This is a genomic window from Pedobacter sp. GW460-11-11-14-TSB4 (assembly GCF_059423705.1).
This window is the reverse complement of sequence record NZ_JBWKYI010000038.1, coordinates 1-46,352: the sequence shown is the minus strand read 5'-3', so window position 1 is coordinate 46,352 and position 46,352 is coordinate 1. Positions and strand designations below refer to the sequence as shown.

The 46,352-nt window shown below is 39.5% G+C and carries 30 protein-coding genes and 1 pseudogene; 10 read left to right on the top strand and 21 right to left on the bottom strand.

Annotated elements, in window-relative coordinates; translation table 11 throughout:
- Positions 1-112: 112 nt before the first annotated feature.
- The 8 genes and pseudogenes from istB to AC07YT_RS23235 form a co-directional block, all read right to left on the bottom strand.
- Positions 113-652 (bottom strand): annotated as a pseudogene (gene istB, locus AC07YT_RS23270) (IS21-like element helper ATPase IstB); the annotation flags it as partial.
- Between the two features lie 71 nt (positions 653-723).
- Positions 724-1,974 carry an McrC family protein gene (locus tag AC07YT_RS23265; protein ID WP_086547275.1) on the bottom strand — a complete coding sequence of 417 codons (1,251 nt, stop codon included), beginning with the start codon at positions 1,972-1,974 and terminating at the stop codon, positions 724-726.
- Complete coding sequence (locus AC07YT_RS23260) at positions 1,967-4,882, bottom strand: AAA family ATPase (RefSeq protein ID WP_086547276.1); 2,916 nt, start codon at positions 4,880-4,882, stop codon at positions 1,967-1,969. The genes AC07YT_RS23265 and AC07YT_RS23260 overlap by 8 nt, the downstream gene beginning before the upstream one ends.
- A 157-nt stretch (positions 4,883-5,039) precedes the next feature.
- Complete coding sequence (locus tag AC07YT_RS23255) at positions 5,040-5,228, bottom strand: hypothetical protein (RefSeq protein WP_145954264.1); 189 nt, start codon at positions 5,226-5,228, stop codon at positions 5,040-5,042.
- 179 nt (positions 5,229-5,407) lie between these two features.
- Positions 5,408-6,109 carry a response regulator transcription factor gene (locus AC07YT_RS23250; protein ID WP_086547278.1) on the bottom strand — a complete coding sequence of 234 codons (702 nt, stop codon included), beginning with the start codon at positions 6,107-6,109 and terminating at the stop codon, positions 5,408-5,410.
- Between the two features lies 1 nt (position 6,110).
- Positions 6,111-6,920, bottom strand: coding sequence for a sensor histidine kinase (locus AC07YT_RS23245; protein WP_086547279.1), 810 nt, complete (start codon positions 6,918-6,920; stop codon positions 6,111-6,113).
- Positions 6,887-7,567, bottom strand: coding sequence for a hypothetical protein (locus AC07YT_RS23240; RefSeq protein ID WP_086547280.1), 681 nt, complete (start codon positions 7,565-7,567; stop codon positions 6,887-6,889). The genes AC07YT_RS23245 and AC07YT_RS23240 overlap by 34 nt, the downstream gene beginning before the upstream one ends.
- A gap of 32 nt (positions 7,568-7,599) precedes the next feature.
- Complete coding sequence (locus AC07YT_RS23235; RefSeq protein WP_086547281.1) at positions 7,600-8,145, bottom strand: hypothetical protein; 546 nt, start codon at positions 8,143-8,145, stop codon at positions 7,600-7,602.
- 215 nt (positions 8,146-8,360) lie between these two features.
- Between AC07YT_RS23235 and AC07YT_RS23230 the strand changes: the two genes are divergently transcribed.
- Genes AC07YT_RS23230 through AC07YT_RS23215 form a run of 4 tightly spaced genes read left to right on the top strand, consistent with a single transcriptional unit; the run spans position 8,361 to position 10,811 of the window.
- Entirely contained in the window at positions 8,361-8,942 is a 582-nt protein-coding gene (locus AC07YT_RS23230; protein WP_086547282.1) for a toll/interleukin-1 receptor domain-containing protein, read from the top strand.
- A gap of 10 nt (positions 8,943-8,952) precedes the next feature.
- A complete protein-coding gene (locus AC07YT_RS23225) occupies positions 8,953-9,324 on the top strand; it encodes a TIR domain-containing protein (protein ID WP_086547283.1) in 372 nt (123 codons plus the stop codon).
- An 11-nt stretch (positions 9,325-9,335) separates the two neighbouring features.
- Positions 9,336-10,313: a caspase family protein gene (locus AC07YT_RS23220; protein ID WP_086547284.1), complete on the top strand. Its 978-nt coding sequence runs from the start codon at positions 9,336-9,338 to the stop codon at positions 10,311-10,313.
- A 6-nt stretch (positions 10,314-10,319) separates the two neighbouring features.
- Positions 10,320-10,811, top strand: a complete 492-nt coding sequence (locus tag AC07YT_RS23215; RefSeq protein WP_086547285.1) for a hypothetical protein — start codon at positions 10,320-10,322, stop codon at positions 10,809-10,811.
- Positions 10,812-10,887: 76 nt separating this feature from the next.
- Here the strand turns inward: AC07YT_RS23215 and AC07YT_RS23210 are convergent, their stop codons facing one another.
- Positions 10,888-11,343, bottom strand: coding sequence for a JAB domain-containing protein (locus AC07YT_RS23210; RefSeq protein ID WP_086547286.1), 456 nt, complete (start codon positions 11,341-11,343; stop codon positions 10,888-10,890).
- A 320-nt stretch (positions 11,344-11,663) separates the two neighbouring features.
- Between AC07YT_RS23210 and AC07YT_RS23205 the strand changes: the two genes are divergently transcribed.
- Positions 11,664-12,494 (top strand): hypothetical protein, encoded by an 831-nt coding sequence (locus tag AC07YT_RS23205; RefSeq protein WP_086547287.1) that lies wholly within the window; start codon positions 11,664-11,666, stop codon positions 12,492-12,494.
- 131 nt (positions 12,495-12,625) lie between these two features.
- On the top strand, positions 12,626-13,009 hold the full coding sequence (locus AC07YT_RS23200; protein WP_086547288.1) for a hypothetical protein: 384 nt from the start codon (positions 12,626-12,628) through the stop codon (positions 13,007-13,009).
- Positions 13,010-13,680: 671 nt separating this feature from the next.
- On the opposite strand, the gene AC07YT_RS23195 is transcribed toward AC07YT_RS23200, so the two are convergent.
- The 6 genes from AC07YT_RS23195 to AC07YT_RS23170 all read right to left on the bottom strand — a co-directional run bounded on the left by AC07YT_RS23195 (position 13,681) and on the right by AC07YT_RS23170 (position 26,158).
- Positions 13,681-14,226: a transposase gene (locus tag AC07YT_RS23195; protein ID WP_086549380.1), complete on the bottom strand. Its 546-nt coding sequence runs from the start codon at positions 14,224-14,226 to the stop codon at positions 13,681-13,683.
- 660 nt (positions 14,227-14,886) lie between these two features.
- Positions 14,887-18,672: a CBM96 family carbohydrate-binding protein gene (locus tag AC07YT_RS23190; protein WP_086547289.1), complete on the bottom strand. Its 3,786-nt coding sequence runs from the start codon at positions 18,670-18,672 to the stop codon at positions 14,887-14,889.
- 656 nt (positions 18,673-19,328) lie between these two features.
- A complete protein-coding gene (locus AC07YT_RS23185; protein ID WP_086547290.1) occupies positions 19,329-20,114 on the bottom strand; it encodes a glycoside hydrolase family 16 protein in 786 nt (261 codons plus the stop codon).
- Positions 20,115-20,185: 71 nt separating this feature from the next.
- A complete protein-coding gene (locus AC07YT_RS23180; protein ID WP_086547291.1) occupies positions 20,186-21,100 on the bottom strand; it encodes a DUF5017 domain-containing protein in 915 nt (304 codons plus the stop codon).
- Between the two features lie 11 nt (positions 21,101-21,111).
- Entirely contained in the window at positions 21,112-22,974 is a 1,863-nt protein-coding gene (locus tag AC07YT_RS23175; RefSeq protein ID WP_086547292.1) for a RagB/SusD family nutrient uptake outer membrane protein, read from the bottom strand.
- Between the two features lie 13 nt (positions 22,975-22,987).
- Complete coding sequence (locus AC07YT_RS23170; protein WP_494945548.1) at positions 22,988-26,158, bottom strand: SusC/RagA family TonB-linked outer membrane protein; 3,171 nt, start codon at positions 26,156-26,158, stop codon at positions 22,988-22,990.
- A gap of 626 nt (positions 26,159-26,784) precedes the next feature.
- On the opposite strand from AC07YT_RS23170, the gene AC07YT_RS23165 reads away from it, so the two are divergent.
- From AC07YT_RS23165 to AC07YT_RS23155, 3 genes are all read left to right on the top strand, one after another.
- A complete protein-coding gene (locus AC07YT_RS23165; RefSeq protein WP_086547294.1) occupies positions 26,785-30,825 on the top strand; it encodes a hybrid sensor histidine kinase/response regulator transcription factor in 4,041 nt (1,346 codons plus the stop codon).
- 208 nt (positions 30,826-31,033) lie between these two features.
- Positions 31,034-32,731 (top strand): DUF4091 domain-containing protein, encoded by a 1,698-nt coding sequence (locus tag AC07YT_RS23160; protein ID WP_086547295.1) that lies wholly within the window; start codon positions 31,034-31,036, stop codon positions 32,729-32,731.
- Positions 32,724-33,860, top strand: coding sequence for an SGNH/GDSL hydrolase family protein (locus AC07YT_RS23155; protein ID WP_086547296.1), 1,137 nt, complete (start codon positions 32,724-32,726; stop codon positions 33,858-33,860). The genes AC07YT_RS23160 and AC07YT_RS23155 overlap by 8 nt, the downstream gene beginning before the upstream one ends.
- 78 nt (positions 33,861-33,938) lie before the next feature.
- Here AC07YT_RS23155 and AC07YT_RS23150 read toward each other — a convergent pair whose 3' ends face one another.
- From AC07YT_RS23150 to holA, 6 genes are all read right to left on the bottom strand, one after another.
- The gene (locus AC07YT_RS23150) at positions 33,939-35,348 is read right to left on the bottom strand and encodes a sialate O-acetylesterase (RefSeq protein ID WP_086547297.1); all 1,410 of its coding nucleotides are present in this window, start codon (positions 35,346-35,348) and stop codon (positions 33,939-33,941) included.
- A gap of 12 nt (positions 35,349-35,360) precedes the next feature.
- Positions 35,361-36,872: a sulfatase family protein gene (locus AC07YT_RS23145; RefSeq protein WP_086547298.1), complete on the bottom strand. Its 1,512-nt coding sequence runs from the start codon at positions 36,870-36,872 to the stop codon at positions 35,361-35,363.
- Positions 36,873-37,058: 186 nt separating this feature from the next.
- Positions 37,059-39,173 carry a GDSL-type esterase/lipase family protein gene (locus AC07YT_RS23140; RefSeq protein ID WP_086547299.1) on the bottom strand — a complete coding sequence of 705 codons (2,115 nt, stop codon included), beginning with the start codon at positions 39,171-39,173 and terminating at the stop codon, positions 37,059-37,061.
- An 804-nt stretch (positions 39,174-39,977) separates the two neighbouring features.
- Positions 39,978-41,489 (bottom strand): alpha-L-fucosidase, encoded by a 1,512-nt coding sequence (locus tag AC07YT_RS23135; protein ID WP_086547300.1) that lies wholly within the window; start codon positions 41,487-41,489, stop codon positions 39,978-39,980.
- Between the two features lie 97 nt (positions 41,490-41,586).
- Positions 41,587-43,845: a glycosyl hydrolase family 95 catalytic domain-containing protein gene (locus AC07YT_RS23130; RefSeq protein WP_086547301.1), complete on the bottom strand. Its 2,259-nt coding sequence runs from the start codon at positions 43,843-43,845 to the stop codon at positions 41,587-41,589.
- A 132-nt stretch (positions 43,846-43,977) separates the two neighbouring features.
- Positions 43,978-45,000, bottom strand: coding sequence for a DNA polymerase III subunit delta (holA, locus tag AC07YT_RS23125; RefSeq protein WP_086547302.1), 1,023 nt, complete (start codon positions 44,998-45,000; stop codon positions 43,978-43,980).
- 235 nt (positions 45,001-45,235) lie between these two features.
- Here holA and AC07YT_RS23120 point away from each other — a divergent pair, with 235 nt between their 5' ends.
- Entirely contained in the window at positions 45,236-45,694 is a 459-nt protein-coding gene (locus AC07YT_RS23120; protein WP_086547303.1) for a type I restriction enzyme HsdR N-terminal domain-containing protein, read from the top strand.
- Positions 45,695-46,352: the final 658 nt, after the last annotated feature.

The following is a 46,352-nucleotide window of genomic DNA, read 5'->3' as shown; positions in this document are numbered from 1 at the left end:
AACAGGTGGTCACTTTAAAGCGAAATGGGGTGACAGCTTAAACCCGGAACGGGCGGCCATTTTTGCCGAAATGCCCATACCCAAAAAATGACGCTTTTTCACCCAAAATCGCCTATTCATAAACGTTTTCCTCCATTCTTTTTGGCCTGCTTTTACGCATCGATTCGCCGATTGCTTCTATCCTGTGAGCGTTGTGTACTATTCTATCTAGTATCGCATCAGCTATTGTTTTATCACCGATCATTTCAAACCATGCACTCACCGGTAACTGCGAGGTAATTACTATGGAATTTTTTTCATGTCTGTCCTCTACGATTTCCATCAGCATCGCCCTTGACTGTGCATCCAGTGGATGAAGCCCAAAGTCATCGAGGATCAACATCTCCGAACGCTCAATCTTCATCATCTCTTTTACATAACTGTTGTCTGCTTTGGCCTGTTTTAATCTAGTGAACAATTTGGGAGTGCTCCAGTACAAAACCTTATATTCCAGTGCACAGGCCTGGTAACCCAATGCCGAGGCAAGGTAACTTTTACCAATACCTGTTGGCCCGGTTATAAGAACATTTTCATGTTTATCAACAAAACCACATTCTGCCAACCGCATGATTTGCGTCCGGTCAATACTCCTGTCGCGATGAAAATTAATTTGTTCAACAGATTTTTAGATATTGATTAAAAACAAATATAAGACAAAGATGGAAAATCCTTTAGAGGTGGCTTTTAAACCTTGCAATAGAAACCGATCGTCCGAGCAATATCCTTTTGCCATAGTGACACCCGCTGTGAGGGATACATTGAAATATCAAATTTCAGCCTGAGAACAGAACAGCGGTAGTGCCCATGTCCTGAATCCTCATGATGAAAATGGCCATCAACAAAGTTTTCGTCAGTTCCTGGATAACAGAGGATGGTGTGGTCGGAGCCGAAATATTTTGTGTACGCATACATCTGTTGCAAATCGGTATAGCCAGGTTTATTGCCATTGGGTAGTTTCCATTTCGTATCCAGCACAAATGTCCGTTCAGCATTTTCGATCACTACATCGGGCCTGAGGTTAACCGGTCGTTTCCCAAAAAGCCTCCAGTAAGGTTTATTGGCCTGAGGTTTTATTGTTGCATCAACCAGATATTTTTTAAGGCTGAGATAAACAAACTTTTCCCATAACCAGTTCATATCAAACATCAATGCCATTACTTGGTTCTTTCCAGAGTTTATATCAGGGTGATAATTAAGCAGTAAAAGCCGGGAAATCATGATCGCCTTTCGATAATGCTCATTTTTTCTGGAGTAAACAATCCTCTCAAATGTTTGTTCAGAAACCACGACATCGCTCATCTCGGGAAAATCCAGCAATATAGCATCCACTTTTGCAGTAATATGGTTTGTTAAACTCAATTTCTTAATCAATCTGAGAGCCTTATATATCAACTGATTGAGAAGATGGTGAGGATCGTACACGGTATAGTTTACAAAAAAACGCTCTTGATGTACAATATTCTTTGCAAGATGTTTCTGAAAAAGCAGTTTCCCTTTAAGTGATGTCGTGTTTCCTTCCTCCTTTCTGTATTTTTTTAATAATCCCTGATGGAGGATCAGCTGGACTTTCTTTATAAATTCCCAAATATATAAATCAAGAATACTATTCTTTTTCAGCTTCAGATCTGCCTCATCTGTAGGCATCACCTCTAGTGCCCCAACTTTGCGGAGCATATCAATGAGGATTTTTCTCCACTGTACCTCACTGCCACGGTCAATTTTTGGCAAAACTTCAATATTTAAACCACCCAATGCAATTACCCCCACATATCCGCAGAATTTCACCCCCTTATGAATTAGGGAATAATATGGAACACCATCGTCACCTGCATGAAGCTGTAGACATTCGAGTTCTTTGGCGGACAACCGGCCTTCTTCAGGATGACCAAGCCGGAGACTTTCATGCTCAAAAACGGTAATTGTACGTTTAGTCATGACCAAAAAACTTTTTCCCCAATAAAATATCAAGCGCCAACGGAAAATTCATGGTTTGTGTCTTAACACCCAATTCAACCTCAAATGTTTCCTTAAGTCGGTAATCGAGGATTTCGTATACGGTTTTTCCATTCAGTTCATCCGCATCATAGTCAAATTGTGCAAAAATCTCCCGTCCCCCTTGCTTTTTTTCACGGATAAAACCGGCCCCCAGCACCAGCCCAATCTTCACAAGATCTCCATAAAAGTATTCCTGTAGCAACGGGATTACCTTGTTGTATATAACATGTTGCAAATCTTCAAATGAGAAAATGGACATAAAATAAGAATGGCCTATCACATGATCGCCCGACAGCAATTTTTCCAGCCTCGCATTAATCTTCTCCAAAAAATCTTTTAGGTTAAATCCACTAAAGATTTTTCCAAATATTCCCTCATCAGCCCCAGAGTATTTCATCTTGTTCCATATCTCTTCCTTTTTTTCCTCCTGCATCCCTTCAAGTTCTGTTGCACCCAGGAAACGGTATAGTGAAGTCTCCTTCTCAATAAACTCCGGATGGTTCCAAGGCTTATCCTCATAAGCCCACCACAACTGCCAGATCAGGCGTCCGGAATCCAGAAGTTCCGGATGGGAAGGCATCTCCTCAAAACTGAACCTTCTTCTCAAAGCTGTGTCGAGCGCTTCAACACTCCTGTCTGCCGTGTTCATTGTACCAATGATATAAAGGTTGCGCGGCACACTAAAGGCATGTGCAGAGTATGGGAGAATAATCCTCAATTCCTCTTCAGCATCCCGCCGTTTGGAATCCTCGATCAGCGTGATGAGTTCGCCAAAGATCTGCGAGACATTCCCCCTATTAATTTCATCGATGATCAGTACAAAATTCTTTCTGGTATTATCTTCATCGGTTACATGGAATGGATAATTAGCCTGAATGTATTCGCTTATTGCTATTGTGTAAGATTTCCAATCATCAACAATTGCGCTGATCATGTAGTTCATGACCATACTCCTGGTCACCACCATCTCGGTCGCATTTGCCGTCTGCGGAATAGCGACCACATTATGGTTTGAATTGATCCTGATATTAAAGGGTTTCTTGAGTTTGGGCGTGTGAAGAACAAGTACATTTTCATTTTCTACCACCTCGTTGATAAACCTATCGTAGGATTCATCGAAGCCTGAAACAGATTTTGTTTTCGATGCCTGGAGACAGATTTTTTTGAATAAGCCATCCGTTACTTGGTAGTTTACGACACCTTCTGTACCCTTGGGTGCGATAGGTTTAATTCCTTCTATAAAATCCTCATAGGACATGCTCTGGTGAAATGTGCAGAAAGCAATCTGTCCTTTACCATTGTCGAAATCGCTGATCAATAGATCCCGGAAATGCTGGGTAAGCGCATGCCTATTATTACGGTTGGCCTGGTAAAAAACTGGATCTATGATTTTTAGCGCCCTGTCAATTGTATGGTATGTTTTTCCGGTTCCCGGGGGACCGTAGAGGATGTGGTTCAGTTCCATTTTTTTAGGGTTGTTTTTTTCTGACGTTGTTTTAGGGTCTAAAGGCATAAAATACCTCACCCGGTCTGCAATACTGGTTTCAAGGAAAAGCAATTGCTCCATTATTTTATCCACGACATCTTCATCAAAGGGATTTAATCCCACTTTCGTCCCGATACTGTGCTCCCCCTGCCATGGAATCCATTCCAGTCCTTCAGGTAGCTCACTTCCGATCAGCGTTTTATATTTCTGTTTCTGCTTACCTTCAAAATGGATATCAACGAAAAAACACTTCTTAAAAATGCCACGGCTTCTAATGGAAACTTCAAAATGGGCGTCTAAATTGCCGATCTGCATAGCCGCGTCACCGATCCAGACATAACTGCCATTTTTCAGGCCACTGTCCTGTAGGTGCGAATGATCAACTGTAAAATCTTTCAGGATGGATTCCTCTTCCTGCATGGCCGACTTCAGGTCGCTGATCACGTTTTTAAACGTGACGGCATTTTTGTCAAGCATCTTGTACAAAATATCCTGCGCCAGAAGTTTGTGGTTCTGATCCTGAAATAATCCTGCAGGAAGCCTTTCGGCTACGATTTCCAGAAGCTCATTATCATGCTTGATGTACCGTTCAACCATGTCCTCAACAAGTTCTAGATAATGTATATATTTTTCATTTTTCTTTCTCGTTTTTAGTCCAAGCTTATTGCAATATTTAACATAGAAAGAACTCTTATAAAAAGCATATTTTTCTGGGTATTTAACCGTTAGAAAGGTCGCGATTGCCCGCTCATCGTGATGATGGTACAATTTCTGCCCCATTGACCGGTAAGTCTTATCGATCAGGCCTTGAAATATGGCAATCCTTTCCGCAAGCAAACCATCTTCATTGAAAAGGACTTCAAGCGCTTCCCGGTATGCAGGCGCATTCATAGATAAAATGTGATTCCTAACACCCCTGGTCGTGTGATAGATCAAATTTTCATAAGTAATTACTCTAATTTTTTCGGCAAAATCCAAACCGTCTATATCTGGTTTTCCCCCCAGGTCGGTTAGCATCCGCCATTTATAGAGTTCGTCACCCAGACCTTTTTCGATCAGATCCTCTTTGTAACCCTCTATCATCTGGAGAACCGGATCTTCATTTCGTTTTTCGATCACAAATTCAGGCCCCAATTGTAAAAGAAACCGCTGGGCCATGCTGGTCGTAAGTTGATCGTGTACCAACAAATTTCCATTTGCAAATTCATTTGCGACTATCACAACATGTTTTGGTGGGTATTTTTTTCCATCATAGGAAAGATCGTATACCGATGACTTTCCGAGTGGGTATCTCAAACCATTATCTCTGATATCAGAAATGGCCTGGAGAATATGTTCTTTCGTAATATTCTTAGGGATCAATTGAGCGTTTGTTTAAATGTTTATAATTATCTCCATGCGTTGCAACGTAAGATGGCCTAAAATAGTAAATATTAATTATACACCAGTTGGAACATAGGCTTTGCAATCTTCTTTCAATTGAAATCCAATGGCCATAATAACTAAGCTATTTCTGTGGTCACTTACGCCCTGCAATCTTGGCCCCAAGATGAAACATTGTTTTAGCCCCATGCCTGGCTTTTAGTTTTTTGATGGTTTTTTCGATCGCACTAAGACTGCAGGGCACCATCTCAAGCTCTGTGAGTCTTTCTGAAATTTCTTTTTGATTCATCCCCTGGAGTAGGCAGCTTATAATTACTTTTTCCATGAACAAATATAAATATTCATGATTATCCATAGTCCAACAGGAAACCAAAATCAGTCGGCTACCCTCGGCTGGTTATTCCTTAACAGAGACAGCATAAAAACAAACAAATAATTCTGCTGACTTATATCTTACTAATCTCAGCTATATACTCACGACTACAAGCATCAAAATAATTCCAATTACAGATTATCAATATCACATATCTTATTTTTCAGTGCAAAAAGCACCAGCCCCTGCCTGTTCCTAATACCAAAGCGCGTAAAGATGGCTGCTCTGTATCCATCTACTGTTTTCGGGCTGAGAAACATTTTCCCAGCGATCTCCTCATAGGTCAGATCCGAACAGGCTAAACGGATAAACTTGAGTTCGATCTCACTGATCTGGTCCCAAAGTCCCTGGCCATTTACGGCCGGGGATCCATTAGTGCCAGATTCCTGCTGCTGTAAAGAATCGATCAACTTTCCGGTCAGATAATCTGTATAGTAAAATCCTTTATTACTGATTGCCTGGAGCGCTTGATGGATATCTTCCACTTCAATGTCCTTGGATAAGTATCCCTTAACACCCAAACGCATCATCCGAACAATCGCTTCTTCACTATCGACCATTGAGACTACTAACACGGCAATTTTTGGATAATTGTCCCTTAACCATAACATGGCCTCATAGCCATCCATATCAGGCATGTCTATATCAAGCAGCAGTATGTCTGGAAGTGCTTTTTTATCTAGTTTTCTGATCATGTCCTTTCCACTTTCAGCCTCAAGGACAACAAGGTAATTATGTTTGTCTGCCAGATTGATCAGGGTGATCAACCCTTTTCTGAATAGATTATGATCATCAACTATGGCTATTTTTATCTGTGGTTTGCGGTATGACATACTAATATGATTTATTTAACGGGATGGCAACGCTAACCTGCGTACCGGAACCCGGTGTACTGCTGATCTGTAATTGAGCATTGATAAGTTTCGCTCGTCCGGCAATATTAAGCAGCCCGGTACTTTCCCGCTCAGAGGCTTCCTGCGCGGCTTTAAACTGATCAAAACCCTTACCATCGTCTGAAATCCGAAGGTCCAGGGAGTTTTCTGAATAACTTAAAAGAACTTCTACATTTTTTGCCTCTGAGTGTTTTACAATATTATTGAGTATTTCCTGACAGAGGCGGTAAAGTACGATTTCCTGACTGGCAGGTAAGCGGAAAGGAGTTCCCACGCGGTTATAGGAAACTAAATATTTTTTTGTCTTATCTAGCCTTTGGAGTTCATGTTCAAGCCTTTTATCAAAACCGGCCTTCATGATAAAATCTGAGTTGAGAGACACACTAAGCGCTTTAACTTCTGCCATAAGTTCCTTTGCAAGCAGCTTGGTCTCATTTACATGTTCCCTCACCTCACCCGAACTCTGGGCGAGTACAGCTGAAAGGTTAATATTTATAAGAGAAACAAGATGGCTGAAATTGGCATGGAGTTCCTTTGCTATATGGTCAAGCGTACGATCCTGTATTTCCAGTTTTGATTGCAGGACAGTCTGATTGAATGTTTCCCGCAGCTGAAGTACTTCCTGTTCATGCTGAAACCTTTTTTTTTGCTGCCTGAAAAAAAAATAGGTAAGCAGACACACGAAGAAAAATACCACGGACGTCGATACCAGAATGGTTAGAAGGATTTCCTGTGAACGGGATTCTTGCATAGAAAGGCGATTAGATAGCAGATGTACATTAATATATTAAGTATCAGCAGGATATTGAACAAGGCCATTGCAAGGGACAGGTTGGTCCTGCTGAGATAGTTGATAAAAATAAAGTAGGGAAGACTTACTGCATGAAAGACTAACGTACCCAGCGAAATCCAGAAAAGCGGCTCTCTTCCCACTGTACGTGGTATCTTCCTGTTAAGCTCCTGAATGAAGTAGGATGCCGCATAGGCAATTAATATGCCACTTCCAAGTATGATACTGAAGGTATCTAATTGCCCAATTCCCTGGATCGTAAAAATGTTGGCCAGTGAAAATATTGCAAAAACAATTGCTAAATACCATCCTGATTTTCCTAGTTTTCGGTTTTCAGAAACGGAGGAATAAAAGAAAATATAAAACAGGTACTCCGGAATAAAATAAAGATTATATATCCAGAGATTCTGTTTTGGAAAATCCCAATAGGCGGTGCTATGCAGTCCAAGTTTCCAGCTAACAGCAAATACCTCCATCAGAAAAGTAGCAATCAGGAATACCGAAAACACACGGTAAGATCCTGCCCAGCGGTCCCTCCAAGTCTTCAAACTACATATCATACTGGCAGTCAAAGGGATCAGATAAAGATACTGGGCAGGATTTTTCATCCTTGAAGATACATCATCTTTTAGGAATTTTCCTAGCCCTCTTTAATATCATCACACATCGGTGGGCATGGAGATCCAACATTGAAGTCCCTTGGGGTACTTCCCTCAACAGAGCGAAGCTGAAAGTCCGGCTGGTCTTCAAGAGTGATATCCGAATGGCCGCCGGTCAATTCGTCAGGCTTAGTCATCACCATCAGCAGACAAAGCTGCCCGCTGTAAGTATCCTTTTCACCGTATGCCCCGAAATAAATCCTGAGGCCGTCTGCATTGGCCTTCTCCATTTCCTCAAGTAAGAAGGTGATATGTTCTTTCGTATACCAGATCGAACGAGTATCAGGTTTACTGATCTTTTCCGATAATACAGGATGTTTGGTCTGCGCAAATCTTAAGATGCGCTCATTCGTGAGGGTTTTTCCCACGAAAAAGAAAGGTAAGGGTCTTGCCCCATTTTGCTTTAACATAAAATTGAATTTATTTGTTTTTAAAACTGGGACAATGATACACCCGCAGAAAAGCGATTCCAATAGCATCAACTGCCCGGCGCGGAAAACCGCCCCATTTCCCTGAAAAACGGGCATCTTACAGGAAAAACCCCTGGTTTTTACAGGAGATCTCCCTTCACCTTAAAAAATACTTTTCCCTAACGGACCAGGCAGACCCTTCCCCATCCTAAAAAAACAGCCTGGATCAGCTGGAAAACGGGCAAAATAAATTACAGGGTTTCTCCCTTTGATTACAGGTTTTTTCCAAAATCATTACGGCCTAGTTTTGATCGATTTAAAAAAATATCATTATGTCATTATTTACAAGTAATTATCTCAAGGGGCTATCTAGAAACAAAAGCCTTAATGAGAGCGTTCAGCTCTCTGCCCAGCGTACTGCTGGTCACAGCACTTTCGACATTTTTCTTTGCCACAGTTTTCTCGATAAGGATGAGGTGGAAGGATTGTACCTGGAACTGACCAGGCAAGGCTTCAGGGTTTATGTGGACTGGATCACTGATCCCCATCTTGACCGCGACAATGTTACAGAAGAAAGCGCAGCCCATATCCGTAGGCGTTTGAGGTCATCTAAATCACTTCTGCTCGCTATCTCGCACAATGCACAGATCTCCAAATGGGTACCATGGGAACTTGGTTATGTTGATGGGCATACCCAGCATTGCGCACTTGCACCAGTATCAAAGGATAATGCAAATAGGAGTTCTTTTGACAGGTCAGAATACCTCAAATTATACCCCTACGTCGAAAAGCCGAACGATCTTTCGGTGTTCAGTAACCGTCTTTTTGCTGTTGACTCTGCCTTTAAATATGTTGATTTAGATAGCTGGGTAAAGGGCGCTGCACCAAAACAGGAATTCCGCAAATTCTTTTAAACATTATATCATGCCTGATAAAAAAATAGTTTTTATCGCATTCGCCATCGAGGATGAGCGTTTACGCGATTTTCTTAAAGGCCAGTCATTACTGGACCATTGCCCCTTCGAATACATTGATCTTTCAGTAAAAGAAGCTTATGATAGCGACTGGAAAGAGAAAGTACGCACAAGAATCCGTCGCAGCCACGGTGTGATAGTACTGGTTAGTGAGAATTCCTTAACCTCTACCGGTCAAAAATGGGAAATACAATGCGCAAAAGAAGAGGGTAAGCCCATACTTGCCATATGGATTTATACAAACGACCGGACAGTCATTCCAGGGGTTTCCACCAAAATCTGGACCTGGGAAACAGTTGGCAAATTTATCGACAATATTTAATCTTAACTATTATGAAAATAGCACTTATAGTCGGAATCGATTATTACCAAAACGTATCCGGTTTACACGGATGCGTAAACGACGCATACAGTGTTGAGAGTATGCTAAAGCGAAATGATGGTGGTTCGATCAACTTCAAAACCAAACTGGTTACCTCTTCTGGGCCTGCTGACCAGGTAAACAAACGGGAATTAAAGGACTTGATCAATGTTCTTTTTTCGCAGAAGGCTGAGGTAGCCTTGTTTTATTTTGCCGGCCATGGGTACATCGAAGCTAATGGCGGCTATCTTGTCGCCTCAGATGCCACCCATGGAGATGACGGCGTATCCTTAAACGAGATTCTTGCCATGGCCAACCGTTCACCTGCGACCAATAAAATTATCATACTGGATAGTTGTCACTCTGGGATAGCGGGAACTTCCATGGAAAATGCAGAAATCTCCCACCTCTCAGATGGTATGACCATTCTTACCGCCTCCACTGCCGAACAGTACGCATCCGAAGAAAACGGAAGCGGCATTTTTACCACACTTATGGTAGATGCTTTGAGTGGTAGTGCAGCCAACCTTGTAGGGCAAGTAACCCCTGGTAGTATCTATGCCCATATCGATCAGTCACTAGGTGATTGGGATAAGCAGCGCCCTGTATTTAAAACAAATGTCAAGAATTTTGTCTGCTTGAGAGAAGTTACCCCTCCCATTACCCTTGAGGATTTACGTTCTATAACGGAGTATTTTCCAAGCGCAGGTGTGGAATTTCCACTTGATCCAACTTTTGAAGCTGAGATGAAAGGAAGAGATGAGGATATGCCAGCGCCAATAGAAACGAATACAGTTATATTCAAAAGACTTCAGAAATTCAACCGGCTAAACTTATTGGAACCAGTAAATGCTCCCCATATGTGGAATGCTGCTATGGAAAGCAAATCCTGCAGACTCACTGCCCTTGGCGAACATTACCGCAGACTAGTGGAAAAAGAGTTAATATAACTAAAAATGATAAGTATCGGTATTACCGGGCACCAAAGCCTCGATAAGCATCTTGCGAAAGGCTGGTTAAAAAAACAGCTATATGCTGAAATATCTGTTATTCCTAAGATCATCTGCGCCTATAGCTCACTCGCTGTAGGCGCAGATCAGCTTTTTGCTGAAGTTGTGCTGCAAAATAACATTGATCTTATTGCAATAGTCCCTTGCGACGATTATATACAAACATTTAAATACGCGCAGCAAAAGACATATCGGACCATACTGGAATTATGCAGTACTGTCGAAGTTCTTGCCTATCAACGTCCGTCAGAGCAAGCATTCCTCAGAGCAGGACAGGTAGTTGCTGATAGATCAGACATCCTTTTTGCTATATGGGATGGAAAGCCGGCCAAGGGACCAGGTGGAACTGCGGAGATCGTTGAATATGCATTGGGTAAAGGAAAAAGAATAGTACATTTCGATATTAATGCCCAGAAAGTTAACATACTTAGCCAGTAATATCACTTAAGGCTATTCTATTATAATTTAAGCAGCGTCAATCACCACTGATTACCCAAAACTCCTTGATCTACTATCACATCATCCCCTCATCCAAAAAACTATAAAACCCATACCTGGAAACAATCAAATGATCATGCACATTAATTTCCAGAATATCACCCCCGGATTTTAATTTCCTGGTTAAGGAAATATCTGCATCACTTGGCGACAATTCTCCACTTGGATGATTATGCGCCAGGATGACCCCACTTGCACAGGCTTTCAGCGCCACTGCAAAAATTACCTTGGGATCAGCTAGCGTTCCAGACAAACCACCCTGCGAGATGTTCACTACCCCCAATACCCTACCCCTTCTGTTGAGCAAAATTACCTTAAACTCTTCTAGAAGCTCAATTCTGCCTTCCTCCCACCGTTCCATTAATACCCTGTAAGCTTCCTGTGCAGATGTAACCTGTGGCAACTCTGCCAATTTAAACGCCGGATGGTAACTGATCTCAATTTCCGCTACTTTAAAACTTAAATTTTCCATAATTTTCTGATTTAATTATGGCGCCCCGAAAGGTTCAGCTTCTGCCAAAGCAAAAGGAGGAACGGAATAAATGGACAGCGGGCAAAGGCCACAGGAGCGTTTATGCCGGAAATTCCTTTGCGTGCCAGAACTGAAACTTAACTTGGTCAGAATTGAATAAGAACCCCAAACTGACCTTCAAAAAAATAATTTCCATTTTCCAGAATATAAAAACAATTTATTTTATACTTTCCCTTACAAAACAATGGTAACGTGTTACACCAGATCATGTTTTTGAATAAAGACAATTTTAATTACTCTTAAAAGAACAAATAAAACTTATGACCAAAACCAGAAGAGAAATAATCGATGAAAAAAATCGGCATTTTTCATATGTCGGGGATGCAACCAGCAACGGAATTATCTGGGGTCAATATGAAAGATTAGTAGATTTTATCTTTGAAACTTATTCCAATACAACCAGAAGATATGATGAAATTTCTCTGCCGCTACTTAACACCATTTCCCATGGCATCGAGTTAGCCATCAAGGAAAATATGGCATTTTTCAACCAATACAGTGAAAAAGAAACAACTACCAAATTCGAAAATATCACAGCCTTAATGAAAAGCCATGACCTGACAGAGCTTGCGAAAGAACTAAAAGTCGCATACAACCGGGTTCATAAAAAATTAAGAGTAGACCCGGCAGAAAAGGAATTGTTCAATCAATACTTTCAAAAGTTGGAAAAATTACTTAAGATTCTAAACCGATCAGCTGAAACGTTTCGATATTCCCATAAAATAGGAAAAACTGGAGACATCATAAAACCCAGTATCGACAGAACAAAAACAATAGACTTTCTTGAATTAAAAGAACTGTACAGGGAAGTACGAGATCTATTTATTGGTGCGCCAAATTCAATAGGAAGGTATACTGATTTTGTTGATTATCAGAAGGCTCACCCCGAATTCAAACGAGGTAAAGGTTACCTACGCCTCCAACGACTTCATTACACTGATTGGTACTTTAATGACTTATTAAGAACCGTAGAGGAAGAGTACAAATGGAAAAAAATCCGGGAATTTGTTTATTTCGACCCGGAAACTAAAGAGAATTATGAATTTACCCATTGGGATAACGATATCTATGTTATTGCCGTTGACCGATAAAACGTAAGATAATTGATTCCTAGCCGTCGGACAATTAAATTTAAATATTTAGGACCCACAACTGTAATAGTACCAATATTGGACAAAGTAAATTCAGCTTTTTTCAATATTGTAAATTACAATTACCCGGGATGGAAAAAAGTATTCAAGATCTGACAAGGAAAATCGACATGTTACTCACCAGGATGGAGGAGATCGACAAAAAGCTAACTCAGGATATCTCACACACTACGCCGGATCCGATTCTTAAATTCCAGATAGGTGAATTGGAGAACCTTAAAACAGAACTCCAAGAGATAAAAAAAATCTTAACCACCTCGAACCAGCAAGTGTTGGATATAACAATCTTCAATATGCTAAAGCAATTGGAATCCACCGCAGGTGAAATCAGGGAATCAATAGGGTTTGTAAAAAATATATTTATTCAAGAAAAAGTCAAACCAATGAAGAAAAAACTCCCCAAACAGGAAGCAATTAATATCTTCCTTAGAAAATATGTAAAGTCAATGAAATAACATATCCTACGAACACAACACAACAGTAAAACATTTATTATTAGCAGATTACCACAACAGAAAACCTATCCTAACCAATTTACTTCTGACCAGGGTTGAGCTTGAAAATCGTTAACAAAACAGTTGACAGAAAATCAATAAATTAGGGGTATAAATCTTTAGAAAAAAACGTCAAAAATCAAAACTTGAAACTTTTTCACAGAACGTTTTCACGAGATAATTTAACAAATTACTAATCAATTATTTACAAAACCGATATTGTTTTATCTGCTACTAACCAATCAAATCGTAGCAAAAGCACCAGAAAAAGATGATTATCGGTCATAAAAATGTCAAAAGCAATAAATAAATCGTTGACAAAACCGTTGACAAAATGGGCCTAAGAACGGCATTTTAATGCGCTTTCCAAAACACAAAAAAGCGCATTTAAACACAAATAGAAGCCTTTTTTAGTCAAATCTAACTCAGATTTTACTAACCAATGATTCATGCTATGCTTTGTTTATTTCTATGATTGAAGCTCAAAACTAACAAAACGGAATGGAATAGGAAATAGGTGATGAAGAATGGTGGAAATATAAGAAGATTAAGAGCTGCCTTTCATCCCAGATAAATCTAGTCCGGCTCCCTACGCTGGCGCACGCGTGCCGCGTGTGCATTCCATATCACCTTTACAGTTCATCTAAATCTATTAATCCTTTGCCTCCGCTATAATCTATTGCACTGCTATATTTCCAATGCCAGGCCTCGTTAACAAAACCACCAACAACAGGATTGTCATGCAAATAATCTGCCTTTTGCTCAATAACCGAGGTACTCCACAATTCTATTGGTTTATTATTATGCTGCCAAAATTGATATCCTTTAACCTTACTGCTTTTTGCGCCTGCCCGCTTAAACATCCATAGCAGCCATTCTTTTCTACTTTCCTGGCTGTTCTCTATAATTGCTTTTACAATTTCTTTGGAAGTATATTCTTTAATCCGTCCTAGCAGAATATCTGGATTATGATTTTTTGCACTAAAAATTAAATGTATGTGACTTGGCATAATGCACCAGCAATAAATTTCTAAACCTAGGTTTTTCTTGCAGTAAATTAAGCTATCAACGACAATATCGCAATATAAACGCCGCACAAATATATCTATCCAATATACTGTTGCAAAACTTACAAAATATAATCCTTCCTTATTGTAAAATTTATATTTACGGCTCATTCCTTTATGTTTTATCCACACCTGCGCTAGCAGAAACATGTACATCTTCTTATATACCGGGATGAATTAACCATTTTGACCATGGGATAGCTGGTGGTAAAATGGCTTTAATTAGGAGACTTTATTCTGATTTAAATATATGGAAAGAAAATTTTACTTTATTAAATACTATTGGATACTTGCTAAGGATTTACTTTAGCAACCATATTGCATATTCCTTCAGCAATGTTGCACACGCGGCACGCGTGCGCCAGCGTGGGGATCTAGTTCAACAATTTTGTTAATTGTAAATTTCGGATGGATATATTTTATAAATAATCAAATTCCATTTAATTGGAAAGCAGCTCTTTTTTTCATCAGTTGTTATGACCTTTTGATTTCTGCTCTTTTTCGTAAGCGGATTGAACATATAATCAAAAATGATAAATCGAAGAGGTTTGTAAGATATTATCCCTTTTTTATTGTGTATTTAACAGTTGGAATCATTCTTCTTTTCATAGATATCTTTTACTATTAACACGCGGCACCCTTACGCCTGCGAGCTACAAAAATAATGCACCGTGGGCACTCGCGAGGGTGGCATTTCCCTGAAACATACTTCATCTAAAAAATCAAATGCCGGCTATAATTTCAAACCGGCATTTGGTCAGTTTTATTAATTTATCTGGCGGTTAGTACAGAAAATGTTCCCTTTATCAGGTTAGTGTTAGGCTTAATCTGAATAAAATAAACATAGGCTCCTTCGGCCAATGGGGCGCCATTATACTGGCCATCCCAATCGTTGCTATAATTGGTTTTACTATAAACCAGTTTGCCGTTAGTAGAAAATACCCTCACCCAGTTTTTCGGATACTGTTCGATATTCTTAATCAGCCATATATCATTTACACCATCGCCATTGGGTGTTAAAATATTTTGCACTTTAATTTCTTGATCGGTCTGCTCAAGCGTTAAATTTTCATCCAGCTTCATTTTTTTCGGTGGTGCCTTGGCCATGAGCAGCGGTGCCTGCATATTTAAGCTTTCTATATTTTGTGTCGTATCTACGGTATACTCAATATAGGGTTTATAGGCTGCAGCACCCTCTTTTGTAGAGAATGAAGTAAAAACAGCATCGGTGAGTGCTGTGATTTTTAAACTCAGCAAACTATCAGACGGCATATGCTGCAATTGATTGGTCACATCAAAAGCCACAAAAGCTGCCGCAGGGGTGCCATCCTGAACATTAATTAAGGTATCGGCCGCAGGCGCATTAGCCCATTTAAGGGCGCTTTCTGTCCAGCTATTGTTGTTAACCTTTTCTAGTCGCCATTTAGTGGTGGAGGCGCCTAAACTATATAATTTTACCTTGGCGCCGATTACTTTCCCCTTAACTTGATGAAGGTCGAATTTAAGGTAACCTTCCCTCCGGTAACTTACCCCATCGCTTTTAACCTCCATGTAGGTATAACTACCAAAATTATTATTGGCAAAAGTACCGTCTTTAACAAATGCATCAGCAATTACAGGTGCAGTTTTAACAGCTAATGCCGAAACCGCCGTATCTACAGTGAAGAGTATTTTGGGCGGAAAACTACCTTGTCTGGAAGATACGGCCGACCAAATATACCCCACATTTGATGGTACATCTATTTTGACAGATAAAATGCTATCTGTACCCAGGCTATTTAACAATGGCGTAACATCAAAATAGACATAACCAACAGCACTCGCCCCTGCCACGCCCGAAATTACTGCGGCATCTGCAGCTGGTTTATTATTCCAGATAATTCCTGTTTCCGTCCAGCTATTATTACTCACTTTGTGTAAGTTCCATTGGGTGCTTACAGCTCCTGTAACATATAACCTGAGTTTTGCGTTGATGGCATTACCCTTTACACCATGCATATCAAACTTCAAATAAGCTTCTCTGGTATAACCATTACTGCCATAACTCATGGCCAGATAAGAATTTAAACCATAGTTGGTTGTAGCGTAAGTACCATCCTGCACAAATGAATCGGCAAGGGTAACTGTACTATCGCTTTTTATGGTTGATATTCCTTTTAAAGCCTTGATTTGTATGGGTTCACCTTCGTAGAGATCGCTAACTTTGGCGGTGTTTACGGTAACCATAGAAGAATCTGCTGCTGGCGTAATTTGCACCGGGCCATTAGCCCTTACAGGCGTAAAAGAGTTGTTTTGGAAAATCCTGTTAAAACCCAGTTTGATTTCGTTATTGGTGTTAAAAGCATTTTTCACATCACTTACATGAATATCTAAACCTGTCGGTTTACGTTTTAATAAGAGTGCAACAGGTTTATCGGCCGATACGCTGAGGTTATCAGCGCCTAAATTAGTGGCCTTCGCGTTACCTGTACCCGTAAAAAACACCCCTGTATAACCATTGTAACTGGCAGAAATCAGGTTGGCAGCATTGTAGTTAATATACAGGGATGTAGAATCGGCAGCTAATATTTTAGCATTGAAAAAATTAATCAGATCCGTTTTACTAACCGAGGGGACAATTACATAACGATAAGAATCATCTTTTCCTGAACCTGTTGTGCCATGGTTAATACTCAGCTGAAAAATATTGACCGATACAGTAGCATTGGTATTTCTTTTATCCAGGTTATACCAGTTGCCTGAGCGCGTTTCGGCCCTTAAAACAGCAGTGGTAGCTATGGTGCTTTTAGGTAAAATAACGTAGCCCACACTATCTTGCCAAAACCACGATGCCGAGGTAATATCTAAGGAAGTTGCCACACTGCTGCCCAAAGCAACAGTTTGTTCTGCTCCACCATTAATTTTGTAATAAGTATCGGTTCTGCGTTGGGTTTGGTTAAGTGTAGTATAAATATCGCCTGCTGCTGCATCTGTATCACTTACCGCGTTGCCTACGCAAATTAAGGCGTCTTTAAAAGCAAAATAAGCTTTGTTGGCTTTTGTTTTGGTATACGTATGGGTCCGGCTTAAATTGAACATACCGATACTAACATTGCCATCTGATACGCCCCCTGCAATATCGTTATTACTTTCAGTTCCGGCGCTCCAGGCTACGAGCGGTAGTGTACCTGTTTTTTGTTTAACGGTAGTACCTGGTATGCACCGCCAGTTCCAGCCTACCCTCGCGGAATCATATTCATTTCCCCTGCGGTATAACATCGTAGAACCATCTGCAACAAAAAAGTTCATGAGGCCTGCACCACCCGAAGCATCAGAAGATTCTGCCCCCACGGTTCTTTTAGAGAGCATACGGATAGCGGTAAAATATTTGGCTGAATGGTTTAATATGATATGGGAGTTCCAGAAATATTTAGTCGAATCTATCTGATAGGTTTTATACCCACTATTGGCAAGTTTGGTTTGTAATGCTTTAACACGTTTATATGGTGCTATTGTCGAATCTGCAACGCTGGTAAATTCGCTGGGCATGGCTGTTAACTGCGTACCAAGTGCCCCTTTAACTGCATTATGCCGGCCAGCAATATTATGCCCGGTAATATTGCCTTTGTAGGCCATCCATTGCATGCCATTTAAGATGATATTCCCCCAGGCCTCCTGCTGTGATTTTGTTAATGCCCATTTACTATTTTTCACCCAAATGGCATATCTCGAAAGATCACGAAGATAATCGGAACCATAACTTGTATTTTGATATTGAGAACCCAATGTAGATGATGCACTGTGCTGGAATAATGTACCATCATAGGCAGCTCCCACAATACCCGAGGAGAGGGTTGTTTTATTGATTTGCAGCGGAATTTGATTGGATATAATAGTGGAGATGGTATCCATTGAGGTGCTATCGTCGCATCCTGCTGCAATGCCGGTGTAGCCTAATATCCTGTAACCCACATTCCCCATCCGTTGCCAGTCGTAAGTCGCGCCGGGGTTATTACCCAAATTAGGGTTATTAAAGGTGCTTTTGCTGGCACCGTTGCTCCAGGTATACCTTAAAAACTGTTTAGCTTTGGTTTTGATGTTTGAGATAATACCACTATAGGAAGGGTTAGCTGCATCGGCCTGAAAATTATCATTTAGTTTCGCCAATATCATCCCTAATGAAGAAGGTTGCGCCATTGCACTTCCCGTCCATGCAAAACCGGGATAATGGTTCAGCCAATAGTTGACAGCATTATACAGCTTAACTTTGGTTGCTTCATTCTGGTAATAAGCAGTAGAATCCGGTCGCTCAAACACATAAAGCAACTTAAAAATCGTATCTGTTAAATCAGCCTGAACACTGTTTCTATTGGTTCTTTTAAAACTTCCGTCTGTATCAATACGGGATAGAATATGGCTTGCGGGTATGGCTTTTACAGCATTGGAATAAGCGTAATTGAAATAATAACTGGATAAATAGGCATTACGAACCTTTGAAATATCGGTTTGTGCAGCAGCGGTTATGCTACAAAAAATGAAGATGCCGCATAACAGTAATAATTTATAAAACTTTAACATAGGGCGTACTTTTAAGTGAAATTTAGGATGAGTGTTAAATTGTCCAAAGTTGGTTAGCCATTATTCCATACTGTTCATCAGTAGGTAATTTAGCTTCCAGTAAACAAAACCTGTTATGAATGCCAGGGTAACAGCATGATGGATTTAACCCGGCAGGGGCATTTGTTTAAAAACATGGTTTGAGCACAGGTTGCATTATCCCGACAGTACGCCAGGAAACCGCTGCCGAAGGGCATGGCCAGCCCCGGGAGGATTTGAAGTAAATTCATATTGTTTTCTTTAGTATTTGGTTAGTAGGAAGTTGACAGAAAAATAAAAAATACCTGGTGATCAATAATCTTTTTACTATCGCGATCCTTCAATAAATTTAGATTGAAAAGAAAAAACAATAGGGGTAATATCATAAGTAAATAGGGGTTAAATCTTGAATTTCAATCGGTTATAAACAAATTAGATTCTATAAACACCAAAAAAGGCAATGTTTGAAATTTCATTCACAACATAACATCCATGACGCTTATTGCAAAGAATTTTCAAGACATTGCCCTTAAACAAACGGAACAATAGAGAAATAAACTATCCTTGTTTCTCCATCTCTATAATCAATACCATTGTTATCGACATAAAAACATATTGCCTGTTAGCAAGCAGTTCTTTTATTTATAAACCCTGACGTAATCTATTTCATATTTAAGGGGGAGAATATTTTCATCCAGCCGCCCGCCCAGCGTACCTTCCCTGCCTAAAGCTAAATTAAGAAGGAGGTAAAATTTACTTCTAAAAATTTTTTGGATATTTTGATCTGCTTTTGATATATCAAATTCGAAATATTTAACCGAATCGTAATACATCGCCATTTTATCCTTATCCCATTCAAATGTGTAAAGATGAAAGCCATCATAAGGGCTGCCTACATTAGGATGTTCACCCTTCATACCATATTTCCCGTCAATATCCGAATAGTGCACTGTACCATAAACAGCAGCAGAATCTTTTCCTATATATTCTAAAATATCAATTTCGCCGCAATTTGGCCACTTTACTTCTGTTCGGTTTATGCCCAGCATCCAAATGGCCGGCCATCCTCCAATTCCTTTGGGTACTTTTGCCAGTACTTCTATTTTACCATATTTAAAGTGCTTCTTATTGAGGGTAATGATACTGGCTGATGTAAATTTTGCATCTTTATAATTCTCCTTTTTAGCTTCGATGATGAGGTTTCCATTTGCTACCCTGGCATTTTCTAACCTCGCCTTTGTATAATACTGCGGTTCTTTATTGCGCACAAAACCAACTTCATAATCCCATTTTGTAGAATCGGGCAAGCCTTTGTAGTTAAATTCATCCGCCCATACTAATTTTTTGAAACGGGAAGCATCTTGTGCATTTGCAGTGGTGATGCAAAACCATAGGAAAACGGCAATAAAAAGTTTTGAATACATAAATAAAAAAATAGGAGAAAAAGCTGGGGCATAGCCCCAGCAAAACAAAGAACTAAACAATTAAAAGGATACTAAGGGACAATTTCAATTGGGATTTCCTTTATCACTTTGCTGGTTTCATCAATAGAGTTATTAAAAATGATAAATGTTGCTTTATACTTGCCAACCGTTAGGTATTTGTAATTGTAGGTGGTCAGATTGGCATTTCCGATATTCTTAAGTCCTACGGCCCAGTCTGGTGCCACCCTGCTTACAAACAGGGGCTTCGATATTATCCAGGAAACATTATCAGGTGCAGTAGCCGTGCCGCCAACTACCTGTAATTGTGCAGTTGTTGTTGTCCAGTTAGCAGCCGACGTTCCTTCACTGAATTTTGTCCAGTACGGATTATCATTTGCTAAATTTGAAATAACCTGTGGTCCTTCAGGCAAAATGGTATTTACAGCAAAGTTGGTAATCGTCCAGGTTCTTTGTGTAGAACCCGTTTTCCCGGAATACTTAAATGCAATAAATAAAGAATCGGACGTGCTTTTTACCAGGTCTGATAAATCTATGGTTCCAGATGCGATTGCTGTTCCGGTTGATAACGTTGCCCTGCCCGTAATATCTACCCAGTTAGCGGCCAAAGCACTCTGGGCATCTAACTTAGGCAGGCCATTAATGGCTAAAACCTGTAAAGTATTGCTTTGTGTACCAAACTGCGCCAACGAAGTAAATGATAATTGCGGCTTACCACTTACCGCTGTACGTTCGCGATAATCGTAATTACGACCCGCATCGCCCGTATAAACCGATACATTGGCTGCATATCCGCTGAAAGCGAACTGTACTGTCTCACCAAGCTTAAAAGTGGATACACCATTAATCAACTGACCATTTGTTACCGTAACATTTAATGTTGGAGCCTCTACTCCTAATTTTTTACTACATGACAGGCCTAAACATAACGCCGGCAAGACCATATAAAAAAGATATTTTGATTTCATAATTTTTAGGATTAATAGCCGGGATTTTGTGTTAATGAGGTATTTAATGAAATATCGTATTGAGGGATTGGCAGCAAAAGATTTCTTGGGCTGACATTGTTGGCCGGAGTAGCAGGTCCGGTGGCGCCAGGTTGTCCATTGGTTAAATTAGGTACACCATTCGCCAATGCGTAGGCAAGAAAATCTTTCATGTCGTTGTAAAAATTCCCCCATCTGATCAAATCCTGGCGCCTTACCCCCTCATAACATAACTCGCGGGCTCTTTCATCCCGAATGGCTTTTTGAAAATCATCTTTTGATAGGTTTGCAGGTAAGTCTGCATCGGTTGCCGATGTTATGGTTGCAGTAGCAGCTGCACCTGTGCCACCACCGCCGCTAAAAGCAATGGTTGGTGCAACCGTATAATATGGTGCGGCTATATTACCTTTATTTGTGAGTATAACACCCGTAACTTTACCGCCAGAAATGGTAGCCGTACCAGTTGCACCCGAGCCACCACCGCCCGTGATGGTAACCGTTGGCACCGTAGTATACCCACTGCCACCATTTGTTATGGTAACCGCTTTTACCAAATTCCCCTGTAATATCCCAAAACCCCTTCTTCTTATCTGATTGATATCACTATAGGCCTGTGGAGTTGGTCCATTAATATAATTTTCGGCTTCCGCACGCATTAATAAAACATCAGCATATCGGATAATCGGGTAATTTTGTGGTGTTGTATTTTTATCTTTCGGCGTAGCAACTTCGTACTCCCGTCTAAACTTACCGGCATACATTAACCAGGGGTTGGTAATTGGCGCCGATTTTACACCAGGTATGCCTGTTCCCCAGTTATAATTGGCGCAGTTCCAGTCTCTTCTTAAATCAAATGATACTTTTGGATTTGCTGTACTAGCAGGATCTACATCATAAGAATCGAATAGTTTTTTACTTACGGTCAACCAGCCTGCAGAGCCACCTATATTCAGATCGGATGAGGGTGTACCCATATAGTTTCCTAATGCACCACCACCTGCACCATATATGGTAACGTTCGAGCCGTAAAACTCTACTTCCCACATACTTTCTTTGATATCATACTTATCCTGGGCAATGTTGATGAATATCTGCTGGTAGTTTGGGTTTAATGCATGTTCTCCCGAATTAATAACTTTATTTGTCCAGGTTAACACATCATTATATTTAGAAATATCATTTATCGGAAAACCTGCCATCCTCAGACAAACCTTCGCTAAAATGGCTTGTACAGCAGTTTGCGTAACCACCCCGCTGCTGACTACCTTTGTTGTTTTTTGCGAAGCCAGAAGGCCTTCGGCAGTGGTCATATCCGCCAGCACCTGGTTAAAAACGTCTTTTTGTGGTGTGCGCGCAACATTTACATCCTGGATAGATCCTGTTGGCTTTAAAATAAGCGGAACATCGCCAAAATTGCTGGCCAGGATAAAATAAAAGTACGCCCTTAAAAAAAGAGTTTCTCCTTTAATTAAGCTCCTTTTACTTTCATCCATAGCAGGTTTATTAATATTTTCGATCAATAAATTAGCCCTTTCAATCCCAAAATACAGATCCCGCCACATGGTGGTTACCGAAGCATTATTGGAATCGTAATTATACATGGTTTCCTGTGGTACTCCAGTAGCTCTTGTACAAACCTCATCAGTACTGATATTCAGGTGAAAGGAATAAATGGCCTGATACAATCCACTTGTAGCAAGGGTTCGGTAAACGCCGTTTAATGCCGTTTGCAGTTCGGCGGCTGTGTTATAATAGTTTGTTGGCGTAACAAATTCTGTTGGTGTAGTATCCAACACTTTTTTACAAGAGCACATTGCTGCCGCAAAAAAGATAAGTGTTATATATATACGTTTCATAACGAAATCTGATTTAAAATGAAGTGTTTAATCCAAATACAATTGTTCTGGGACGAGGATATGCTGAAAAATCAAATCCAGGGGTCAGCACTGAATTCCGGGTCGAAACTTCAGGATCAGGACCTGAATAATTGGTCATGGTAAACAAGTTTTGAGCACTGGCATACACCCTTAAACTCGATAGCTTTATTTTATCCAATAGTTTCTTCGAAAAATTGTAGCCCAGTGATACCGTTTTCAACCTGAGGTAAGAACCATCTTCAACTACGTTGGATGAATAGGTGTTTATACCACCTCCAGCCCTATAATAGGTATTGCTCGGATTGGTAGGCGACCATCTATCGATATAAGTTGCAAATTGATTAAGGAATGGATTATTGGATGTAGATCCTTCAAACATTAATCTATTGGCATTAATTAAATTATTACCGTACGACCATTGGAAGAATACATTTAAATCGAAATTTTTATAGGTAAAATTGTTAGAAAAACCACCTACATGTAATGGAAGGCCACGACCGATAATTGTTCTGTCCTGCTCATTCACGACGCCATCCCCGTTGATGTCTTTAAATTTGATATCACCTGGTTTAATGTTTGCACGGGCATTGCTGTTTGTTGGGATATTTGATTTTAAAGCATATGCGCCATTAGGCATTTTATCGAAATCGCTGTACTGGTAAATACCATCAAATATGTGTCCGTATAGCTGTCCTACAGACTGTCCAAGTACCGATATGTAAGGAGGGATGTTTGAGTATCTGGTATCAAAACCAACTGTTGTAGCCAGATATTGTTGATTTTCGGCTAAAGAAACTACTTTATTCTTGTTAAAGCTAATATTGAAGTTGGTCGTCCACCGGAAATTTTTGTTCTGAATATTTACCGTATTCAGGGTAAGCTCTAAACCGTCATTTTGCATGGCACCAACATTCTTGAAAGCATTACTGGCACCCGTTGTATAAGGTAATTGGGCATTCAACAATAAATCACTGGTTTTTTTACGGTAAATATCTGCCGTAAGAAGCATGCGTTGTTTTAAAAAGCCTAGATCTATTCCGATATTGGTTTGCCTGGAAGTTTCCCATTTCAAACCTTCGTTTCCAAAAGTTCCGATCATGGCACTTAACTCTGGCGGGTTATTGTTAAAAGAATAACTTTGGTTTAAAGGAAATGCAAGTTGAGATAAGTATGCAAAGTCTGATACACGGTTATTACCGGTTTCTCCATAACTTGTTCTGATCTTCGCATCAGAAAGAATTTTAGCATCCTTAAGGAAACTTTCATTTTTTATTTTCCAGGCTGCCGATACCGCCGGGAAATATCCCCATTTCTCACCAGGAGCAAATCTGGATGAACCATCTGCACGATAAGAAGCGGTAAACAGGTAAGTTGATTTGTAATCATAACTAACGCGGGTAAAAAATGACTGCATGCCCCAGGTAGAATTTACCGATCTTGCTACAATTGAGGTTGATAGGTCTAATGCATCAAGTCCAAGCGATTCATTCGGCACATTGGTGGCACTAAAACCAGCCGATCCGGTTTTGGCAAATTGATTACTGAAACCAATTACTGCATTTAAGTTATGCGCATTATTAATTTTTTTCGCATAAGTAAGCGTATTTTCATTTAACCAGGTAGAACCTGTGTTATTGTAAATAGAACCGTTAACTTTCTGTGCAGTATAAGGACCCCCTAAAGCAGTATTCGAACCATAAAAGGCATTCACCCTTGCATTGGCAATTGAAATGCCACCGGTAGATTTTAATTTTAATCCTTTTATTATCTCATATTCTACATAAGCGTTTGCATCAAGGTTATTTGATTTGTTGTTATTGATGCGGTTTTTTAAATCAAGAATCGGATTAGCCCTGTAATCGGAATATACATTTACTGCGGGAAGTCCGGGATCATACAGCTGATCATCAATCGGCAATAAACTTCCTGTTATCGGCCGGTAACCCCATATAGAATAGAGTGTATTAATTGATGCTGAGAAATTAGATGACCCGATAGGCCCACCATACGATTGGGTATAACTGTAATTAACATTTATGCCCGCTTTAACTTTTTTACTAACGTTATGATCAAGCGTAAATCTACTTTGTATGCGGCTAAACCCTGAATTAATGATGATGCCTTCCTGATCCTGATAGTTGGTTGATAATGAATATTTAGTCTGATCTGCACCACCTCTTAAAGATAAAGAGTGGTTTTGATAAGGTGCAATTTTAAACAGTTGGTCCTGGTAATCTGTTCCCTGTAAACCCTGGTACGATTCCAGTGTTCTTCCCTCAATAAAATACCCCTGAGCAGTACCTACAGGGTCCAGTTCATTGGCCAGTTTAACAAAATTATAAGGATCCATTACGGCAATTCTCTTTGTATTTTCCTGTAAACCATAATAGCCGTTATAGGCTACAACAGGCTTGCCTGTTTTCCCTCTTTTGGTTACAATCTGAATTACACCATTCGCTCCTCTTGACCCATAAATAGCGGTTGCCGCAGCATCTTTCAATACATCGATACTTTCAATATCATCGGGATTTATAGAATTGTTATTGGCATTGTCCATCGGAAAACCATCGATAACATAAAGTGGCGAGTTATCCTGCGTAATTGACCCCGCTCCACGGATTACAATATTTGATACCGCCCCTGGCTGTCCATCGCTGCCAGCTACCTGAACCCCTGCAACACGTCCTGCCAGGGCTTCTTCGAATGATTTAACCGGGGCTTTTTCAAAATCACTCATTTTCACTGAAGCAATTGAAGTTGACAGGTCGTTTCTGTTTGCCGATCCATAACCGATTACAACAACATCACTTAGGCCTATTGATGATGGTTTTAAGGTTATATTGATAGTTGTTTTGGCACCTACACTCACCGTTTCAGCTTGGTAGCCAACATAATTGAACACCAACTGATCGGCAGGCAATGCCTGGATTCTGTACCTTCCCTCTTCATCTGTCTGCGTAATGATTTTAGAACCTTTTACCTGGATAGTTACCCCAGGTATCGTTTGCTTCTGCCCATCAGTAACTACCCCTATAATGGTTCTGCTCTGCGCAAAAACCTGGGTACCGACTATTGACATTAAGAGTACTAATAAAAGTTCAGTGAAATTCCGCGCCCGGATTATAGCGCCTATGGCCCTACGCCCTCTGTAAAGTTTATTCATAATTTAAGAATTAGTTTGGTTAGTATATCGGCCCGCTTCTTTTGAATAAGATATCGGTCAACAGCAAACATATTATTATTGAATGGTTAGGCAGGGGTTATTTTCTAACGAATTAGGGGTTGTTTTCTATAAATAGCATTACAAATCGAAGGAAATAATACCTTCATCGTTCAAACCAGACAGCAGTTAATTCTAAGCAAAAACGACAGCGTTATTTAACCGCATTATTTTTTAAATACCATAAAATCCGGGGCTGGGCAGCGGGCGAAGGCAAATCCTTCTATAGAAAAAAATAATCTTTTATAAAAACACCCCTATATATTTAGAATTGCAACACCTCTTTATTATCCACTGTGATTATTTTAGCATAAAAAAGCGATGTGTAGTGAAAGAAACAATTCCTTTATCACTTAGATTTAGTTCCCTTTGAGTTTTATCCTTTGAGCAGCTGTATCTGCTTATCATTTCTGAACTAAGGGTAGCGGAATGGGTACTTTCCTGGAAGATAATTTTATAGATAAATTGGGTATTTCTTATAAAAATTTAGTTTATTATTGTACTAACTCCCTAACCAATATGTTACTCTCGTGCTAAAGTTTACTTACAGCTTTATAAGTGCAGTAGTAATGACGTTCATTGCTGTACTCCTATCTCCCTTGCGAATCAGTGCGCAGCAGCAAATTTATTTCGACCATTTTAATGTTGAAAAAGGACTTTCTCAAAACTCCGTTTTAACTATTATCCAGGATAAAGAGGGCTTTATGTGGTTTGGCACACAATATGGCTTAAACAGATATGATGGCTATCGCTTTAAAATATACCGCAACACCGGTTTAAAAAATGCCATAAGCGCAAATGAAATAAATTATTTGTTTAACGACCGGGAACAAAACCTGTGGGTGGCTACGTCTAATGGATTAAACAAGTATAATCCTGAAAAAGATGCGTTTGAAAAAATCGTTATCAATAGCTCAAAAAACTGGCCTGGCAGCCATGTTATTACCTGCATCTATGAGGATAGTAAGTCTAACTTATGGATAGGCTCAATAAATGGTCTGACTAAGATGATTAAAAACCCGCCCTACAAATCGGAGCTTTTTCTCAAATCAGGATTAAATGGTTTGGCCTCAAACGAAATAAAAGCGATATCCGAAGATGATTCGGGCAAAATCTGGGTGGGCACAACTAAAGGGCTAACTGTTATTGATAAGATAAACGGCCATTATGCATTTAAAACCTATCAGGCAGATGGCAAACCGGGCAGCCTGGCCGACAATTATATCACCACAATTGTTACCGACAAACAGCACCGCATGTGGGTTGGAACGCAAAGCGGTGGATTTAGTACTTTCAATAAAAAAACGAATGCATTTGTAAATTATAATAACGGAAAAAATGGCGCTGTAAATGATAATATCAGAAAAATGATATTTGACAATAAAGGAAACTTATGGATAGGCTCTTTAGAAGGATTAATGATTATGAATCCCTCAACTGGCAAAATCTCATCTATTAAGCACGATACAGAGAACCGAAAAAGCTTAAGTCAAAATTCCGTCTATAGTTTATTTATGGATAAAGCTAACGCTATTTGGGTGGGCACTTATTTTGGCGGGGTAAATGTAACCTACCCCACTACTACCGTCTTCAACAATTTTCAAAACGGACATATAAATCCAGCTTTCAGCGACAATGTGGTGAGCTCTGTTTTAGAAGAAAATGGAGGCAAAAATTTATGGATAGGAACTGAAGGCGGCGGATTGAACTTTTATGAAAAATCATCTAACAAAAACACTTTATACAAAAACATTCAGAACAACAGCAGTAGCCTTGGCTCAAATCTTATTAAGGTATTATTAAAAGATAAAGATGAAAATCTGTGGATTGGAACCCATGGTGGCGGTTTAAATTATCTAGCCAGGGGCAGCAACGTTTTTAAACGGTTTTTATACAGTGCTGAAGACCAGATTGCAACCAGCAGAGAAATACCTGCGCTGGCAGAAGATAAAAAGGGAATCATTTGGGTAGGCACACAGAACGGGCTGTACAAAAGCAATGAATTAAAAAATATATTCACACGTTATAATGTAAAAACAGCTTCAGGCATCATTGAAAAGCCATCCATAAAATGTTTGTTAAATGATGCAGAAGACAATCTCTGGATGGGCACCACCTCAGAGCTCTATATCAAACCCAAAGGACAAGACAGGTTTGCCCCGGTTTTGCAGCGCATCAAAAACATCAGGCCCAAAATAAAATACATCAACACCATTGCACAAGATTCGAAAAAGCAAATTTGGATTGGTAGTTATTATGGTGGCCTATATTGTTACCGGTCCCAAAATAATACCCTAGAAATTTTTACGGAAGAAAACGGTCTGCCGAGCAACAATATCCAGGCAATTTTGGAAGATGATAGCCATAATTTATGGATTAGTACGAGTAACGGCCTTTCTGTATATAACCCCGGAACCAGGCACTTTAAAAATTATAATACGAGTGATGGCCTGCTCAACAATGTTTTCAATAAAAATGCAAGGCTAAAAAGCGTAAATGGAGCGCTTTACTTTGGTGGTTATAACGGTTTAACCAGTTTTTATCCGAACAATATCCAGAGCAATAATGTGGCCTCACCAGTTGTTTTTACAGATTTAAAACTGTTCAACAAATCGATAAGTGCGGATGATGAAAGCGGTTTGCTAAAAGCCGACATAAATTTTACAAATAAACTGGTATTAGCTTATGATCAGAATACATTAACCATCGAATTTGCCTTATTAAATTTTATTAAATCAGGAAAGAATCATTTTGCCTATAAACTGGATGGCTACGATAAAAACTGGAATACGGTTAGTGTGCCTGCAGCTACCTATACAAACCTGCCTTCTGGTTCTTATACCTTTTTGGTTAAAGGCATAAACAATGATGGGGTATATAGTGCAAACATCGGTCGGATTGAAATTGTAGTGAACCCACCTTTTTACGGAACCTGGTGGGCTTATCTATTTTATTTCTGTGTGGCAGCAGCCATTTTAGTTATCATTATCCGCTATTTATTAATTAGGGCCATATTTGAAAAGGAAAAAGAAATTAACGAACATAAACTCGAATTTTTCACCAATATTTCTCACGAGATACGCACACCACTTACGCTAATTGTTGGACCATTAGAAGACTTGATTGAAACCGAAAAAGATAACCCTGAACTTTATAGATCACTTCAACCCATTAAAAATAATGCCGACCGTTTGATGAACCTGGTTACCGAATTACTGGATTTCAGGAAAGCTGAAAGCGGGAAAATGCCATTACATGTCGGTTCAGGAAACATTGTTAAATTCTGCCGCGAAATTTTCATGGCCTTTCAGAACATGGCCATTTCCAAGCAAATTGAATATAATTTTGAAGCCGATAAAGAAGAAATACAACTATACTTCGATAAGGTTCAACTGGAGAAAGTGTTTTTCAATTTACTTTCTAACGCTTTTAAATTTACACCTAAAGAAGGTAAGATTAATTTTAAAATTGAGGAAAGCGATCATTTAGTCACGATTAAAATTTGTGATAATGGACCGGGTATTCCACTGGCTGAACAGGAAAATTTATTTGAGCGCTTTTATCAGGCAAAATCAGCCAGTACAATTGGTACGGGTTTAGGTTTGTCTTTTTCGAAAAGCATTTTAGACCTCCACCATGGAAATATCACTTTTGAAAATATTCCGCAAAATGCAGATGCATCCGGGCTCACCTGTTTTAAAGTAAGCCTGAAAACCGGCAAAAGCCATTTTAAGGAAAGTGATTTTATCACAGATGCTGTTTACGACCATGATGAAGCCAGGTATGGCAACTTCTTAACAAATGCTGTAGAAAACGAAAGCGCAGGTGAAAATCTGGTATTAGCCGAAGAACAAAGTTATCATGTTTTGCTGGTAGAGGATAATGATGATGTACGTTCATTTCTTAAGAAATCGCTGCAAACAAAATATCATATACATGAAAGCGAAAATGGCTTAAAAGGATTGGAAAAGGCTTTTGAAATCATCCCTGATATTATTATTAGCGATGTAATGATGCCTGTATTGGATGGTTTGGAACTTTGCCGCCGGTTAAAAACAGATGAAAGGACCAGTCACATTCCAATTGTTTTATTAACAGCAAGGTCGGCCTATGTCCATCAGGTAAATGGCCTCGAAAATGGGGCAGACAGCTATATCATGAAACCTTTTAACTTAAAGATTTTGCAACTCCATATCCAGAATCTTTTAAATGCCCGCGAAAAGGTTAAACAAAAATTTGCAGGCATCATTCAACTCGAGCCTAAAAATCTGCTTGTTAATACCACCGAGCAAAATTTCCTGCATAAAATTATTCAAATCATTGAAACAAAAATGACAGACCCTGATTTTGATGTACCCATGCTGTCCTCAGAAATTGGTATGAGCCAACCAACCCTTTACAAAAAAATCAGGGCCCTGACCGACTTATCTGTAAATGAATTCATCAAGTCTATCCGGTTAAAAAGGGCAGCTCAATTACTAAAACAAAAAATTGGTAACATATCAGATGTGGCGTATGCTGTTGGCTATACGGACAGGAAATATTTTAGTATAGAATTTAAAAAATATTTTGGCAAATCACCAACCGAGTTCATACAGGATGAACTTTAGCGGGTTCTTCATATATGGAAATTGTGATCCAGATCGCCCATGATCCCCCATTTCCTATTTTTTAAAAATCGTTTAAAATCCTCCTTTCCGGTTAAAGATTTAAACCTAAGCTAAACCTATCTATTTCGTTACACAACAGCAAACGTTTGCGTATACGGGCTAGCCTGAAAATGGCATTTTTTTAATCAGCAAATTACTATTTTGGAGGATGAAATATCTATTCTTATTCTGTTTCTTAGGTTTTTATCTAACCACTGAGGCTCAAAACAGGCCTAATGCTAATATCGATTGGAGCAAAGTTAACCCTGGATTACAGGTTAGTTTTGCCTCTTCAAATATACGTTTTGCAAAAGAAGCGCCGCCTGAAATAGCGATGCAGAAAACATGGTCGACAAAAGCATGGAAAGGTGAAAAAATAAACACCCAAGTGTTGTTGTGGAGCGGAGCACAAACAAAATCGATCAAACTACAGGTTTCTGACCTGAAAGATGCACAAGGAAATGTATTAAAAAAAGAAAACATCAGCAGCGGATTTTTAAAATATGTAATTACCGACGAATTTAAAGGTGGTTGTGGTTACCGGAAAGCAAAAGATTTCGATTCTTCTTACGTAGCCGACATTATAGATACTAAAACCGCAGCGCTTAGCCTGTCAAAAAACAATACCCAACCGGTTTGGTTAAGTATAAAAGTACCGGCAAACGCTAAAGCAGGCAGTTATACTGGTCAGATTAAAGTAATTGGCGATAAAGAACAGGTGTTACAAATTGCGGTTCAGGTATTAGACAGAACGCTCCCTCCTGCCAGCAAATGGAAGTACGATTTAGATCTTTGGCAACACCCACGGGCCGTCGCGCGTGTACACAATGTTCAAACCTGGAGTGCCGAACATTTCTCCTTAATGAAAGAATATTATCAAATGCTGGCCAATGCAGGGCAAAAAACAATCACAGCCAGTATCGTAAACGAACCCTGGGGCCATCAAACTTTTGATGATTATCCGAGTTTGATTAAATGGACCAAAAAGAAGGATGGCAGCTGGAAATACGATTATAGTTTATTTGATAAATACATCGCATTTGTACTGGAATGTGGTATTACAGACCGTATAAACTGCTATAGTATGGTGCCTTGGAAAATTGCCTTCACCTATTATGATGAAAATCTTGGGAAAGAAGCTGTACTTAAGGATGCCATTGGATCGGAACCTTATAATCGTTTCTGGAAAACCATGTTGGTTGATTTCACTGCGCATTTAAAACAAAAAGGATGGTTTGCCAAAACTTATATTGCGATGGATGAAAGGCCTATGGAAGCCATGAAAGCGGTGATCAAATTATTAAAAGAAACAGATAAAGATTGGAAAATAGCACTTGCCGGCGATTACCATGGCGAGATAGAAGGTGATATCGATAACTATTGCATCGCATCGAAATGGGACTTCCCTGCCGAGGTACTGCAAAAGCGTAAGCAACAAGGCAAAATTAGCACCTGGTATACTTGCTGCACCGAACCCTATCCAAATGCTTTTACCTTCTCTTCACCAGCAGAACAGGTTTGGATGGGCTGGTATTCGGCTAATAAAGCCATGGATGGATATGTAAGATGGGCTTATAACAGCTGGACAAAAAATCCGCTGGTGGATAGTCGTTTTACGGCCTGGCCAGCTGGCGATACCTACCAAATTTACCCAGGTCCATTGAGTTCGGTTAGGTTTGAAAAGCTTATTGAAGGCGCCCAGGATTTTGAAAAGATTTTGTTATTGAAAGCGCAGTATACTGCCAATAAAAACACCAAACAACTTCATGCGCTGAATAGTGCATTGGCCACCTTCGACATTAAATTATTGGCAAACACCTCTGCAGATGAAATGCTGCAAAAAGTAAAAAACCTGTTAAATGACTAAGAGCATAAGTTTAAAGATTCAATTTTTGGTATGTACGTTGTGCTTTTTTAGCGCATCTTACGCACAAAAAAACACCGATTTTAAGTGGTTTAACCCACGATCTAATGATTACACCACCTTAAAAGGTAAGGCCTGGCAAAATACCGATAGTGCAAATTATTTTACCAGAATACCTGCAAAAGCCGAAAAAAATGTACGAGATGCGGTGTGGAACCTGGCCAAGAATACCGCAGGCGAATACCTTGATTTTGTAACCAATGCCAGCCAAATCCGGGTTAACTATCAGGTAACCGGAGGAAAAAGCATGGAAAACATGGTGACCATTGGGGTTAGCGGCGTAGACCTCTATGCACAGGACACCAAAAATAACTGGCATTGGGTTAAAGGGGCATACAGTTTTGGTGATACCATCAGTTTTAAATATCAAAACTTCGACAGTACGGTAAATATTAAAAAATATCGCCTGTATCTTCCACTATACAATACACCGAAATGGCTTAAAATAGGGGTAGAAAAGAAGTTCGACTTTAAGGTAGAAATGGCTGACGAAAAATTGCCACTGGTTTTTTATGGTACCTCTATTATGCAAGGTGCATCGGCCAGCAGGCCAGGTTTAGCCTGGTCGAATATATTGGGCAGGAAATTAAATAAACCTGTAATTAACTTAGGCTTTTCGGGCAATGGCCGCCTGGAAAAACCATTGATTGATTTAATTAATGAGATTGATGCGCAGCTTTTCGTTTTAGACTGTCAGCCTAATTTACACGACAAAAAAACCTATAGTGAAACCGAGATTGAAACCAGGATTGTTAATGCGGTAAATGATCTTAAACAAAAACACCCTAAAGTTCCGATTTTGCTGGTCGAACACAGCGGTGGTTTGGCTCACCTCAATTTAGACTCGGAATTAACCGGCAGGTATATCTGGACATCAAAGATTCTGTCCAATACTTATCAAAAATTAAAAAAAGAGGGTAACAAAAATATTTTCATCCTTACTGCCCAACAGATTGGTTTTACCGATGAGAGTACAATTGACGGCACCCATCCTAACGATTTAGGCATGATGCAATATGCAGATGCTTATCAAAAAATAATCAATAAAATTCTGGGACAAAAGAACCAGTAAATACAAAAAGCAGTTGGTGTAGAAATACCAACTGCTTTTTATTTATTCAATAAAACAGATTAATTCTTGTTGCTTGTATTACTTTTTGATTTTGCTGGTATCAACGTCCCAATTATCGGTTCTGAAAGGGGCTACAGGTAAACCAGCTTTACTAAAGAGATTGCCTATACCTGCATTGCTAAATTGATAGCGCACCGCGGCAGGGGTTTTTACCTGTCCGTTTGAAACAAAAAGCTTATTACCTTTTACTTTAACCTTTGCCGGATAAAACAGCTTATCTGCACCAGCGATAAAAATTTCCTTTGGCGTATCTCCTTTAATTGTCAATCCACTTTCTGCATTATCGAATTCGATTACGATATCGCTTTTTTCTACTGTAAAGGATTTAAAAAGTGGATTTTTATAACCTGCTTTTTTCTGTCCATAGGTTTCGGCCAATGCTAAATTTGCCAAACGTAAGCCTACATCTTTTTTATTGTTAGGGTGAATATTTAAAGTATCGCTAACCAGATCAGAAATAACAACCATACCCGTTTTTGATGTCGAGAGGTTCCTGGTTTGCGCCTCCCGCACCAATGCCCCAACATTGTATTTATCGTATTTAAAAGGGGCGATCTGCACGTAATAAAAAGGGAAATCATTGTTCCAGGACTTGCGCCAGGCACCTAACATCGTGTTAATTAATTCGGTATAACTTGCAGGCGTATCTCTGTTACTTTCGCCCTGGTACCAAATGGTTCCTGCAATGCTGTAATTAACCATAGGAGCAATCATGGCATTGTAAGTATAACCAGGTGCTACCGGCCACCAGGCAGTAGGTGCATTTTTCGTTGCTGCGTCTTTCAATACCGCATTATTTTCTACCAGTTGCTCAGGAGTCCAGGTTTCGGCAGGAGTACCACCCCAATTGCTGTTAATCAGACCTATAGGGATATTCAGGTCCTGGTTGAGGTGTTTACCAAAGTAATAGCCTACTGCACTAAAAGTTTTTAAGCTATTGCTGTCGCAAACGGTCCACGTGCTATTGATATCATCCTGAGGTGTTTTTGAAGTGGTTTTTGGCACATTGAATAGTTTGATATTCAGTTTGCTCAGGTGTTCGAACTCTTCTTTAACGCTTTTAATTCCGGTACTGTAATTCCATTCCATGTTCGATTGCCCGCTACATACCCATACCTCTCCTATCCATACATTTTCGAGTACAATTTTGTTTCCAGCCTGAAAAGTGATATTGTACGGACCGCCAGCCTGTGGGGTTTTCAGCTCAACCTGCCAGGCCGCATTTCCATCAGCACTAACTTCGGTAACCTGATTATCCCAGGATGTGGTAATTTTTATTTTCTCTGCAGGCGAAGCCCAGCCCCATAGTTTGGTCGTCGATTTTTGTTGCATTACCATATTGCTGCTTAAGATACCCGGCAGGCGGATATTGGCATGAAGTGATAACGCTAAAAAGCTGAGAATAATGGAAAATATTGTTTTTTTCATCTTGAGTAATATTTAAAGTTTTGCCATAATGCTTTTGGCATCCTGGTCTTCATATTGATCGATAAGCTTGTTTAATTTGCCTTTTAGCTGGGTAACAATACCTTCGTATCCTTTTTTGCCATATAAATTATTTTCTTCTGAAGGGTCATTTTTCAGATCGTATAACTCCCAGGCATTAACACGTTTATAAAAGCGGATTAACTTATATCGTTCGGTTCTCACACCAAAATGCGGTGATACCGAATGTTCTCCATTTTCATAATAATGATAAAACATGGCATCCCTAAAGGCCACTTTTTTTGATTGAAACAAAGGCAGCATCGATTTTCCCTGCATGGCCTGTGGTATGTTAAGTTTTGCGGCATCGAGCAATGTTGGTGCAATATCCAGATTCATGACGAATGTTTCACTTTTGCTACCTGGTTTAATTACGCCTGGGTAACTCATTACCATGGGTGTTCTGAAAGATTCTTCATACATAAAACGTTTATCAAACCAACCATGCTCACCTAAATAAAAACCCTGATCTGAAAGGTAGATAACAATGGTATTTTTCGTCAGATTGTGTTTCTCAAGGTAATCTAGTGTACGGCCAATGTTTCGGTCGAGCGATGCAGCTGTGCTTAAATAATCGCGCATATAACGCTCATACTTCCATTCTACCAAAGCCTTACCGGATAAATTCCGGCTTTTTAAATCTGCTTCAATGGGTTTATAGTAAGCATCAAACCTCGCTCGTTGTGCTACATTCATTCGGTTAACGCTACCCTCTCCATTTTTACTGTAAGAAAGCATTTTCAGATCGTAGCCCATTAACATGGTTTTATCAATCGTCATATCCTGTACTTTTGCAGCTTCCCGGTTTACATAATTGTCGTAAAAGTTTTTAGGCATAGGGAATTTTACCTGATCAAATTTCCCCATATCAGTCGTATCAGGAAGCCAGGTACGGTGTGTGGCTTTGTGTCCTATAACCAGGCAAAACGGCTTTGACTGGTCTCTGTTATCTAACCATTGTTCAGATGCATCTTCAATTAAATTGGTTACATAACCTTCTTTGTGTACCGCTTTACCGTTCATATCGATAAAATCGGGGTTGTAGTATTGTCCCTGATCTGGCAGGATGCTGTAATAATCAAATCCCTGAGGTTTATCACCCAGGTGCAACTTGCCTATCCACGCGGTTTGATATCCGCCAGCCTGAAGATGTTTGGCGAAATTATCCTGACCATGATCAAAATGAGAGGTCTCGTTATCTTTAAAGCCATTTTTATGACTGTATAATCCAGTTAATATAACTGCCCGGCTTGGCCCGCAAATAGAATTGGTTACATAAGCTTTGTTAAAGGTTACGCCCGATTGGGCAATACGATCAATATTGGGTGTTTTAGTTAATTTACTGCCGTAACTGCTTATGGCCTGAAAAGCATGATCATCAGAAATAATGATTACAATATTGGGCTTTTGCTGGGCATAGCTTAATTTACAGAGTAATAGTGCACTGATTAATATTATTTTTTTCATTTGTGGTTTGATATAGATCGTATTTAAAAGGTTTGTTATTACATTTTCAGGTCTCCCTTAGGCAGGATGACAATTCTACCTTGATGATACCTACCCGTAAATTTACAATCTAATTTTAATACCCTTTCATTTCGCCTGATGAAAGTATCTTAAAGGCATCTATTGTATCCTATTTATCATAAACACTCATTTCTCAGCTAATAACTTTGTAATCATTGGTTTTAAAGCCATTGCCCAGGCCTTGTAGCCGTCTGCCTGTAAATGAATGCCATCGCTTCCATATTTGGTGGGATCTAAATCGCCATTTGGCAATAAAAACGGAGAGGCAATTGATTGGTAAGTATAATTTTTGCGCGGCAGTTTAGCCAGTAATAAATGAACCTTTTCATACTTCAATCTCCTTTCATCATCTCTTTTTATCCCAACAGGCAAAGGCCCCAATAAAAGCACCTTGGTTGAAGGCATATTTTTGCTGGTCCAATCGGTTACTTTGCTAATGGCTGCTACAATTTCTTCAGGACTATCGCCTGCACTAATGTTGTTCACACCAATCATCACCACCATTACCTTTGGTTTAGCTTTTGCATAATTGCCATTTTGCAAACGCCATAATATATTTTGGCTTCTATCGCCAGAAATACCTGCGCTTTCCCATTTTAAGTTTACAAAAACACTATCAAAAGCTTTAAAGCCGGGTTTATAGGTTACCGAAGTTCTATGTCCACCGGTGCCCTGGGTAATCGAATTGCCTAAAAAAAGAATATCGAGGTTTTTCTCGGCCAGCAACAAACTATCTATATTTTCATGCTGTGCCCACCAGTCTTTACCTAGTGTCCAGCCTGCACCCGATCTGTATTCTGAGCCTGGAACCGCAATCGCTGCGAAATTTACCTTCTGTCCGGTTGCCCTTAAAATAAAATCGGTAATGGGCGTAGGATTTGGCAAACTATGCGGATGATGGTTAACATTTGCTTTATGGATTACGGTGATATTGCCTCCGTTTTCACGTACTATTTTTTCGAAAGGTGTGGTATTTTCGGCAATAGGTACCACATCATCCACATCTCCTACCACATGCAGCATCGGGAAACCCAGTTTGGCAATTTTTGCGGCGTGATCTAAGGGGCTGTTTTTAAAATTATCGGCCTGTGTTTCTGTAAGGTTATAATCTTTTTTAAAATCTTCCCAGGGCTCTTTTGCTCCTGCATTTCTTTTCTTGCCCGGCCAGCTTTTTAAATCGAGTACAGGCGCATCTGCATAAATACAAGCTACTTTTTCGGGATTGGCCAGGGCCCAATTATACACGTAAACACCACCACGACTCATACCTTCTAAAGCTACTTTTTTCGAAAGTCCGCATGTTTGCATCAGGTTATAAAACTTATTCCACAAGCCAACGGCTTCGGCATTGCCAAAAAGCTCTGCGACATCGCAGTAAACAATATGAAAACCACGTTCCAGTAAAGAAACATCTGTTTGTGGTTCATGCCCCCAGAAACGGGCACGCCATACCCAAGGATGGCCTTTCGCCACCACCTTTGGTTTAACCACCTTACAATCACGCCCGTTAAATTTAAAGCTGGCACATTCAAAGCCATTAAATTCAGTGATATTTTTGCCTTCCTTTATTTTAGAAAAAATGTCGGAATTTTCAGTTCTGTTTTGAGTGATGGCTTCATATAACCTGGTTGCAATAATAGAAGCACCAATTGATGCAGGATGGATTTTATCCGGAAACATACCTTCCTTATCAACAAACAGCGGATGGAGGTTAATGATTTCCAGTTTTTCACGATACGCTACATGCTGTATCATTGGGATAATCCGGTTCACCAGAACAGGATCTGAAATGTAAGTGGTATCGGTAGAAAATGCAGCGACAGGGGCAACTAAGATAATGCGGGGTTTAGTTGATAATTGCCTAAAGCTGTTAATCAGTTCCTTGTACGTATTTTCAAATTCATCATATCTGTTTCTATTTTGTCCTTTACTATCGTTGGTACCTAATTTGATCAGTACGATATTGGGTTCGCTCTTTAAGGCATCGGCGTATGCTTTGGTTTTCCAATAAGGATTGACGGTATTTTTTAACACGGTAGCGCCGCTATGACCGAAGTTCATGACCTCGTATCCACTGCCTAACATATTTTGCAACTGTGCCGGGTAACTGTTTTTTTCGCGGTTGGCAATGCCCATGCCATAGGTGATACTATTGCCTACGCAGGCTATTTTTATTTTTTGGGCAAAGCCTGAAGTGCTGGCTACAACAAATAAAATAGTGGTAAAAATTATGGTTTTCATCCGTGAGTAACTTGTTTTAGTGGTGATGAGGCTATTATGGTTAAATAGTTATTCTGTTTTGGTAGTATTTTCAAAAATAATTGTTTACAAAAAACAATAAAAAGTTTAGCGCAACTACACAAATATACATAGTTTAAAAAAACTTTTACTGCTCCTTATCACTTTTTTAATAAAGATGATATCACATTGTGCAGCAATAAGATCGCAATTGAAAAGCATACAAAGATTAGGTAAGATTTTAATTTCATGATGTATGTTATAACTTTTATAATTAAGACAATCTAATCAAAAAACCTAAACCTGTTTTCTTTTAAAAGCTTCAAAATCCACTCATTTTCTGATTGAACATGATACATTTTAACGAAATCAATTATGGGTTCATCAGCACTTGCTCAATCAACAGACCTATCAGCTTTGTGCTTACAGTTTTAAAAACCTGTGCCCTTTGATTAAAAAACTGCTTAAATTTCATCAATTATCATTCAGCAGGATAGATGCAAATGCTTAAAAATTTTGCTTTTAGAGATCATAATTACAATTAATTGGGATACAGGCTAAAGCATTCATGGAATCTATCGATCCATTCATAGAGTGTTTATGCCTATTCATCTATTATCTATTTCAAGAAATACTAATATGTGCTACGTTTGTCATGATCATATTAATGCAATACACAGGTAACTAAGCTAATAAAGGGACACTAGGGATGGAATCCACTTTTTAGTTACATTCTTACTGTGATGTTAATAATGACTATAGAGGGGGCATTCCGGGATGATTTCGCCCCCTCTGCTTTTTTTAAGATTATTTACTTATCGCTCTCAATCCTTTCGATTTCCGGTCTGCAACAGAAAAATGGCTAATCGAAGGGATGCCTTTTGAAGAAATAATATTCAACCTGATTTTTGAAGCATTTACATATTCAGGCAAATTGATAATCTTACAGGCTTCTACCCTTTCGCCGGTATAAATGGTTTGCCATTCACCATTAAAAACAGCTATACTATACTGCTGAATGTGGAACTTACGGATAGATGAAAAGCCATCTTTAAGATCAATCATTTCCGGTTGCTCCATTAAGGTAATCCTGTTTATTTTTTTCGGACCTTTTAAATCCATGGTTAAGGTTGCCGTGGTATCGCCAGCCGTCCACCAGGTTTCTAAACTGTAATCGTTGGCTTTCTCTGGTGCATTCTTTTTATCTGCACTCGAATTGGATGCTTCAATAGGTACATTGAAAGCCAGATTGGTATAACCACCCGGCAATTGATTTTTACCATTCCTAATGCCTATCCTATCTGCCAGTGCTAAAATCCGTAAACGTTCATGCGCCCTGATTTGTCCGTGCTGATCAGGCGGAACATTTAAAATCATGATATTGTTGTTGGCCGTTGTCCAATAGAATAACTCTTCCAATTCATCTACTCCGCGTGCAGGTAACATTTCCTTTTTCTGGAACCAGTTCCACCGATCGGATAAACACAAGGTATGCTCTAATATTAAATAATGCGAAGCACCGTCGCGCGTAAACATTTTGGGGTCGTCCCATCGTGCCAGATTCGGATCCTTAGTCCTAAAATCAACTGGCCACCAGCGGATAGGGTCGCCTTTCTGCATGTCGGTCGGGTTTTGTATGGCCGTAATTTTCTCAGGCTTACCAATGGTATGGTTTACGGTAATTAAACAATTGGGCTGTAATTTGCGGATATGACTGTAAAGCTCAGGAATATGCCAGTCGGCATCTTTTTTTGCCCAGCCTCCATCGAACCAGATTTCACATATCTTACCATAATTGGTTAATAGTTCAGTTAACTGGTTTTTCATAAAGTTAACATAAACCTGCGGGTCAGGATTGTTATGCGCAGGTTCATGCCGATCCCATAACGAATAATAGAAACCCAGTTCGATTCCATATTTTTTACAGGCTTTAGCTACTGCAGCAACAACATCTGTTTTTACAGGTGATGATGCAACATCGTAATCGGTATACTGACTATCCCATAAAGCAAAACCGTCATGATGTTTGGTTACCAAAATAACATACCTAAACCCAGCTTCTTTTGCCGTTTTCACCCATTGATCGCAATCTAATTGATCAGGCCGGTAAGAGGAAACAGGTAGTTTGCCATCAGACCATTCCACTTCATTAAAGGTATTTAAGCCAAAGTGCATAAACATGCCGTATCCCCGTTTAATCTGGCTAAGCTGTAAGGCTGATGGACTTTGTGCTTTTAGCGAACAGCTTATTAATATCAAAAACCAGCTTAAACCTATTGATGTATAACTTGCTGCTTTTTTAAATCTGATTTTACGCATGGGAATGGTTGATATTTATAGTTTTGTTAATTTAACCGCAAAGGACGCAGAGTGAAAGCTCAGCATCCTTTGCAGTTAATTCATTTTTACTAAAGTATTATTCGTAACCGTTTTCAAAAACAATGGTCTGTTGTTTTTTCAGGTTCACTTCGGCAATTCCATCATCGCCCATTTTCACCGTTCCAACAGGCAGATTTTTTACCACATAGGTTTTAAAAGGTAGTTTAATCCGAAGTACACCTGCTTTTTCTGCATACACTTTTACTTTTGTTGGCACACCGTTTTCTTTATTACCACTTACTAAAAAGGCACCTTCGGTACGCAGGTTATTAAAAGTAACATCCTTCCAGCTTTGTGGTACAGCCGGAAATGCCTGTATATAACCATTTCTGCTCTGTAATAAAAGCTCTTGAACGCCCTGTGCAAAAGCAAAATTGCCCTCTAAGGTAAACGGACGATAGGTAAAACCAGAGTACTGCCCCCCTTTCTGATCGCCGTTTAAGTGGAAACTATTTGGTGAGCAGAAATTTGAAGCAAAAATTTCCAGTTGTTTCGCGGCTTTATCAGCCTGGTAAGCTCTCGCATATAAAGAAGCCATCCAGCTAAAAGAGTAACCACACCATGCCCTTGTACCAATTTCTTCTAACTGTTTTAAGGAGTTCTCAATAATGGTTTTATCTTTTTGATGGTTAACATCTAATAAGTCGAGCGGATAAATGGCCATATATTGCGAAAAGTGTCTGTGCGAACTCGTTAAGTTAGATCCGGGTGCTATCGTAAAACCGGTTTCATTTATTTCATAATCGGGCAATTGATTTAATATTTCTGCCCAATGTTTACTTTCGTCTATTTTACCGTTTGCCTTGCTTACTTCTGCAGCTGCTTTAAATAAAAATTTTGCTAAACCTAAATCAAAATTCGTCCAGTTTAAGAACCAGGCTTTAATACTGTTATCGTTATACTCCGGACTAGAGCTCAGTGGTAATTTTCTTTTACCATCTTTTAAGCGCGTTATATTTTCGAGATAGGTTGCCGCTTCATGGATGTACGGATAGGCCCTGGTTTTAAGAAAAGTATCGTCCATGCTGTACTTCCACTGCCAATAAAAATGCTGCGAGGTCCATGCACTTACCGTTGGTGAAAGCGCATATTGGATCCATCCACCCATTGGGTCGCCATTTAGTGTAATTACGCCTGGAACATTTAAACCTTCAACGCCAAAATATTGCTTCGTATAAGTCAGATTACGTTCTCTGATTTTCCATAACCAATCGGTAAAGGTGGCACCTTCGGCCAGGTGGTTAGCGGTATAAGTTGGCCAATAACTCAACTGGGTATTTAAGTCGTTATGAAAATCGCCTTTCCAGGGTGGTAAGCTCCCGTTATCAGCCGTCCAAACAGCTTGTAAAGTGATGGCTGGCGCACCTTTTCTGGCTACGCAACCCAATTTGTATAGTTCTAAATAATACTGTTTTTGTATGAGTTGATCTGGCACGGAAATACTCGATTTATTCCAGAAATCCTTCCACCATTTGGTATGTGTACCCCAGCTGGTAGGCTCTTTAGCGGTTGAAGAGATAACAGCTAAGGTTGCCGATTTATCATTGCTGATGGTCCAGGAGCCGATTACATTGCCATTGGCCATTTTTTTCCATTGTACCAACACTTCATAATAATGACCTTCGTAAGTAGGCTGATGATATCGGATACTATTTGCAGTATGGGTAACAGTTCCTTTGGTATAACCCAGTTTCTGTAAGCCTTCGCCTGCATGGCTGTTATCACCTTTTTCTGTTACATTATTGGCGTAATTATGCACAATTAAGTTCGGTAAGATGGCCGTTGATTTAAGATTTTCAAAACTAAAATATCCTTGTTGCTGGGCGGCATGGATATAACAGTTAAAAACGGTACCATTTTCGAATTTAACGGTGTTTAAAGCCGTTTCGATATCCAGCTCATTCGATACCACTTTACCTAGTTTAGCAAGATCGAATTCCATTGCTGCAGCAGGCAACTTGGTTGGATAGGGACTTCTGTCATAGGGTTCATCGCCTATTTTTTGAACGGCAGCGTAGTTGTTTTTGAGAACCTGCTCTTCTACCCATTTAAAGTTAAGCTTCGAAATATCCAGCGCTTTTCGTTCATCCCACAGATCTGCACGATCTAATGAAAGGCGAAGTTTATTGTTTTTTTCCCAGATTAAAACACCTAACATACCGTTTCCCAAAGGCATGGCTTCATCCCATTTGTTGGCGAGTTTAGGAAAGGAAAGATTATAAGGTTTTAATGATTGTGCAAAGCCTGCGCCAGAAAAGCACAGGAGTAATAAAACGATGGCAATTTTAGTTTTCATTTGTGTTTAGAAATGGTTAGCACTTGTATGTGTATCAATTTCTAAAATAATGATATTAAATTACAATAAAACGCCTAAAATTTACGCAAACGTTTGACAGTGAATATAGAACAGGCTTTTGCGAAAAAAAGATTAGTGCACTATTTTGAAAACGAGTTCTTTTAAAAGTTCTCCGTCATCAACATTGCCGGTACTATCTAAACCTTTGCTTTTTAAATCGTACTCGCGGAGGAGGCCAATTACCTGGAAAACTTTTCCAGTGTTGTAATTTCTTGCCGCTACCTCATAATCTTTGATAAAAAATGGAGGCACCCCCAAAGCTGAAGCGGCATCGGCTTTATTGGGGATATAGTGGTATTTTAGCAGTTTAGTAAAATACCCCCCTAAATTGGCCAAAACCATTACTGTTGGATTGGCTTTAGGGTTACTGGCGAAATAATTGATAATTTTATTACATTTTAATACATCGCGGATGGCTAGTGCTTTCTGCAATTCGAAAACGTTATATTCTTTACTAATGCCTATGTTTTTCTGAACCAGATCGGTATTAATGGTTACCTCTTTTGAAACATTGAGCATTAACTTTTCGATCTCATTGGCAATTTTAGAAAGATCGGTTCCTAAATATTCGGCCATTAAAGCCGATGCCTGCTGATCGATTTTGTAACCTTTATCTTTAATAAATTCATCAATCCAGGGCACCAGTTTATAATCGCGGACCGGATCTGACTGAAAAATCAGTCCGCTTTTATTAATGGCCTTATATATTTTTTTGCGTTTATCGAAGTTTGCATACTTAAAAGCCAAAACTAAAATGGTACTCGGTAAAGGTTTTTCGAAATAATTGAGTACAAACTCGCCCTCTTTGCTACTCGAATCTTCTTTACCCCATTTTAAATCCTGTGCTTCTTTAACAATGACCACCTGATAATCAGACATCATTGGGTAGCGCTTCGCTGCCCCCAGAACGGTAGCCATATCGGTATCTTTTCCATATAAAACGGTCTGATTGAAGCCTTTTTCGGCATCGTTCAATAGTTTATCCTCAATATAATCTGTTACTTGATCGATATAGTAAGATTCTTCGCCATGTAATAAGTACACGGGTTTGAATTTGCGGGCTTTGATATCTTTAATAATTTCGGCAGCAGTCATTGTTGGTAAAATTACGATTTAGGTTTAAGGATTTGGGTAAATGTTTATAATTTAAGATATGAGATTTGAGATGTGAGCTACCAGATTTGAGATACCAGATTTGAGGCATGAGATAGTAGGTGGGTGTTTTCCTTGCATATCTTAGAATTAATTAACTTTGGCGCTGTAAAAATTGACAGATTGCTTTATTTACAGAAAACTGAATTGTTAACTACCAACCGAAACTGCCAAAGAAATGTTTACGCCTACCCCGCTTAACCTTCCGCCCTATCCTTTTAAAATTACCCAGAAAGATGACGTGGTTTTTATTTTCGATGAGCTCAGGAAGAAACATCTGGTACTTACGCCCGAAGAATGGGTCCGGCAGCATTTTATACAGAACCTGATTTTGGAAAAGAAATTTCCGCGTACGTTAATCCAGATTGAAGGTGGTTTGGTTTTAAACCAATTACAAAAGCGGAGCGATATTTTAGTATACAATACTGCAGGCGAAAAGCTGATGTTAATTGAATGTAAAGCACCAAAAGTAAAAATTACCCAATCGGTTTTCGATCAGGCATCGCGGTACAACTCCATACACCAGGCAAAATGGATCGTGCTAACCAATGGTTTGCAGCATGTTTATGCCAGGATGGATACGGAAAAGGGTAGCTTTAATTTCGTACAGGAAATGCCTGAATATTTGGGATTATAGTTTTTTTTTGCCACGGAAGCACGGAAAAACACGGAGTTAAATTTTTACGAAAGATCTGTAGTCTAAGAACATCTGCTCATTGGAGAAAATCATTCATAGCATGTACGGTGATTTGATGGAAATCAGGTACAGTAGCCTTTAGGTTTATCCATCCCCGCTCCCGCTTCTCCCGACTTTATATCGGGATCCTGCTTTGATCGGGTTTAGGTGGCACAGCCAGCAAAACCATTAGGGGTTGCATAGCGCAAGAATAACGTCTTTTTTCTAAATCATCCGATTCATCTATCGGAGTGTCTCACCGACCGAAACTAAATTGCCACGGAAACACGGAAGCACAGAATAGCATTACCTATTTTTATCATACTATTCAACCCTCCATAGCAGCAAAAACCCTCCGACTTTAAACCTGATTGAAATGAAAAGCCCGCAGCGTAGCGAGGACTTGTAATGAAAAGCAGGACGAACTTTAAAAAGATTTACAACAACTGCTTTCCAAAAAACATGAAAAGATTTGTTTCACAATTAAGATACTTTGAACCTTATCAAAGCACGCCAAAAACAGTCCTTTGACAAGCTCAGGATTGTAGATGTCAGATAATTCGGTAACAGAATCATAATTATTAAATTGATTCTGTTATGCCAATAAACACTAATGATT

Coding starts and splice junctions, on each gene's coding strand:
- AC07YT_RS23220 (WP_086547284.1), top strand. CDS start 9,336: ATGAAAATAGCACTTATAGTCGGAATCGATTATTACCAAAACGTATCC.
- AC07YT_RS23190 (WP_086547289.1), bottom strand. CDS start 18,672: ATGTTAAAGTTTTATAAATTATTACTGTTATGCGGCATCTTCATTTTT.
- AC07YT_RS23130 (WP_086547301.1), bottom strand. CDS start 43,845: ATGAAAACTAAAATTGCCATCGTTTTATTACTCCTGTGCTTTTCTGGC.
- AC07YT_RS23210 (WP_086547286.1), bottom strand. CDS start 11,343: ATGGAAAATTTAAGTTTTAAAGTAGCGGAAATTGAGATCAGTTACCAT.
- AC07YT_RS23225 (WP_086547283.1), top strand. CDS start 8,953: ATGCCTGATAAAAAAATAGTTTTTATCGCATTCGCCATCGAGGATGAG.
- AC07YT_RS23195 (WP_086549380.1), bottom strand. CDS start 14,226: ATGAGCCGTAAATATAAATTTTACAATAAGGAAGGATTATATTTTGTA.
- AC07YT_RS23145 (WP_086547298.1), bottom strand. CDS start 36,872: ATGAAAAAAATAATATTAATCAGTGCACTATTACTCTGTAAATTAAGC.
- AC07YT_RS23205 (WP_086547287.1), top strand. CDS start 11,664: ATGACCAAAACCAGAAGAGAAATAATCGATGAAAAAAATCGGCATTTT.
- AC07YT_RS23135 (WP_086547300.1), bottom strand. CDS start 41,489: ATGCGTAAAATCAGATTTAAAAAAGCAGCAAGTTATACATCAATAGGT.
- AC07YT_RS23230 (WP_086547282.1), top strand. CDS start 8,361: ATGTCATTATTTACAAGTAATTATCTCAAGGGGCTATCTAGAAACAAA.
- AC07YT_RS23140 (WP_086547299.1), bottom strand. CDS start 39,173: ATGAAAACCATAATTTTTACCACTATTTTATTTGTTGTAGCCAGCACT.
- AC07YT_RS23170 (WP_494945548.1), bottom strand. CDS start 26,158: ATGAATAAACTTTACAGAGGGCGTAGGGCCATAGGCGCTATAATCCGG.
- AC07YT_RS23175 (WP_086547292.1), bottom strand. CDS start 22,974: ATGAAACGTATATATATAACACTTATCTTTTTTGCGGCAGCAATGTGC.
- AC07YT_RS23155 (WP_086547296.1), top strand. CDS start 32,724: ATGACTAAGAGCATAAGTTTAAAGATTCAATTTTTGGTATGTACGTTG.
- AC07YT_RS23150 (WP_086547297.1), bottom strand. CDS start 35,348: ATGAAAAAAACAATATTTTCCATTATTCTCAGCTTTTTAGCGTTATCA.
- AC07YT_RS23245 (WP_086547279.1), bottom strand. CDS start 6,920: ATGCAAGAATCCCGTTCACAGGAAATCCTTCTAACCATTCTGGTATCG.
- AC07YT_RS23200 (WP_086547288.1), top strand. CDS start 12,626: ATGGAAAAAAGTATTCAAGATCTGACAAGGAAAATCGACATGTTACTC.
- AC07YT_RS23185 (WP_086547290.1), bottom strand. CDS start 20,114: ATGTATTCAAAACTTTTTATTGCCGTTTTCCTATGGTTTTGCATCACC.
- AC07YT_RS23165 (WP_086547294.1), top strand. CDS start 26,785: ATGACGTTCATTGCTGTACTCCTATCTCCCTTGCGAATCAGTGCGCAG.
- AC07YT_RS23180 (WP_086547291.1), bottom strand. CDS start 21,100: ATGAAATCAAAATATCTTTTTTATATGGTCTTGCCGGCGTTATGTTTA.
- AC07YT_RS23240 (WP_086547280.1), bottom strand. CDS start 7,567: ATGAAAAATCCTGCCCAGTATCTTTATCTGATCCCTTTGACTGCCAGT.
- AC07YT_RS23265 (WP_086547275.1), bottom strand. CDS start 1,974: ATGACTAAACGTACAATTACCGTTTTTGAGCATGAAAGTCTCCGGCTT.
- AC07YT_RS23255 (WP_145954264.1), bottom strand. CDS start 5,228: ATGGAAAAAGTAATTATAAGCTGCCTACTCCAGGGGATGAATCAAAAA.
- holA (WP_086547302.1), bottom strand. CDS start 45,000: ATGACTGCTGCCGAAATTATTAAAGATATCAAAGCCCGCAAATTCAAA.
- AC07YT_RS23250 (WP_086547278.1), bottom strand. CDS start 6,109: ATGTCATACCGCAAACCACAGATAAAAATAGCCATAGTTGATGATCAT.
- AC07YT_RS23215 (WP_086547285.1), top strand. CDS start 10,320: ATGATAAGTATCGGTATTACCGGGCACCAAAGCCTCGATAAGCATCTT.
- AC07YT_RS23120 (WP_086547303.1), top strand. CDS start 45,236: ATGTTTACGCCTACCCCGCTTAACCTTCCGCCCTATCCTTTTAAAATT.
- AC07YT_RS23235 (WP_086547281.1), bottom strand. CDS start 8,145: ATGCCCGTTTTTCAGGGAAATGGGGCGGTTTTCCGCGCCGGGCAGTTG.
- AC07YT_RS23160 (WP_086547295.1), top strand. CDS start 31,034: ATGAAATATCTATTCTTATTCTGTTTCTTAGGTTTTTATCTAACCACT.